Annotated in this window: 37 protein-coding genes (2 of these 37 running past the window's edge); 19 read left to right on the top strand and 18 right to left on the bottom strand. The window is 55.5% G+C overall.

Going from position 1 to position 57,671, the window contains the following annotated elements; translation table 11 throughout:
• Nucleotides 1-751, bottom strand: partial view of an MBL fold metallo-hydrolase gene (locus tag K3163_RS02460; protein ID WP_221551831.1) — the 5' portion only. Its footprint begins 200 nt before the window's first position; only the first 751 of its 951 coding nucleotides appear in the window; its start codon is at nucleotides 749-751; its stop codon lies beyond the left edge, outside the window.
• A gap of 97 nt (nucleotides 752-848) precedes the next feature.
• Between K3163_RS02460 and moaA the strand changes: the two genes are divergently transcribed.
• A complete protein-coding gene (moaA, locus tag K3163_RS02455; protein WP_221551820.1) occupies nucleotides 849-1,886 on the top strand; it encodes a GTP 3',8-cyclase MoaA in 1,038 nt (345 codons plus the stop codon).
• Between the two features lie 12 nt (nucleotides 1,887-1,898).
• The gene (locus K3163_RS02450; RefSeq protein ID WP_221551811.1) at nucleotides 1,899-3,083 is read left to right on the top strand and encodes a molybdopterin molybdotransferase MoeA; all 1,185 of its coding nucleotides are present in this window, start codon (nucleotides 1,899-1,901) and stop codon (nucleotides 3,081-3,083) included.
• Nucleotides 3,084-3,334: 251 nt separating this feature from the next.
• On the opposite strand, the gene K3163_RS02445 is transcribed toward K3163_RS02450, so the two are convergent.
• Nucleotides 3,335-3,799 carry a GIY-YIG nuclease family protein gene (locus K3163_RS02445; protein WP_221551809.1) on the bottom strand — a complete coding sequence of 155 codons (465 nt, stop codon included), beginning with the start codon at nucleotides 3,797-3,799 and terminating at the stop codon, nucleotides 3,335-3,337.
• Nucleotides 3,800-3,892: 93 nt separating this feature from the next.
• On the opposite strand from K3163_RS02445, the gene K3163_RS13605 reads away from it, so the two are divergent.
• The 3 genes from K3163_RS13605 to K3163_RS02430 are packed head-to-tail and all read left to right on the top strand — an operon-like array spanning nucleotide 3,893 to nucleotide 8,924.
• A complete protein-coding gene (locus K3163_RS13605; protein ID WP_221551807.1) occupies nucleotides 3,893-7,177 on the top strand; it encodes an AAA family ATPase in 3,285 nt (1,094 codons plus the stop codon).
• On the top strand, nucleotides 7,174-8,493 hold the full coding sequence (locus tag K3163_RS02435) for an McrC family protein (RefSeq protein ID WP_221551805.1): 1,320 nt from the start codon (nucleotides 7,174-7,176) through the stop codon (nucleotides 8,491-8,493). Before K3163_RS13605 ends, K3163_RS02435 begins: the two co-directional genes overlap by 4 nt.
• Nucleotides 8,490-8,924, top strand: coding sequence for a DUF3293 domain-containing protein (locus tag K3163_RS02430; RefSeq protein WP_221551803.1), 435 nt, complete (start codon nucleotides 8,490-8,492; stop codon nucleotides 8,922-8,924). Before K3163_RS02435 ends, K3163_RS02430 begins: the two co-directional genes overlap by 4 nt.
• A 5-nt stretch (nucleotides 8,925-8,929) precedes the next feature.
• Here the strand turns inward: K3163_RS02430 and K3163_RS02425 are convergent, their stop codons facing one another.
• The 3 genes from K3163_RS02425 to K3163_RS02415 all read right to left on the bottom strand — a co-directional run bounded on the left by K3163_RS02425 (nucleotide 8,930) and on the right by K3163_RS02415 (nucleotide 13,653).
• Nucleotides 8,930-9,253 (bottom strand): DUF4357 domain-containing protein, encoded by a 324-nt coding sequence (locus tag K3163_RS02425; protein WP_221551793.1) that lies wholly within the window; start codon nucleotides 9,251-9,253, stop codon nucleotides 8,930-8,932.
• A 249-nt stretch (nucleotides 9,254-9,502) separates the two neighbouring features.
• A complete protein-coding gene (locus tag K3163_RS02420; RefSeq protein WP_221551786.1) occupies nucleotides 9,503-12,883 on the bottom strand; it encodes a TM0106 family RecB-like putative nuclease in 3,381 nt (1,126 codons plus the stop codon).
• 113 nt (nucleotides 12,884-12,996) lie between these two features.
• Nucleotides 12,997-13,653 (bottom strand): hypothetical protein, encoded by a 657-nt coding sequence (locus K3163_RS02415; protein ID WP_221551784.1) that lies wholly within the window; start codon nucleotides 13,651-13,653, stop codon nucleotides 12,997-12,999.
• 220 nt (nucleotides 13,654-13,873) lie between these two features.
• Here K3163_RS02415 and K3163_RS02410 point away from each other — a divergent pair, with 220 nt between their 5' ends.
• A complete protein-coding gene (locus K3163_RS02410; RefSeq protein WP_221551781.1) occupies nucleotides 13,874-14,623 on the top strand; it encodes a hypothetical protein in 750 nt (249 codons plus the stop codon).
• A gap of 6 nt (nucleotides 14,624-14,629) precedes the next feature.
• Here K3163_RS02410 and K3163_RS02405 read toward each other — a convergent pair whose 3' ends face one another.
• Nucleotides 14,630-15,487 (bottom strand): PGN_0703 family putative restriction endonuclease, encoded by an 858-nt coding sequence (locus K3163_RS02405; RefSeq protein ID WP_221551779.1) that lies wholly within the window; start codon nucleotides 15,485-15,487, stop codon nucleotides 14,630-14,632.
• Nucleotides 15,468-16,214: a hypothetical protein gene (locus K3163_RS02400; RefSeq protein ID WP_221551777.1), complete on the bottom strand. Its 747-nt coding sequence runs from the start codon at nucleotides 16,212-16,214 to the stop codon at nucleotides 15,468-15,470. Before K3163_RS02400 ends, K3163_RS02405 begins: the two co-directional genes overlap by 20 nt.
• A gap of 141 nt (nucleotides 16,215-16,355) precedes the next feature.
• Here K3163_RS02400 and K3163_RS02395 point away from each other — a divergent pair, with 141 nt between their 5' ends.
• The 5 genes from K3163_RS02395 to K3163_RS02375 all read left to right on the top strand — a co-directional run bounded on the left by K3163_RS02395 (nucleotide 16,356) and on the right by K3163_RS02375 (nucleotide 20,288).
• Nucleotides 16,356-17,048: a hypothetical protein gene (locus K3163_RS02395; protein WP_221551775.1), complete on the top strand. Its 693-nt coding sequence runs from the start codon at nucleotides 16,356-16,358 to the stop codon at nucleotides 17,046-17,048.
• Entirely contained in the window at nucleotides 17,045-18,067 is a 1,023-nt protein-coding gene (locus tag K3163_RS02390; RefSeq protein WP_221551773.1) for a hypothetical protein, read from the top strand. The genes K3163_RS02395 and K3163_RS02390 overlap by 4 nt, the downstream gene beginning before the upstream one ends.
• 284 nt (nucleotides 18,068-18,351) lie before the next feature.
• Nucleotides 18,352-18,873: a hypothetical protein gene (locus tag K3163_RS02385; RefSeq protein ID WP_345719691.1), complete on the top strand. Its 522-nt coding sequence runs from the start codon at nucleotides 18,352-18,354 to the stop codon at nucleotides 18,871-18,873.
• The gene (locus K3163_RS02380) at nucleotides 18,866-19,951 is read left to right on the top strand and encodes a hypothetical protein (protein ID WP_221551769.1); all 1,086 of its coding nucleotides are present in this window, start codon (nucleotides 18,866-18,868) and stop codon (nucleotides 19,949-19,951) included. Before K3163_RS02385 ends, K3163_RS02380 begins: the two co-directional genes overlap by 8 nt.
• A gap of 121 nt (nucleotides 19,952-20,072) precedes the next feature.
• Nucleotides 20,073-20,288 carry a hypothetical protein gene (locus tag K3163_RS02375; RefSeq protein ID WP_221551767.1) on the top strand — a complete coding sequence of 72 codons (216 nt, stop codon included), beginning with the start codon at nucleotides 20,073-20,075 and terminating at the stop codon, nucleotides 20,286-20,288.
• A 6-nt stretch (nucleotides 20,289-20,294) separates the two neighbouring features.
• On the opposite strand, the gene K3163_RS02370 is transcribed toward K3163_RS02375, so the two are convergent.
• The 6 genes from K3163_RS02370 to K3163_RS02345 all read right to left on the bottom strand — a co-directional run bounded on the left by K3163_RS02370 (nucleotide 20,295) and on the right by K3163_RS02345 (nucleotide 35,107).
• Entirely contained in the window at nucleotides 20,295-21,080 is a 786-nt protein-coding gene (locus K3163_RS02370; RefSeq protein WP_221551765.1) for an HNH endonuclease, read from the bottom strand.
• Nucleotides 21,070-22,056 (bottom strand): DUF932 domain-containing protein, encoded by a 987-nt coding sequence (locus tag K3163_RS02365; protein ID WP_221551763.1) that lies wholly within the window; start codon nucleotides 22,054-22,056, stop codon nucleotides 21,070-21,072. Before K3163_RS02365 ends, K3163_RS02370 begins: the two co-directional genes overlap by 11 nt.
• Entirely contained in the window at nucleotides 22,053-26,006 is a 3,954-nt protein-coding gene (locus K3163_RS02360; RefSeq protein ID WP_221551761.1) for an Eco57I restriction-modification methylase domain-containing protein, read from the bottom strand. Before K3163_RS02360 ends, K3163_RS02365 begins: the two co-directional genes overlap by 4 nt.
• The gene (locus tag K3163_RS02355; RefSeq protein WP_247712436.1) at nucleotides 26,006-28,471 is read right to left on the bottom strand and encodes a DEAD/DEAH box helicase; all 2,466 of its coding nucleotides are present in this window, start codon (nucleotides 28,469-28,471) and stop codon (nucleotides 26,006-26,008) included. The genes K3163_RS02360 and K3163_RS02355 overlap by 1 nt, the downstream gene beginning before the upstream one ends.
• A 323-nt stretch (nucleotides 28,472-28,794) precedes the next feature.
• Entirely contained in the window at nucleotides 28,795-33,996 is a 5,202-nt protein-coding gene (locus K3163_RS02350) for a DEAD/DEAH box helicase (RefSeq protein ID WP_221551752.1), read from the bottom strand.
• Between the two features lie 118 nt (nucleotides 33,997-34,114).
• A complete protein-coding gene (locus tag K3163_RS02345; protein ID WP_247712435.1) occupies nucleotides 34,115-35,107 on the bottom strand; it encodes a helix-turn-helix transcriptional regulator in 993 nt (330 codons plus the stop codon).
• Between the two features lie 86 nt (nucleotides 35,108-35,193).
• Between K3163_RS02345 and K3163_RS02340 the strand changes: the two genes are divergently transcribed.
• The 7 genes from K3163_RS02340 (at nucleotide 35,194) to K3163_RS02310 (ending at nucleotide 44,223) form a co-directional block, all read left to right on the top strand.
• Nucleotides 35,194-35,463, top strand: coding sequence for a DUF4258 domain-containing protein (locus K3163_RS02340; RefSeq protein ID WP_221551751.1), 270 nt, complete (start codon nucleotides 35,194-35,196; stop codon nucleotides 35,461-35,463).
• A 71-nt stretch (nucleotides 35,464-35,534) separates the two neighbouring features.
• On the top strand, nucleotides 35,535-38,648 hold the full coding sequence (locus K3163_RS02335; RefSeq protein WP_221551749.1) for a helicase-related protein: 3,114 nt from the start codon (nucleotides 35,535-35,537) through the stop codon (nucleotides 38,646-38,648).
• The gene (locus K3163_RS02330; RefSeq protein WP_221551747.1) at nucleotides 38,648-40,303 is read left to right on the top strand and encodes a hypothetical protein; all 1,656 of its coding nucleotides are present in this window, start codon (nucleotides 38,648-38,650) and stop codon (nucleotides 40,301-40,303) included. The genes K3163_RS02335 and K3163_RS02330 overlap by 1 nt, the downstream gene beginning before the upstream one ends.
• A 48-nt stretch (nucleotides 40,304-40,351) precedes the next feature.
• Nucleotides 40,352-41,854: a DUF2779 domain-containing protein gene (locus K3163_RS02325; RefSeq protein WP_221551745.1), complete on the top strand. Its 1,503-nt coding sequence runs from the start codon at nucleotides 40,352-40,354 to the stop codon at nucleotides 41,852-41,854.
• Nucleotides 41,851-42,573, top strand: coding sequence for an endonuclease/exonuclease/phosphatase family protein (locus K3163_RS02320; protein ID WP_221551737.1), 723 nt, complete (start codon nucleotides 41,851-41,853; stop codon nucleotides 42,571-42,573). Before K3163_RS02325 ends, K3163_RS02320 begins: the two co-directional genes overlap by 4 nt.
• Before the next feature lie 68 nt (nucleotides 42,574-42,641).
• A complete protein-coding gene (locus K3163_RS02315; protein ID WP_221551735.1) occupies nucleotides 42,642-42,920 on the top strand; it encodes a hypothetical protein in 279 nt (92 codons plus the stop codon).
• A gap of 301 nt (nucleotides 42,921-43,221) precedes the next feature.
• On the top strand, nucleotides 43,222-44,223 hold the full coding sequence (locus K3163_RS02310) for a hypothetical protein (protein ID WP_221551725.1): 1,002 nt from the start codon (nucleotides 43,222-43,224) through the stop codon (nucleotides 44,221-44,223).
• A gap of 22 nt (nucleotides 44,224-44,245) precedes the next feature.
• Here the strand turns inward: K3163_RS02310 and K3163_RS02305 are convergent, their stop codons facing one another.
• The gene (locus tag K3163_RS02305) at nucleotides 44,246-49,273 is read right to left on the bottom strand and encodes a RecQ family ATP-dependent DNA helicase (protein WP_221551722.1); all 5,028 of its coding nucleotides are present in this window, start codon (nucleotides 49,271-49,273) and stop codon (nucleotides 44,246-44,248) included.
• A 491-nt stretch (nucleotides 49,274-49,764) separates the two neighbouring features.
• Between K3163_RS02305 and K3163_RS02300 the strand changes: the two genes are divergently transcribed.
• Entirely contained in the window at nucleotides 49,765-50,592 is an 828-nt protein-coding gene (locus K3163_RS02300; RefSeq protein WP_221551720.1) for an NYN domain-containing protein, read from the top strand.
• A 381-nt stretch (nucleotides 50,593-50,973) separates the two neighbouring features.
• On the opposite strand, the gene hyoA is transcribed toward K3163_RS02300, so the two are convergent.
• From hyoA to K3163_RS02280, 4 genes are all read right to left on the bottom strand, one after another.
• On the bottom strand, nucleotides 50,974-55,323 hold the full coding sequence (hyoA, locus tag K3163_RS02295) for an NACHT domain-containing antiphage protein HyoA (RefSeq protein ID WP_221551718.1): 4,350 nt from the start codon (nucleotides 55,321-55,323) through the stop codon (nucleotides 50,974-50,976).
• A 246-nt stretch (nucleotides 55,324-55,569) separates the two neighbouring features.
• Nucleotides 55,570-56,592 carry a restriction endonuclease gene (locus tag K3163_RS02290; protein WP_221551716.1) on the bottom strand — a complete coding sequence of 341 codons (1,023 nt, stop codon included), beginning with the start codon at nucleotides 56,590-56,592 and terminating at the stop codon, nucleotides 55,570-55,572.
• 27 nt (nucleotides 56,593-56,619) lie between these two features.
• Complete coding sequence (locus tag K3163_RS02285; protein WP_221551714.1) at nucleotides 56,620-57,240, bottom strand: hypothetical protein; 621 nt, start codon at nucleotides 57,238-57,240, stop codon at nucleotides 56,620-56,622.
• Between the two features lie 11 nt (nucleotides 57,241-57,251).
• Nucleotides 57,252-57,671, bottom strand: partial view of a DUF6610 family protein gene (locus tag K3163_RS02280; RefSeq protein ID WP_345719690.1) — the 3' portion only. The gene runs 234 nt beyond the window's last position; 420 of the gene's 654 nt are visible here — the last part of the coding sequence; its start codon lies beyond the right edge, outside the window; its stop codon occupies nucleotides 57,252-57,254.

Genomic DNA, 57,671 nt, shown 5'->3' with positions numbered 1-57,671 from the left:
GTCCGACGGTGGTCTCCCACGCATATTCGTCACGTCCCGGCGCCTTGTAATCGTGGCACAGGAACAGGCGCGTCTCTTCGGGAAGCGCGAGCAGGCGCCGGATCGAACGATAGAGCTGGCGCGCATCGCCGCCGGGAAAGTCCGCCCGCGCGGTACCGAAGTCGGGCATGAAGATCGTGTCGCCGACGAATGCAGCATCGCCGAAGATGAAAGCATAGTCGGCCGGCGTGTGGCCGGGCACATGCAGCGCGATCATCTGGATTTCGCCGAGTTGGAGTGTCTCTCCATCTTCGAAGAGATGGTCGAATTGCGAACCGTCGCGCTCGAAATCGGTGCCGGCATTGAACAGCTTGCCGAACACTTCCTGCACGCGAATGATCTCGCGGCCGATGGCCAGCTTTCCGCCGAGCTTTTCCTGGATGTAGGGCGCGGCCGAGAGATGGTCGGCATGCGCGTGGGTCTCGATCAGCCACTCGACCTCGAGCCCCTGCTTCTCGACATACTCGATCATCAGGTCTGCCGAGCCCTGCGACGTGCGGCCGGCGGCAGCATCGTAGTCGAGGACCGAATCGATAATCGCCGCCTTGCTGGTTGCGGGATCGTGGATGACGTAACTGACCGTATTGGTCGCTTCGTCGAAGAACCCTGCAATCGAAGGACGCAACCGCTTGTCCGCGCTGGCGGCAAGCACCTGTTCTCGCGCTTTTGCGAGCACTGCGTCGGGCCGGCTGGATGAGTTGGCGTGGGTCATATGAGTATTATCTAATATTAGAGTGCCGACTGTCAATGGATGCAGCTTGCCGAGGATCCGGTGGTCTTCGCGCCTTGCACCGTATAGGAATGCCCCGATGGCGCTGTTTGATCCTCCCTCTCGCGGCGAAGGCCCGGCCGCGATGCCGGTGGAAGGCTCGCTTGCGGACAGCTTCGGGCGGCGCTTTTCCTATCTTCGCGTCTCGCTGACCGAACGCTGCAATTTTCGCTGCACCTACTGCCTGCCGAACGGCTTCGTGAAACAGAAGGGCCTGCCTGCGGAACTCTCGGCAGACGAAATCGCCCGCGCCGTGAGCGCATTCGCTCAGCTCGGCCTCTGGAAGGTGAGGCTGACCGGCGGCGAGCCGACCGTGCGGAGTGATTTTGCCGATATCGCCCAGAGCATCGCGGGCACCGAGGGCATCCGCCGCCTCGCGATGACGACCAATGGCTATCGTCTCGCGGAAAATGCCCCCGAATGGCGAGCGGCGGGGATCGATGCGATCAACATCAGTATCGACACGCTCGACCGCGAAGACTTCGCCCGTGTCACCGGTCATGACCGATTGGACGAGGTCGTAAACGGTGTGGATGCGGCGCTCGATGCCGGCTTCTCCTCGGTCAAAGTCAACAGCGTGCTGCTGCGCGAGCTGCGGGAATCGGGCCTGGACGACATCCTCGCCTTCGTGGCCGAGCGTGACATCGCCTGGCGGTTCATCGAGCTGATGCGTACCAACGACAATGCGCCCTTCCATCGCGAACAGTCTACGCCGGGGCACGCCATCCTTGCGCGGCTGGAGGAAGCGGGCTGGCGCGAATTGCCCCGCGAAGAAGGGGCGGGCCCCTCGCGCGACTTTGTCCATCCCGATTATCGGGGGCGGGTCGGGCTGATCGCTCCCTATGCCGCGGGCTTCTGCGACAACTGCAATCGCTTGCGCCTGTCGAGCCGTGGCAAGCTGCACCTGTGCCTGTTCGGCGATGACGGCCTCGACCTGCGCGACCTCCTCCAGAGCGACGACCAGCAGGACGAGCTGGTCGAACGCATCCTTGCGGCGATGCCCGGAAAGATGCGTGCGCACCGGCTGCATGATGGCAACAGCGGTTCGACCCCGCACCTCGCCTCGATCGGCGGCTAGGAAAGCTGCGGGATGATTTCCTTCGACGAGGCCATCGCGCTTCTTTCCGGCGCCGTCGCCCCTCTCGGCAGCGAGACCGTGCACCTCACCGAGGCGGCAGGACGTTTTCTGTCCGGTGACATCAGCGCTCGCAGCGACGCACCGCGCCGGGACGTTTCAGCGATGGATGGCTACGCGGTCGCGATCGGTACGGTCGAGAACGGCGCGCCATTGCGCGTCGCGGGAGAATCGCGCGCCGGCATGCCCTTCGAAGGTTCGATCGGCGACGGCGAGGCGATCCGCATCTTCACCGGCGCCGCGCTTCCCGAAGGAGCCGACTGCGTCATCATGCAGGAGTACGCGACGCGCGAGGGCGAGCTGGTGCGCTTTTCCGAAGGACACGGACCTGCGCGCCACATCCGCTTTGCGGGTAGCGATTTTAGCGAAGGCGACCGGCTACTGGCAATGGGAGCACGGCTGACCCCGCCGGCGATGATTTCCGCCGCCGCGGCGGATCGCACCACACTCGATGTCGGCAAGCGACCGAAGGTGGCCATCATCGCGACCGGGGATGAGCTTGTTGCGCCCGGCAAGGCTCACGGAAGCGCGCACACCATGCCCGAAACGGCAAGCCACGGCGTCGCGGCCCTGTGCCGCGCCATCAATGCGGAAGTCGTCGCCAGCGCCCACGGCCGCGATAAGCTGGGCGAACTGGAAGAACTCGCTGCAGAGGCGCTTGCAGCGGCAGACTGTGTCGTGGTGATCGGCGGAGCCTCGGTGGGCGATCACGATCTCGCGCGCCCGATGTTCGCCGCACATGAGATGGAGCTGGTTTTTTCACGCATTGCAATCAAGCCGGGCAAGCCCGTGTGGCTGGGCAAGGTCGGCAAGAAAACCGTGCTGGGCCTGCCGGGCAACCCGACCTCGGCGATGGTGACCGCAAGGCTTTTCCTGCGCCCGCTTCTCGCCGCGATGCAGGGTGGCTCGGTCAAGTGTGAGCTGCGCTTCGCACCGCTGCCCCTTGCTGCGCCCGTCGAGGCGACCGGACCGCGCGAAACCTTCCTGCGCGCCGAAATGACCGAAGAAGGCCTCGTGCCCGTGAGCAACCAGCAAAGCGGCGCGCAGCACCCATTGGCGCGATCAGACCGCCTCATCCGCCGCCCGGCAGGCAGCAATGCCGCGAGCGCGGACGATCTGGTGAGCACCATCGATTTCTAGAATTTTCAGTGAAATGGTGCCAGAAGAGAACTCGAAATCATAGCTTAAGCGACTGAATCATCTAATTTTAGTGTCGAGATATCTGTTCGAGACCCCAAATAAGCCCCCAAAAATCATCTATCACAATGATTTTGTTCTCAAAATCTTGCTATAAATGCGCGCCATTGTCCGTATTTGTTCATAGGTGCGCTTTCTACACCTCATTCTCGAGTAGGTCGATTTCCACCTTAGACGGGCATTAAAGCGACAGATCAGCTCGTCGTGAACTCACTCAACGAGGTGCCGAGGCGCATTGCTGCGTAGAGCTCGAATAGGTGCTGCTCGATCGGGCAATCAATTTCGACATAGCGAATTGTCATATTCCGGATTTCTTCACGATGTCGGTCGAATGCCGATCTAAATTCTGGCCGCGTGAGCAGGGCCGCCCTTCCCTCCCCTTTGCGATACGTGGCTTTCAGCCCGAGCTCTTTCCTGGCGCGCTTGAAAGCAAACGAAGCCGAATGATGGCTATTAGCTGTATGAGCTCGAATGCGGCCCTGAAGATTCCTCGTCCGTCCCACATGGCAAGGCTCCCCTTCAGCATCGTAGAAGACATAGATAGCGTGTAGCCCCGCCCACTCCTTTGACGGTCGCAACGGCAAGGGTTCGCCAGACATCAATTTCTGGAAGTGATCCGGCATACGGTCGACCGCTGAATAGAAATCGGCTTCAGACATAAATTCCTCAAAATCAGTTCTGATTCAGTGCGGTATGACCTTGCCGCTAGCACTGGGGTTGGTCTACTCCTTCGGCAACGGAAGGGGGAAGGTTTGGGACGCTTTTTGATCGCTGACCAACGAGAGAGCAGTCAGCGAGATAAAATTCGCGAGATTGCGCTACGTGATTTCGTTTTGCCTTGCATCGATCGAGGCGAAGAAACCTGCGAAATTCGTGCAGGCGACCTCGAGGCTGCCGCTGACCTTAAATCTCGCACCGCAAATGTGTGCGGTGCCATATCAGAACCTCCTTTTCTTGAGGGAGCGGGCGTTCAGCTGATCGGGCCTCGCCCCGCAGACAAGCCCAACGCACTTTTCCAATTTCAAATCTCGGAGTCGCAGGACCTCTCGGTCACTCAGGCCCAAAAGCTGCTCACGATGCTACTGGGCGACGAAGTTAACTCGACCAGTGATACAGTCTGGTGGGAGCTACGAGACGGCCGCCAGATCGCTCTCCAAACTAACAAAGAAGAGCCATGGATTTGGGTGGAGATCACGAATGGCCAGCCACCATTCGATTTCAAACACATTCTCCACCCTCGACTGGTTGATAGGCACGATGGTCTACCTGCAAGGCTTGCCGGGCTTACCAATCAGAAAAATGAGCAAGCCCATAATCACCCTGAGCCAGTTGCCAGCATTCGGCCAACCTCACGCGCCGAGCTCCTCGCGCTCGTGGATTGGTATCTTGGCTCGCGTATTGGATTGGACCCGCAGGGCTTGAGTGAGCTAAGAACTAAGTTTCTGGCTGCATTCCCCGATTTCGAAGAGCTGACCTTTTCCGCCCGAGAAGGGGGGTATTTCGAAGAAGAGCGAAGATATAAACAAGCGCTCATTAATCGCGCAGCAGACATTGTCGGCGAGCCAGGACAGACCACCGAGCAACTAGGTGGCCAGCTTCTCGATCTCATAACGAGCAAGGAATCTGGGCTACTCGGGTGGCGCACCGATGGCAGGATCAAAGCGATCCGCGCCTCACATCCCAATCAGCTAGAAAGAGCGGCTGGCAAGCTCGCTTCATCCACCGCGGACGCGGCTGTTGCACTTTCAGAATTTGTAGACGCCGTGTGGCCATTGCTCGACGAAGGAGCTGACAGCAAGCCCTACAGCGAAAGCCGAAATCTGCCCTCGATGCTATTGGCTCTACTACGTCCAAACGAAGCCTTAGGGATCAATACCACTCCCCTTTGGCGAGCTGGCAAGAAACTGCTTGGTCGCAGCATCTACGGCTTCAATCCTCTTACCCAGGCCGAATACGAAGACGTTCTGCGTTTCGGAACGGAGCTGAAAGATGCGATGAGCGCCTGGGGCTGGCAGCCCCGTGACCTTTGGGACGTTCAAAGCTTCATTTGGGTGGTCTCGCAGAAAGGAAATTTCACCTTGTCGAACGACGAAATCCTAGCCCACTTCGATATCAATCCCTCCTTCAAATCACTTCGTACCGACTGGAGTGACGAAGAGACCGGAGCTTTCTGTGCAATCGCATCAGCCGCTCATGACGCTGGATTAGATTGGTGGTTTATCTCAACGCATCCTTATCAGGCCCGCTTTGGTAGGAAAGCTCCTGGATCAACCAGGGCGGAGGCCGTGCAAGGTTACATCTACCAGTTCCAGGGCAAGCCCTACCTTGAGATAAATGAATCGTCCCACTGCATTGCTCTCGACGCGGACCATGGACATTTGTCAGACGAAAAAGCCCAAGAGCTTGCCGACGCCATAGATAGCTCATCTGATGAGATTGCGGAGTGGAAGGCCCCTATCCCGTCGCGTGAAGGTGCTTGGCCGGACGAGGGAAGCACGGAAGAAGAATCCAAGAGCGAGAGCACTGTGGAGGCTCGGGGCCCGACAAACCTCATTCTATACGGCCCACCTGGAACCGGAAAAACCTATAACACGACCGCTAGAGCCATCGAGCTAATCGACGGTGTGACGAATTTGACTTTTGAGCAAGCCAGGGATCGATACAATGTGTTGAGGGAAGCCGGCCAAATCAGGTTTGTCACTTTCCATCAATCCTACTCCTATGAGGACTTCGTCGAGGGATTGCGTCCTGAGACTGGCGGCAGCGATAACGAAGACAACGAAACTTCGGCTGGTTTCCGCCTCGAACCTCGGGATGGGATCTTCAGAGAAATCTCGAAGCTAGCGGAACAGGCGCGAAAGACCTCCGGGAAGGGTGGCGATTTTGACCTTTCGGGGCGGCAATTCTTCAAGATGTCGCTCGGACGAGCAGGCTCTGAAGACCATATCTATGATGCCGCCATCGAAGGCGGATACATCGTGCTTGGATGGGGCGGAGAAGTCGACTGGTCTGATCCGCGCTATGATGAGTACCAAGCTATTCATGACAAGTGGAATGAGATTGAGCCAGGGACCAGTGGCAATGCTGGCAATATCTCACAGGTCTGGCGTTTCCGCTCGTCCATGAATGTGGGTGACATCGTCATCGTATCGGAAGGAAACTCGAAATTTCGCGCGATCGGTGTGGTCAAAAGCGACTACTACTTCGAACCAACCGATGTTCGAACCTACAATCATCGCCGTGACGTCGACTGGCTCGTTGTGCTTGACGAAGCGCTGCCCGTTGAAACCATCTATGATGGCGCATTCACAATGCAGTCTTGCTACCCTCTCAAGACGGCAAAGGTCAAAAAGGAAGGCGTCGCTCGCCTCTTACCCACTGACGAGCCTACCTACGAAGGCGCACCAGATCAGTTCGTGTTGATCATCGACGAGATCAATCGCGCCAATGTCTCAAAAGTTTTCGGCGAGCTGATCACGCTGCTCGAGCCCGATAAACGCCTCGGCGCAAAGAACGAGCTCAAGGTGAAACTGCCATACTCGGGGGACACCTTCGGAGTGCCCTCTAACCTGCACGTCATTGGCACTATGAACACGGCCGACCGGTCGATCGCTCTCCTAGATACTGCTCTTCGGCGCAGGTTTAGGTTCGAGGAACTCATGCCGCGTCCCCACCTGCTTTCAGCGAACGTTGATGGCATTAATCTTCAGCGTCTCCTGCAGGCACTCAATGATCGTATCGAATACTTGTTCGATCGGGATCATCAGATCGGCCATGCCTACTTCTGGGATTGCAGCTCAAGGGACGATGTCGACGACATCATGCGGAACAAGGTCATTCCGCTCCTTACGGAATATTTCTACGAGGACTGGGAAAGGGTCAGACAAGCCCTCAACGAGACAAGAGACGATGGCTCCTTCATCCGTCGGACCAAGCTTTCAAGCCCATCCGCTGAGAGCGACCAATATGCCTCAGATCGCTACCGGTATGAGGTGAAATTCCCCTTCTCACCCGAAGCCTACGAACAGCTCGCGTGATCATTCGAACGGTCAAAGAATGGGACTACCTCCCAATTGAGCCCAATGGGCCGGATGCCTTTACACGTGCTCATGCAGATCGTGCCGTCGAACTTGCAGCGCTATCAGGTTTGGGCGGATCAGAAGGCGACAGAATACTCATCAATCACCCAGCTAAGCTTCGAGCTCAGCAAACGGTCGGGGTCATAGCAGATGGCGGAATGGCGCTGGAGATCTTACCCAAGATCGAAGGAGCCGAAGCAGATAACGCGGCTCGGAAAAGCCTCATCCATATGCTCTGCGGAGTCCTTGACCTCGAAATAGCGGACGGCGCGGTCACGGATCTCGGATGGCAGAAGGATGATCTGCTGGAGATACTCATCCGTCTTTTTTGCGACCGCCTTTTTGGCGCGGTACATCGAGGTTTGCCCCGCAGATACATTGAACATCGCGACGACCTTCCTGCTCTGCGCGGGCGTCTCGACGCAATCCGTCAATTCTCCACTCTAGCGGCAAATCCCTCGCGCCTCGCTTGTCATTTTGATGAGCTAAGTGCCGATATCGCGCTCAATCAAATCATGAAGGCGGCTGTCGTAAGGCTTGGCAAGATTGCGAAGGCGCAAGAGAACAAGCGACGGCTTTCTGAGCTTCAATTGGCATTTGCAGATGTGTCTGACGTTCCAGTCTCAGCTCTTCGATGGGATCGTGTGGTCATTGACCGGACCAACCGTTCCTGGGCGCAGCTGCTATCGCTGGCAAAACTGCTCCTAGGCGAGCGATTTCAAACGACCAGCCTTGGGAGAGCCCGCGGCTTTTCTCTGCTTTTTGAGATGAACAAGCTGTTCGAAGAATTTGTGGGGCGAGCGCTTCAACGCTCACTACGCGGAACGCCTCTCGGCGTCCGGTTGCAGGGGCCCAGAAGCTACGTTCTTCAGGAAAAGCGCGAAGACGGAAGCGATGCGTTCCGCTTCGCCACCAAGCCTGACATCACGCTTTCGGACAGCTCAGGACACCGATTGATAATCGACACCAAATGGAAACGCCTGAAGGGCGCGATTGATGATCCGAAGCAGGGTGTCAGCCAACAAGATATCTATCAGATGATGGCATATTCTCATGTCTATCAATGCACAGATCTTCTTCTACTTTACCCTCACCATAAAGGGCTCCAGGCAGAAGAAGGTCTTATCGCGGAGCACCGAGTATGCGGGACTGAGAGCACGCGTATATTGATCGGCAGCATCGCGCTTGACGATCCGAGATCGGCACCAGACAAACTGTCCGCACTTCTGGAAATGGTCGGTCTGCGAGATGGCGAGATGGAGAAGGCTGCATGAGTGAGGCAGCTTCTACAAAACTGCCCAAGGAGCTCATCTCAGCATACCAACTTACAGATTACGTTGTCTTCACCGATCCCGAGATCTGGCTCCACATTGAGCACCACAATCCGCAACTCGCGAAGCTACTCTCTGAGCACGGCTGCTCGGCTGCCGCTTTCATCACAGCTTTCAATCCTTTTGGTGAACAGCTGAGTGAGACGGAAAATCAGCAAGCAAATGACCGCCTGGAAGTTCACCTCAAAAAGCTGGAGCTAATTTACTTCGAAGGCGAAGGGCGCGGTTCGGAAGGCGATTGGCCTCCCGAACCGAGTTTCCTCGTTCTCGGAATAGACCGAGAAGAGGCCTCCAACCTGGGTAGAATCTTTCAGCAGAACGCGATTGTCTGGGCGGGCGCCGGGGCCAATCCAGAGCTCATCCTGCTGCGCTAATTCTGTCAAACCTCAGAGAGCTTTTTCCGATCGCCGACGCGGCGCCAGCTCTGCGGACCGCTGCAATTGCCGTCCTTGACTACGCCGCCAGCGATGCTCGGGCTGTTGAAGAGATGATCCTGTGCGAACCGAAGAAGGGTCGGATCCTCATCCTCCACCAAAACTCCGGTGCGGAGAAGGCGATCACGCTCTTCTCGATCGCGCTTCACCTTTGGCGAACCGTCTTTCATCGCAGTCGAACCTGCTCGAACGAGAAAGCCATCCTTTTCAGGCCGACCATAGGCCTGGGCCTTCTCAGGCTGCATCACAAACCAATCTGCATCAGACACTAAACTCATCTCCTCAGGTGGCTCTCAAAAGCCGCCACTCAATCCTCAGCCCTTAGGTGTCGACGTGTGCTGAGCACCGAGTCTCGCTTCCCCGACCTTCGACGTCGTCATATTCAATCAGCTCTCCGCAGATTTCACACCTGATGTCCTCCTTCTTTGCCTTCTCGGACCAGTCCTCCCGCTTGGCATCTTCTTCCTCATCGCGTTCATGTTCTAAGGCCATAAAACCCCTTGTTCTATCTCATGAAATTAATCAGACGACGCCGATTGAAGCCAGGCGAGCGTGTTGACAAGGCGTAGGTGCTCCACTGTCCCCGCCTCGAGTTCCAGTAGACGCGAGTTAGCCAGCACGATCGCCAGGGTTCGGGCTCGCGAAATGGCAACATTCAGCCGGTTCTTCGAATAGAAGAAGTCGACATTTCGCGGCAGGTCCTCCGGCGAGGACGTTGCCATGCTGACGATAACGACCTCTGCTTCTTGTCCCTGAAACTTGTCGACCGTTCCGACGCGCGCACCTTCAGGGAGCGCGGATCGCAATGCATTAACTTGCATATTGAAAGGCGAGACGATGAGGATGTTCTCTAGGCTTAGCTTGCCAGATTGAGCCCGGCGATCGGTGAAACTTTGGCCGAGCAACGATTGCACCAAGCGCACCACTTCTGCCACCTCCTCATCGCTCTGCTGACGACAGCCAAAATGCTCGACGTTGGCCATTCGGATCCCACGGGGAGGCAGTTCGCCCGCTATGTCACCCGTCAGGTGCAAATTCTGAACGGCACAGTCTGGGTGCGAGGTAAGGCGGCCGTCGTAAACTGCTGCCGATATAAATTGCGTTATCTCCGGGTGCATACGCCAACTCGTGTCAAGCAGAACACCACGCTCCGGCGCAATCGTGGCATCGCCTTGGAGCAGATAATCGAGAGCGGACTCTCCGCTTTTTCCTGGATGCGCGCCCTTTATCGGCTGGGCGAGCTGCATTTGATCGCCCACCAAAACGATGTTTTTCGCAGCCGCACCCATCGCCAAAAGGTGCCCCAGAGACACCTGCCCCGCCTCGTCGATAAAGAGGTAGTCGAACCGCTGATCGAGAGCGTCGCGAGCAAAGAGCCAAGCTGTGCCGCCGACGAGATTGTAATCCCCGTCCTCGACAGCCGCATTGTCGAAGACGTCCACAATCATGTCACCGTTCAACAGTGAATCGGGATCGCTCGATGAAGCCTTTTTGCAGCCGTGGATGCCTACGCCTTGTTTAGCAGCAAGCGCCTCAACCTTGCCGAGGAGATTGTTGATGGCTTTATGGCTGTTGGACGAAACCCCGACCTTTTTGCCGGATCTGAGAAGATCGAGAATGACGTGGGCACTGGTATGCGTTTTGCCAGTCCCGGGCGGACCCTGAACGAATAAGAATGAATGATCGAGCGAGCTTACAAGCCGGCTGGTCCCGGTCACCAAGTCTTCGCCCCCTTTAAGCAGCGCACGACCAGGGGCATCCACGTCTGTTCCCTTACCGAACTGAGGAGCCTGCCGCTCGAGTATCGAAGCCAGAGCTTTATAGGGAAGATCGCCGCTTGGACCCGTCGCGCTCCACGCCCTCACGACCCGCTCAACTGCGCTCTCGAGGATGCTGGTATCGATAGGCCAGGTAGGTATTGCTGAGCCAGATTGAGGGAACTCTCCAGCCGCCTTTCCGCGCCTTACGGAGACAAGCCCTTGCTCTTCGTCATAGGAAACAATCTTTCCAAGCCGCTGCTGGGTTGGCGCGTGGAGCACGTCCTTGCCTTCGCGCAGCTTGGTATCCTGAGTTGGAAAGCGATAGGTCGCAATTTGGGATCGCTTGTCATCGACGAGCCAATCATTGCCCGCTGGCTCTAAGCCACCAATACACTCCCCATCATCAATAAGCTCATCGATGTCACGCTCACATCTATCGAAGATCGCCCACTGATCGGGCTTTTGAGACCGCTTATGAAAATCGAGCAGATGGCCTGCAAGCTCCTTTGCCTTTTCTGACAAAGGCACGTCGTCCTTCCGAATAGCTTCTCGAAGTTGCTCCAGCCTCGCTTCATGCTCGAGCGCCTTTTCAGTCTTCTCTGGTTTCGGCTCTGGGCCTGACTTTTCCCACCATTTGAGCTCGGGACGGATAGAGGCCAGCCAATCACGAAGCCCCTCGGTATTCTCGCAGTCCACCTTATTGTAGGCCCAAATGCCGTCGAGCAATACTTGATCGCCAGTCTCTCGCCAGCGGTGATAGTGGACGATCGATTGATCAGCCTTCTTCACATCATCGAGCCGCGTTTCGGCGAAGAAAGTCTCAAGCGTCTTCAGACTCAGATCAGGCTCTGATGTTCGGATGGCTGAGCGCGCTATGGCGTAAAGATCGACGAACTTCTCACCTCTCAGCAGGAAATCGACCTCGGCCTCGCGGCTAGCGAAGGCAGTCGATAAGCGACGAAGAACCGTCACTTCATACGGCGCGTAATGATAGATGTGCGCCTCAGGATGGAGTTTGACGTGGTCGACGAACCAATCCACCATCCGCTCAAAAGCTTCGCGCTCTTCGTCGCGATTGTGAGCCCATTCAAAGCGGAATTGGGGAGTGCCAGCATCATCGCGGAAATGTACGCCCCAGAGATACTCCAATCCGTCCGGGTAAAGCGGATCGCCTTCTAGATCAAAAAAGAGATCATGCGGACTGGGTCTCGGCATGCGCAGGAAGCCGCGTCCAGGTTCGAGATCCAATCTCTCGAATTTAGGCTCGCCATTGCGACGCTCGACCTGCAAGATTGCCTGCGCACGCAAACGTTCGAAAGTCGCCGCCGCCAATTTCGGGATCCGACTATCAGGCGGCAAGGCCGCAAGCGCCTCAACCGTCGAAATCCCTGCGTCGCGCAGTTTCGTAATCTGTGAGGATTGCATGCCTGCGACTTGGCTAAGATGATCCTCGCTCTTCCATTGCTCGGCACAAAGATCACGCCAGCCGCACAGCGAGCAGGCTGAGCACGGTTCAGGCCGCGTCGCCAACACCTCTGTGTCAATAAAACCAAGATAGCGACCACGCGCCACGCGCAGAGTGTGTTCAAATTCAACAGATCGGAACGAGGCCTCTTCCCCGCTGCCAAGAACGAGGTGCATCTCATGGGGCGTCTTGCCTTGCACTCTGCCCACGAGCTCACTGTAAAGCGCGAGTTGAAGGAGGTGCTTGGGGCTCGGTGTACGAGCCAATTTTGTATCTACGACTTCATAGGACCAGGAGCCAAGCTCCGAGGGAACATCCACCCGGCGGAGAAAGTCAGTGAAGCCATGCCATGGCTGTTCGAAAAAAGTGCCCTGGTAGATGACCGGCACCCCGTCATGCATGGCAGCGATCGTTTCTGATTGTTGAGCTTCGAGTGATTGCTTCGAAGATATCTCCGCAACTTCGCCAATCGCATTCAGTGAGCGCAGGTATTGAGCCTCGTGCTCATGGCCAGCGTCTTGGACGAGGACGGCGCTCTCATCATCTGCAGCCTTATCGGGAAGACTGGCGGGATCGAGAAGCTTCTGGCGGTTCAGTGCTACAGCGTGTCGACACCCCATGAAGGTGTTGAGGTCGCTCGCTGAATGGAGAAGTTCACCCTCGTAAAGTCGCATTTAGTTTCCGTTCTGAAGACCGGCAGCTCAGGTCCGGACAATCCATATCTACGACCAGGGGGTGACAAAGACAGTCACTCCCGACAGTTAAGCGACAATGCGATCGTCCCTTGTCACTCGCCTGGGAAAATGACCGTGATTGGCGCGTCGGGGGGAAGGTTTGGGTATCGAGTTTGATCGAATGCCCAATTCCGTAAGAACTCTGTGATCGTTTTACGAGCGGCGCTTCGCGCGAAGTCTTTCGTCTTTCGCGAGCGGGCGAGTTCGGCAAGTATGGGACTAATCTGTTCAAAGGCTCTTTCGCGGGTGCCCATATCCGGAACAAACCAGCAGCTCTCCTTTGCGCCAGCCTTAGTTTTTGATGTATCAATCGCCACCGGAAGGGCCGGCTCTAATTCTGGGACGCGAGCGATAAGCCGGCCATCAACAGCTCTCAGCTTCCAAACTTCTCCCACATGAACCCGGTAAGTTATCTTATAGGGAGCGGTCCAACTGGAGCGCTCTCGGCAATAGGGAAAAGCTTGGCCGAGGATTTGCGGATCGCTCGTCTTGGGAAAATTTCTCCTTCCCGACACGGATGCAACTTCCAGCATTCCTCCTTTGATCCGCAGGACAACGGGAAAGTCTGTGTCCGCAGGAATGCTCTCTTCAGCGACATCGCGGGAGCCGAGAAGATTGGGGGCGTTGAGGGAAAGTGCTAGGACCACGAGACCAGCTCCTAGAACTAGAAATATTCCCAAAGCGCCATTCTTAATCACCTTCTCCCACATACACTGCAACCTCCACAAACTTCCCAATCATCGTTGGAAGGCGCCAAGCCTAAGGTCAAATATAGCTCGACGATTTGTTGTTAGGATTGCAGGCCTAGATTCATACCCGCCCAATCCCGCCTACCAACGCGAGAGACGCACCTTACAGAGATGAAACTCAAAAGAATGTGAAGCCAGGTGAGAGAGTGCATTCGGACCAAACAGGGGCACAGACAAAAGTATGAGATTTACGATACCGAGCGAGACTCCTTCCCCAGAGTTCATCTCAATGTGGCGAGCAGCAGGCGTCCATCTTCAAAGTTTCTTTGAAGGAGGTCTGCAAAGCTGGCTCAAAGCCAACCCTCACCCTCCATTTCTTGAGCACCTATCATTCATCCTTGGCAACCAAGTCTATTTTGTCAGGACCGAGGATGTGGATGACAACGTTGAAGTCCCTGGCACCCGTGCGGGCCTTAGAAAGATTGCTGAGGGCTGGAACGGACACGCGTGCCTGATGCCAATGCTACAAACCGAAAATGGTTGGCGGCCAGTTCAAGAAGACTGGGGTCTTATCGATTTAAGAACCAACCATCCAATCGACCCTCTCACATTGGCGACCCACGAGAAGATCGAAGTGACGGACTGGGAGCTTGCCGATTTTGCTGTAAAGGTGGTTCGTGACTGGCTTGTGGCAGAGGGCCGCTCAATAATGTCAAGCCAGTCAGACCCCGATGTTGAACCAAGTATTTGGTTCGTGGGTGATGAAGGCCCTGAATGGGTCATCGTAAGAGCAGCTAGATACCCTGAAAAGGTAGCGGAAATACCGGATAATTGGACTTCAGTCGCGCGGGAGTGCGCTCACCTGAGCCATCTCGGAAATTTTGCCAATGTTGCTTTTGACTGCGCTGACAACCCGGGTACACCGATTATCCGCGGCGAGGCTGCAGAAGCAGAGTTCGGTGGCCTGCAGCCGCTAAGATGGGAAGGCTAGGCAGAGCTAGGGAGTGAAACGCGACACTAGCCGGCTCGCATGATCTTTCGCTTCTCCTTGCCAAGTTTCGAACCACTCACGATAGCTGCACGCGGCGAACAAAACGTCTTGCCCGGCTGTCTGCAGCTCACTTTGGAAGATGAATAGCTCGTTCCGGTGGAGATCATGCGCGCCCGCCGAGATCTCGCGACCATTGCGCTCAGTTGGCTCAGCAAAGATGTAAAACAAAACCGGCTTTAGCCCCAACCGCCCGGCTTCCGTGCGCAGTCCGTAAGCGTGCTTGATAAGCTGCGCGACGTCGAGATAGCGAAAGTTGATCGAACCCACGCTAATTCCGCGGCGAATCAAGTCGTATTTCCACATGCCTTGGCCCCAGTCATGGCGCTCATAAGCATCAGAAAAACTTGGCTGCTTGGTATCACGAAAAGGTTCGTACCGCTTAGATTCCACCCCAATTAGATACGTCTCAGTTTCTATCGCTGCATCAAGCCAAGGGTGCCGTCCCCCGCGCCATGGGAAGCGCATCTGGCGCTCCACATCTACACGTGTGGCGGGCCAATCCACCCATTCTAATCCAGGCAGAGCCGGGAGTTCGTCCGGCCTTTCAATGAACCAACCAAATGCATTGACTGCGAGCGCCGCGCTGCTTTCCGGACTAGCCAACTTGCCACTTGCAACTTCATTCCCATCGCTTGCGGCTAGGGCGGCGAGACATCTCTCGACCGGAACTCCTGGAAGGAAAACATCATGGTTCACTGCTTCGCCTTCCATGGTGACCTCTTGAAAGGGTGCAAGCAATCCATGTGCTCTGAAGTCTTGGACTTTAGGCGCTGAGAGAATCGCTTCAAGGGGCACCGCATCCATTATTCTCTCGGGTTACGTAAGTTAAATCATCAAGCCGCGACGAGACGTGGAGGTGCCGCACTTCCCAAGCGCTTCGCTTGTTCAATTGGTTGGCGTCTAATGCGGCTTGGGCCATTTTACCCATCGCCATAAGATCAATTTCGAGGTTGCGTAGGATCGCGTGCTTTTCGTCAGGATCGTCGACCACAGCCAAAAACTGTTTCGCATCCGATAAGAGACCGGGCAAGTGACGGCGGATAAACACTGCTCTCTCAATTAGCTCAGGGTTGAGGGTTGAGGGGACCTCGGCCAATTGAAGCAGAGCAGCACAAGCCGCCTGAGCATCAGAAAAATCAGCGCCGGGCAAAATTGCAAAAGCGCGCTTCCAATCATCCGGTGCATCATCATCGATTACCGCGTCAATGTCAGCCGAACGTATGACAGCAGCCTTGCGATCAGAGCCTCCATCAGCAGTACACGCTGCTGACCTCGATGCTTTGCATGTAGAGTTACCCTCCCGAAACCGAGAAACCATCCTAAAAATCGGGAGATAGCTCCCCAGCGCGACAACGAGGAAAAGTAGGGAGGCTTTCGAACCATCGAGGCCCACAATCTGCGGGCCGAGAAAACCTAAACTGCCCGCTAGCAGAAGGGTGATACAAACCCTGACAATCCATTCGATAATGATCTCGCCAAAACAGATAAAGATAAGCGCAGAGACACCCACCAATATTAGCGGAACCGCCATATACCATTCACCTCCATTTCATCGAGAATAGAGCTTGGGGACGACAAAATTAGTCACCCTCCTAAAAGCGACGAAAATTCCTTTGCAATGATCTCAAAACCCGTCTTGAGTTTGGCGGGCACAGATTAGAGGGTGGGCAATTTGACACCTCAAAACATCGACTTGCGGCGCCGTCTGCTTGAGTGGCGTGACGAGCATTCAAGTACTGCAGCGCTAGAGCTAAATCGCCTCTGGCTTGATCTCAAACCGACTATTGCGGAGAAGCTCGCTGGTGTTTCGTGGCGTTCGGCCCTCACCGAACCCAATGGATACATTGTGCGGGAAATTGACCCGCTCCTGACTGAGCACCTGGAACCGAAGATTGCCGATCTGACGAATGCCGCTCGCCAGGATCTGATCAATCTCGCAGAGCGTCACTTTGAGCTAAGCCCCGCTATGTCGCCGAGCAGCGATGAGGAAGATCACATCGAATCCGCGATGGCAGTACTGTCTAGTGTTGCCCCCCTGGCAGGAGGTCTCGCAATGGGCATCGCTCTGCCTAGTTTCGCTGTTGTGTCCGGCACTGCCGCCTTCGGCTTGATAGCAACATCCACGGTGAGTTTGCCGATTGTCGTGGGCGGTGTGGCTGCGGCTGGCACCCTACTTGCCACGGGCGTTGTCAAAACCAGCAAGCTCCACGCCTACAGCGCAGATCGCATGATGAAACGTATTGAGAGCCACGTAAGACGAGCGCTTCTCTCGACCGATCAATCCGTCTCTCCACCTTCGGTCCTGCGACAACTCGATGATGCGTATAAAAATGCCTTCGAGGCGGCTGCAGGAGAGCTATCGTGATTGAAGATACCATTCTTGCCTCCATCCCGCCGGCATTCAGGGCGGAATATGAGGCAGACATCGTTCATCGTGTGGGCATGTTGCTTTTTCGCCGCGGGCAGCCAGGCATCGTGGCTCACCTCGTGGAAACAGGCGCCATGGCTCCGGCCGTCAACGGCCTTGCGTCGCTAAATCCTATCGGTGCGGGCGTCCAACTCGCAGGTCAGGTTGTTGGGCAGGCTATCCAGGTCAAGCAGAATAGTGCGATCGCCGCAGGGATCGACACACTGAAAACGATGGGCCTGTCTAACCTCGCTCTTAGCGGCGTTGGTATCGGCACAACTCTGATAAGCCATGCACTCGTGTCGGAGCGCCTTGAGAGAATTCGCCAAAATGTGGAGTCGATCCAGGAGACTTTGGATCGTGTCTCGCGCAAAATAGAAAGCCTTGAGCTCAAGGCGATCGAACGAGACTTTATTGCTCTCGATACAGCCTGTGAGGTTGCCGAGGAGGCTTGGCTTGCGAACGATAGCACTAGCGAGTGGAAGCGGGCCGCTGACAAGCTTCATGATTTGCAGAAGGTCTTTTTCGTTCGCGCCGAAGACCTACTTGCAGCACGCCGCTATGAAGAGATGGAACCCTTCATCGATGCCTGTGCCCTCGCCGGCACAACCCGAGTTGCCTGCCGTATTGCGACCAACGATTTTGCGTTAGCAATTAAGAACGCCGAACAGCTTGGTGCTCAGCTCGCAGGGCTGATTGAACCAGTTGGAACTCCTGAGTGGATCGAGGAGAAAGCGCGGCAGTCCGCCTTGCGGGTTGGGACGCCCGAATACGTCCTCGCATTTACAGGCCTAAAGGCTGACGCTGATGCGAGAAGAAGCGCCTACCTCGAACGAAGCCAGATCGCGCTCTCGGCACCGCATACACTCTCCCGCATCAAGTCGCTTGGCCTCGATGGCCGAGAATGGTTGGAAAGGGTGCGCTCGGAGGACAGCGAGCCCGTGTTGCTTCTCTCAGGAAATGACGCGGAGACGTAAAACCACTGGACAAGACGCGCCAGAGCGCAAATCGATATGGCAGTAAGATATTGAAAATATTGACAGATGTTGCCAGATTGGTTATATTCGAGCGACGCCGAGCCTAAAGAAGCTGCCTATCTCTTCTTCCATTCCTATCTTCCTCTTTCTTCTCTCTTCCAATCTATCTGCATCAAGCGTGGAGGAGATTTAAGTCTTCGGCGGTGAAAGCAATTTCCCAAGCTCGTCCCTGAATTCTGAGGGCCAGTCCGCAAACCAATGCGGGCAAACCTCAGGAGACCTCTTTGCTCGCTAGCCTTCGTCAACCGGACCGCCAGCTTCCTCTTATAAGCCCTGCTCTTCTCAAGAGTTATGACGTTCATGAGAAGTACGACACGCGCTTCCGCAGTTGCGCCAGACTACTTCAAGCACTGTGGCGAGAGGCTCATGGCCTTCCGATGGGCTCCAAAACAAACAACCGCGCACGCAAGAAGCGTCTCGGCTCACGGCTGGCAGCGGAAGCCGCCGACCATGGGCGCAACTTCCTTAAACCGACGGTCGCAGACATCGCGGCGCTCGAGGTCACTTACCAAGAACGCGGCGCCTTAATTGATCGCAATCGCCTGTTCGGCAACCTGCTTTCCTCCACACCGCTAGCCTTCAACCTTGCCGCACCCTGGCGCATGGATCCGAAGCTCGGCTCGCGAACAACCTCACATCACTTCCAAGGAGAAAGCGTCGAAAGAGTCTGCTGCGTTTCACGAGCTTTCGAAAGTGACTTTGCGTTTACGCAAGGATTCAATCGAGCTCAGCCATATCGTGGGTGAAGCCAAATCGTACGTTAAAATCGACGCGCAGGTATCTTTCCCAGGCCCCCAATCCGAGCTGGTCATTGCGGTGCCCTTGGAGCCACTCATAGCCCAATTTCATTCATGGGTAAGATCGGGCGGCTATCGCGTCTCTCAGGCGGACGCGGTCAAAGATAAGGCATCTATCGAAGTCGTCGAATACGATCCGACCAGCGGCAAGTTGCACATGCGAGGAACTACTCAGTTTTCGCTTACGGCAATCCCGGCAGACTGGGCAAACGACCTGGATGGAGAATTACCCGAAACTGGGCTCGATAAGCATGCGATTGCGGCGCTTCGACGCGCTATGCGACCGGCCCTCGGCTTCATTGAACCTTACGCTGATAGGGTCCGTAATGCCGACGAGCACCCCGAAGACATGAATATCTATATCTCCAATGGCAACTGTTATCAGGGAAGCCTCAATAAGTGCGTTCGGGTGCCCCTCGACCAAACGCTCGAGAAGCCATTTGCCCTGCGGTTCTCTCACGCCAAACTGTTCCTCAATGTGAGCAGACGGCTGGGAGCCGACGCTCAGCTTCATTTCTTTGATGACCTTCTTGTACTTAGCTCAAGTTCAGTTCGCTTCAGCATGCCGCTCGCGGGTGAAACTATGCGCGAATTCGAGACCGTACTCGAAGAGTTCAAGCCAGTTGAGACCTGGGATTGCCAACGCAAATCGACCTTCAATGCGCTCCACATCGCCAAAACGGTCTTGTCGCTTAGCCCGCCCACAGCCGATAAGCCCAGCACCGTCTTTCTGGAGGTTGAAGCGCGCGACACTAAGCGTGAGCTGATCTGGCGAGGTTCACATCCGCCGGCGGTCGATTGCTACGGACAGCTGGCTTCAGTCACGGGAGAGCAGCCGGTCGGTTCTCGCGGATCCTATGATCCGGAAAGTGTTTTCGGTGCAATCGAATTTGGCGACCCGAATACGCATATTGAGTTTGCCTTTAGTGCGAAACAACTGCGCATCCACGACCCAGACACAAAGGCCACCTATCTGATTGCGGTTCGCAACCCTGGCAAAGATGGTCCACTCTCTGTTCTGGCTTAGCCTTCGAAAGGCTATCGCACTCATGAAAACTCACTGGATTCTCTATGCCATTTAGGCCTTGCCAATGTAAAATTGGTTCGTGAAATCAATTATATAGGCGCTCGGAACTAAGGAGAATTCAATGTCCGAGATTATGCCTGCCTATATGACGATCAACAACTTCATGACCTACACCGGGCTCGGCCGCACAAAGGTCAATGAGCTCATGGGTGTCGAGTTCGACACTATCAAAGTCGGGACGCGCCGCCTCATTGACATGAAGTCGGCGAATGAGTGGCTCGACCGGCGGCTCGAAAGCGAGCGGCAACGGTCGGCGAGCCAAAAGCCAGCCAATTGAGCCGAGCTAATCAGCTTGGAAAAGGTTCTCGCGGTGCCAGGCTAATCTTGCACGATGCTCATCATGCAGGGTTAGCCGGTGCTCACGATGAAGCCCTAAGGCTTCACGCGCAGATGAGCTCAGCGCTGGTGACGCAATAGCTAATCCGCCGTCATCGAAGGTCACAAGCCCGCTGTCGAAAGCCGCATCCCACAGGCTCGAAAGTAGGAAGCCATTGCGCACGTACAAACGCTCGAAATCGCTGTCGCATTTCGCCCAAGGGATTATGTGAGACGCGCGCAGCAACTCAGGTTCAGTAATCCCTGTAAGTGGGCAGCAGCTATTCCAATAATTGAGCTGTGCTTCGCGGAATCTGTCCTGTCCGATGCGCACCTTCTGAGCACGCTCAGCCTCTGTATCGCCCAGACCTTCGATATCGCGAAGGTAGCACTCTAGAGGCAAAGTCGGCAGTGAAATGCTCAGCCGGTAAACCTCAGCCACAGCCTCTCTCAAAGCGGCGCGACTGTCGAAGATGAAGGCCTTCGTCGATCCCTTTGCTTTCTCGGCCGCTTGAGGGCCCTTGAGTTCACGCGCGGCGCCCGGGTGGAAGACGGAAAGATAGAACGGACCTGACATCCCAGCCGCCGTCGCAGCTAGTCCAATTTCCCCTGGCGCGCTCGCAGACCGAAAGAACAGCCATCCCTTCGCCTGATCTGGCCCGATGCGATAGCCGTGCTCGTTTGCACACTCCTTCAGCTCGGAGATGAGCGCGTACGGATAGTCGTCCAGCCGTGCCGGTTGATCAAGAAACACCGCGATGCCCTTCGCGCTTAAGGCCTTCGATTAGCTTTGGAATATCCGCACGAAATTTATCTCGTTTCGTGACATCTCCGATTTGCCCCGCCACCCAGGATAGCGCTTGAGCGACGTCATAAAGGGTTTTCGCCTGTTCAGGAGATCCGGGCACCTTTTCTCGCTCATCAAGCTCCAGTTGGCTCGGCGGCGAGCGGTTGAACCTCTCTGGTGTGCCATCCATTCCGCTGCGGCAAATGCCAAGTACCCGGGCGGCATTGAACTTGCCCCAGAGCATTTGTAGCGGGCCGTCTGCCCATGCGTCGAGATCCGCGCAAAGCTGGTTGGCCCACCACTCCTCTAAGATTTGCGCGTCTTTCTCCGCTTCTCGAAGCGCAGCCCCTAGGACGTCGTCGATCGGACCAAGTTTCACGAAGCGGTCGTGCACATCGACAAGCCCAATCCCGCTTGCACTGCTCAGAATCAAGCCGTTGTTGCAAACCAAACGGAGCCAGCTCGTCTGAAGTAAGAGGCGGCTCTTTCCGTCGACCGAATTGTAAAGGTCAATGCAGAAATGAACGGGGTACCCATCTGTCGGCGTGATTGCGTAGCTGTCATCAAGCGTGAATCGGACATGCATCCACTCACCAAGTTCGGTTAGCTCGAGCCAGCAATCCATGTGCTCGAACCAGATCCCGAGCTTCTTCATGGCCGCGACAACCGCGTCACCAGCTTGGCTATGCTGCACTAGACCGTAATTCTGACCAACGATTGCAACCGGGACTGGCTGCTCGTTCTCGGTGAGCGGCTTGCGAACGATCGAGCAATGGTAAGGGTTAGGCTCGAGGTGGCCAGGAGCGACGAAGTCCTCGATTGAGAACTTTGGCAGAAGCGATCGGAGATCTTGCCAATCGCCCCGACTGATTTCGATCGGCTTGCTCTGCCATCGTGACAGTCCCCGACCCTTTTCCGGCTCAATAAGAGCGATCTCGTTCAACGATAGCCCTCCGTCCGAGGTCGCATGCCTTCGGCTACCAGCTTGTCGTAGGCGGCGAGGACGAGGCGTTGGGTGCGGTATTCGCCGTGTTCTTTGATTTCGTTGTTCTTGAGGACGCGGAAGGTCTCGCTGGGGTAGTCTTCGCCCATCACGTCCTTTGGGTCGAGGACGTAGCGTAGCTCGTCGCGGGAGAGACCGTAGGCGAGCGCATACCAGGCGTCGAGCTCGGCCCGCAGGTGCGCGCGGCGGTCCTCGTCCCAGCGGAACGGCTCGCCCTCATACCCCAGGTCGCGCGCGAAGGGGGCCATGGAATGCGAGGTGTAGCTGAGCTCCAGCACCCGCGGGACTATGAAACCGAGGTCGAACTCGCTGTAGGCACTTGGTGGCAGACAAGCAAATTGCTTGAAATAATGCTGTTTAAGCGACGTTCCACCCATCTTCTGCCGTACAGTATAGTCGCATACGAGCGAGCAGAGATTTGCCAGCAAAGCAGCGCAAAGCCTTGACGACTGATTTGGGAACGCCAGTAACAGTGTATCTCCACAAGCGTATCTCGGCACGACTGTAGCCGCTAAAGTGCGCTCAAGCTTGCTACTCGTCGTCGCCCGCCATGAAATGAACCAATCTCGATCCCAATCTACCTTCTCGAGTTTCTCATCCACCTCTTCCTTATTAACCCAATACCTTGGTTGGACCTCGAAATCAGCGTTCTGATACTCCTCCAGCAATATCAGAGGAAGGCCGCGACCACCTCTTCCTTTTGCTTTGCCGACGTTATGATAAGAACTTGAACGATGATCGAAGTGCCAAATAAACTTTCCTTCAAGTAGAGGAAAGTAAATCTCATCGCCTCCAGTAAAGATCTGACCTTTAAGCTCAAGGCCTCGATCCATTAACTTGTCTGACTTCATAAATTTTTTGCTATCAGAAGTCATGTTGAAAAGGCCTTGACGAAAACCTAGGCCCCACTCATTGTTACTCCTTGATTCCTCTTCAAGAACTGGGAGCCTCTGATATATTCTCTTTGTAAGCCCCGCATCATATTTAGTCCGGAATACCGGAGACGTCTTTGTATTCGGATTGAATTCTGCAATATCTTTCACGCCGAGCCGGACGACACGTTCTTCCTCAGAGAGATCAGACATAGTCCTCAAATAAAAGCGAAATGCAGGGTCGTGTAGAGGATCGTTGGGGCCGAGAGTGACTAATGCGAAACGGACGACATTGGCAATCCCAGGGAAGATAAACTCTTCGTTCTCGAATCCTATAGAATCTATCAACGCCCCCGTTTCGATCAATTCTTGAAATAACAACTTTGTAGATTCGCCAGTAGAGTAATCTGCCGGGACTATAACTCCAGCGTATCCACTATCTGAACGTGAATTATTGAAAAGCTCCAAAAACAGCGCGTAAGTGTTTATTTTTCCCCTGGCAGCCTTATCAAAACGGCCCGATGATCGAGCGAAATCAGCGCTGCTTTGAATCGTCCGCTTCGCAAATTCGAATGCGGTTGAGAGTGTTGGGTCACTTTGACGCAGACCACTAATCGCAACTTTTCGAGCGTTACCGGTGAGTTCGGCGATGTCCGGCCTCGGACCCGCGAAAAACTCTACCTCGTTTAGCTGCACGACTTCCCATGGAGGATTGCCTAGTACTACATCAAAGCCACCTTTGGTGATCAAAACATCAGGAAAAGCCAGCGGCCAATGGAATGCACGGGCTTTTTCCGAAGCTTGTACGGCTGCGGCTTCAAGGGTGTCGTCGATCTGCCCCCCACCGAGCCTTTTCCAAAGGTCTGCAGTGGTAGGTACGGCATTCCTATCCTCATCATCCCGCGCCTCAAGCTTAGGAAGAAGAAACGCTGCAGAGTACAAATCGCAAGCAATGCGTGTGGCGAGGCGCTCGGGATCGTTCTTCCAAGCCTCGAATGCCTCGCGTTTTTTCTGTACATCCCGGACGGTATCTTCCTTCATACGGCGGATGACGGTGAGGTCTGCCGCCAACTTCTTTGGAGGCAAAGCTCCTGTTCCGGCGTCGAAGTCGAAACTGCCCTGTCCGCTTTTCTCGAACTTGTTCTTTTTCTTGTAAAAAGCGGCTGCCCGCTTGTCGTCCCCGATCAGTGGTTTGTAGGCATCATCGGGGATGCCCATTTCAAGTACGGTCAGGTCGAAAACGCCCAGCAGCGCATCGCCGCAGCGGATATTGGCGTCTAGGAAGCCCAGCGGTTGCCCCGGGGAAACACTCTCGATCCACAGCGCAACCTTGGCGAGTTCCACTGCCATCGGGTTGCGGTCGACCCCATGGATGCAGCGAGCGACCACTTCTCTTAACGCTCGGTTGTAGTCGGGTGCGTCAGGATCCCGCAGCTGCGCCACGCGTGTTGCCATTCTACGCGCAGCACCCAGCAGGAAGTGCCCCGATCCGCAGGCCGGATCGATGATCTTGAGATCAAGTATACCTGCTTCGCGGTCCTCTGCTTCAGCCTTTTCGAGAACCGGGTTGAGGGCGCTATCGAGCAAGGTCTGCACAAGGCTGTCCGGAGTGTAGTAGCTTCCCGTCGTCTTCCGCTCGTTGCCTTTCAGGTCTTCAACAAAGTCAAAAGAACGCCCCTCTTCGGTTCGCGTCGGCGTAAGTTCAAGCAATCCCTCGTAGACGCTCCCGAATTCTTCCGTTGCCATGTCGCGCCAATTGATGCGGACACGGCGTCCCTCTTCCATCATCCATCCAAGATTGAAGATGGCTTCCAGCAGGTATCGGTTAGGTATTGCGCACTTCTCGAAATCCGGCGTGGCATTTGCGGAGAAGAGGCCGCCCAATGCAGGCAGTCCTAGTTCTTTTTCCCCTTGCGCGAGAGCGTTGAAGACAATCTTCAGACCTTCCCACGCGTCCCCATGCGTATCGCGCGATCCGCGTCTTGCAGAGCGAGTGCGCAAATAGGCGAAGCCGTAGTTCTCCTGATAAAGTTGCTTCGTCGCTCGAGCAGTTCCCGGCGAATGCAAGAGATCGCGATCTTCGGCGACCGCCAGAAAAATCAATCGATAAACTGTCCGCAGCATCTGCTCGAAGAGCGACTGCATCGACAATTCATTGTCATCGATCTTGCGGCGGAGCTCCGGATTATGCCCCAGCAGCCCCTTGCCGATAGCGAGGAGGGCGCTCTCAACGTTCCCGCGCAGTTTGTCCCGCGCGGCGGTACCCGCCTCCATGCCCGCTTCGCGCCAATACTCGAGCGGACCTTCGCTAGGAGGTGCGCCTGCTTTGCCGAAACGCGAAGCGTGCGTCAGCAGCCACCAGGCGGTGAACTCTGCAAACATGTCGTCGCGGAAGATCGCTCCAAGGTCCGCTTCGATGTATGCTGGCCTCGTAAAGCTGGCATTGTCCCGCATCAGACGAACGCGATCACCCGCAAACACCAAGCCCCAATAGAAGTCAGCATTGGCGTTCAGCCAATCCTGAAGGAGCAAAGCCGCCGAACGCTTAGCAATTCGGCCATTGGCTCCGTCACCAAACTGCGTGCGGCCGACGGTGAACGCGTCCTTATTTTTCCCGTCTTCATCCGGACCGAGCGGCGCGGTAACGACAACGGGGACACGCCCCTCTGAACCCTCGAATGCGACCGCAAACCTTCTGTCGCCGCGCGTTCTTGGGCCGGCCTTCTTCAGCTCAAACCCAAAGGCGCTTGTAAGCAGTTGCTCGACGAATTCCTCAGTTTGCTGCTGAGTAGGGTGATCAATAGAGGCAAAAGTCTTCCAATGCGCTTTGCCAATCTGAAAGTACCGCGTCATCTCATCGCGAAGGGAAACCCCCTTCGGACAATTGTACTCCGCAGCCGTCTTTTGATCGGGCGTCGTACTTGCCACTTTAACGACCTGGTCAGGCGATATCAGACCGCCCTCGATTGTGATGGCGGAAAAGCCAATGTCTGCGAGGCGTTTTTGTGACCTAGCCATCAGTTTGCCTCCGGCAGAAGTACGTAGAGGCCAATAATGTCCGGCGGCATGACTGCACTGACTTCCACTGTCGCACCGCCACCAGCTGCGCGCGTCAGTTTGACGTGGTCTTCAGAAAGCTGATCTGATCGCTCGTTTGCCAATCTCTCGATCTCGGCGGTGTAGTCGCCAACTCTTTCCAGAGCCCGCTCCAAATGTCGGCGCCGCGCTTCCTCAGTCAAGTCGCCGCTTGCCTCGCTCTCAAGCAAGGTCAGCGCCTCAGGCCCCTCCGCTATGGCGACAGTGGCATCAGGCCCGAACGCCATTCCGAGTGCTTCTTCTGCGAGAAGCATCCGGCTGGTCCTTCCACTCGTTATGAGCTGAAAGCGCATCCGCATGACGAGGAGTGTCGTCACCTCTTGGACTGCCGAGGTGCGCCATACTCCGCCTCTTCCCAATGGCTTGGTTTCCGAAGAGGTCGGATCGAGCGCGCCTTCACTCAGCGTCTCGGCGAGGTGCGAAACCAGGGGGTGAACGCGGCCGACATGAGCCACGTTCTGCGCAGGATCATCCACGAAGGAGATACGCTTCGTGCCCTTGAGGTTCCGGGCCTGGAGCTTTTCACCTATGCTTTCGGGCAGCTCGTCATAGTGGACGAGATAATGCCCTGAAACCGCTTCAAGACCAGTTCCTAAACGCTGCAGCGCGCGCTTAGTGAAGCGCTCGACCTCCAACGGGCCACCATTGAGGGCGCGCATCTTCTTCCATTCCGGAATGACCTCATCGGGCTTCATGGCATTTTGCGCGTACCGTGCGCGGCTGGCCTTTGCGCCTTCAGCGGCATCGCGCCAGGTGGCTTCAAACTTCCCAGCCGAGGCACCAAAATCGAGCACGAGCTGCGAATGCTCAGACCCTTTGCGCATAAGCATGGCTTGCATGAGAGCGGAGGTGATGCTGTCCTGATCTTCAGGCATCGGCACGCTGACCCCCGTCGCCCTTTGGATCTCTTCGGCCTTGCGAATAATGACCTTGAGCACGGCGCCGTCGATTGCGCTGTTCGAGCCATGCAGCATAATAGACCGCACCTGCTCCGCCTGCTGCCCAAAGCGGTCGACACGGCCTTCGCGCTGCTGGTGCCGCGTCGGGTTCCAGCTCAAATCGTAGTGAACGACGGTATCGAAATGCTCTTGAAGGTTGATCCCTTCAGAAAGACAGTCAGTCGCGACGAGCAAGCGCCGATCACTCGACCCCATATCTTCAACCCGATCACGGCGCTCTTCTGGCGTCAGGCGACCTGTAACGACCTCTGTATGGATCTTGGGCCATTTCTCCCGGAGGATGTCTCCTAGAGCCTCGGCCGTAGCGATGAAGCGGCAGAAGATAACGGGGTTTGCGCCCGCCTTTAGGAGCGGGGCGAGTTCATCGACTAGCGTTTTAACCTTAGGATCACCCTCACCCTTCGCATCATCGAGTGCGTTGGCGCGGTCGATAAGACTCTTGAGCGCGGCGTACTCTTCCGCATCGGCCATGGCGGTGGCGGGTTCAACGTCGCTGTCATCGAGCGTGCCATCGTCCATCTCAAACACGATGGGTTCGACTTCTTCAGCTTCAACCAGGCCGGAGAGACGGTTGTTGAGGGCGCTCGCAGCAGCTGCGGGGGACGAGCCTACACAGCGCATCAGCGCCAGCGTGCTCCAAAAGGCTAGCCTTCGTGAACGTTTGTCGCTGCCCGAGCGATTGGTCACTTCGAGGCAGTAATCGAGCACGTCCTCCTGCAGAGCTTGATAGTCTCCCACCAGCTCATAGGGCACCGACTTCGTGAGGTGCGGCTTGAAAGCTTTATCCTCGCCCCAACCCTCTTGAATGTCTGGCCGTCGCCGCTGCACGAAATGCTGCGCAAGTTTGCGGGAATACTGCGTGCGCCGCGCCTCATCGGCTCCTTGAGGCGGAGGATTGGCTAGATCGGGTTCAATAAGCCCCAGCAGTCGCTGGTAGGCATCAACGTCGCCGCTGTGGGGCGTTGCCGTCAAAAACAGCATATGGCGTTCCGTATCGCTCGCCAGGCTCTTCAGCAGTTCGTATCGCTGATGGGTACCGCCTTCGCTCCCGACGCAAGTATGCGCCTCGTCGACAATCACGAAGTCAGGGCACGCACGTGCAAAGTCATCGCGGCGGCTGTCCGCCTTGATGTAGTCCAGGCTCACAACGGTGAAAGGATAGGCCTCAAATAGGCTTTGGGAGGCCGGAAGCCCGCGCTCCAAGCGGCGCGCCCGCGATGACGTTACGGCAACCGCATCAATATCGAACTTTTCAGAAAGCTCGCTAATCCACTGATCAACCAAGTGCGGAGGACATAGGACAGCGAACCGATCGACCGTCCCGCGATCAAGCCACTCGCGCAGGACAATGCCCGCCTCGATTGTCTTGCCGATACCGACATCGTCGGCGATGAGCAGCCTTGCAGGAGACAGCTTCAAAGCCATCATCAGAGGGACGAGCTGATAGGCTCTCGGCTCGACCCCTAGATGCGCAGCGCTACGAAAGGGACCAGCGCCGCGCCTGAGAGAGAGCCGCAGTGCATCAGCCAAGAGCTGCGCACCGGCCTGCGTATCGAGCTGATCCGCCGACGGCGGAGCGAAACGCGCAGGCTTTACGGGTCGCCTTTCGAGCGAGGGGATGAGCGTTTGCGCATCCTCATCTGAGCCAGACAAAGGGCGGACCCGCAGGAGACCCTCTTGCGATGGCAAAACTACCCACTCGCGGCCGCGGGCATTGACCAAATCGCCAGGGCTAAATCGCACAGCGTCCATTATAAGATTCCCAATGCTGTTTTGAGGCTAGCCGGAGGCTCTTCGCCCGGTTCGGCCGGAAGCTCGACGAGATCCAAGATGCCGCGCGCAGATGCGAGCTGCTTCGTCGCTTCTGTTGCTTCACCTATGACCGCAAGGACATCGCGTGCCGGCCAGTAGAAGTTGATAACGTCGCCCCCGATATCGAGCGACTTCGGTTCTTGGACATCCCACCGCTCGAAGGCTGCATGCCAGCCGGAGTGGTCCGAATTGTCAGGCTTCGAACTGCCTTGGCTGCCGTTTGCCTTCTGATGCCCGCTTGCAACGTCAACGGACTGGCTAAGCGCAATCAAATATTCGACAACCTCAGCGTCACGCCGGTCGATAAGTTCGTGATCCGGCTGATTGTAATAAGAAAGAAGGCAGCGGTAGCAGCCGGCAACGCAGCTCTCTTCATGCTCTTCAGGCTCCTTGTCTCCAAAGGGCTCGAGATAATGCATGAGCTTTAGAGCGCGTGCCGCAGCGCTGGCGATCGCAGTGGGATCGGAAACCAGCCGATTGAGGACACCGGCCCCGCCTTCCGTTGCCTCATAAAGCAACATGCAATTGCGATCCACGCGCGTCGGGAGAGGCTCACCGAGGAGCTCGCCTTCCTCCAGTTCAAACTCGGTTTGTATGCCGCGCAGAAGAGCATGCTGGAGCGTTGCCATTTGTTCAGGCCTGAAGTTGCGGACGGGCCGCAGCAGCATAGCGTTCTTGTGGTCCTCCACGATCGGCACGATCCGCTGCGGCGGCGCGTTTCCAGGATCACCCATCCCCTCGTCGCTGTCTCCGCTCGAGGGGTCCTTGATCCACCGCCCGGTTTGCGGATCGATGAAGAAGCCCAAGATCGACTTACTCTTGCGGCGCCGCAGACCCTTGTTGAGCCGGGAAAGCGTCGTCGCCGGACCATAGTCGAGATGGAGCAAGGAATTTCCACCTTGTCCGATAGTCCTGCCGCGGATCTGTGGCACTCCATCTTTAGTGGGCCACTGGAAAATCGTTAGGATCTCAAATCCGCGACGTTGGCGGTCCTCATCATTGGCCGTGATGCGCAGCGAGGGAGAGGTCTCGACATTGTCGATACGAAAGACCGTGTCGATCCTTTCCACTCCTGCCAGCGAGGACTTGCAGGCATGGCAGCGCTCTTGCAGAGGATCCTTATGTCCTGCCCCGCATTCGCCGCACAGAATGAGAGTGTTTGTCGAAAGCTTGCCATCATCGCCGCGGCTCTCAGCCGGTAGCTTAGCCTTAGTGACCCGGTAGGCGCGTCCCTCATGATAGATGAGGGCATTGGGACCAAACTCGGCAATCGCCAGAAAGCGCGGACGCTGAAGCACTGAAGTCTTATCGGCTGGGACGAAGGCGTAGAGCGGAAGGCGCGGGAAATTATAGCCTGGCAAGAAGCCCTCAGTCGCCAAATAGCGATAGACGTAGAAGTCAGACCCATATTTGGAATGGCCGCGCTCAAGGACCTCTAGCTCCTTGGTCGCATTGACATAGCGGTTCTTTGCTGCGCGCCGCTCGCCCGGTTGGAGACCGGTCTTCTGTTGGATCGCGTGCGCTCTATCCTGCTCTTCACGCGCGCTCTCGTATAGATTGCGCCACCGGTCGAAGCTGCCCTCAAAGTTCTCGAGCGCCAAGTCATTCACCTGGTCAACGAAGGCATCCACGTCGTCCAGCCAAGGCGCATCGCTAGGCTCGATATCGCCCAACATTGCATCGATGAGCCGCCTCATCACCGGACGAGCTCGCCTGGAGTTACTCGCTTCTTCAGCGGCGGCGCGGATGGGGGCCTTCAATGGCATCCCCTCCTTGTCCATGTCGAGGTTCTCTCGGATCGAAGCCTCGAGCCCCTCTTCCACCGAAGCGAGCCATTCGGCTTGCAGATGCGAGGTCAGGAGATCCTGGTTGGCGAGGTCGAGCGCCGGCGGCCGCACCACGCCCGAAACAAGAGCGGCTGTGTCCGCAAAATAGTACTGATCATGCGGAGACTGAGCAGCGCAATATGTGACAACAAGAGCGGGGTGACCGCTCCGCCCCGCGCGTCCCGATCGCTGCGCATAATTGGCCGGGGTGGGAGGCACGTTGCGCATATAGACGACGTTGAGCGCGCTAATATCAACGCCGAGCTCCATAGTCGGCGAGCAAAACATCGCCGGTAGAAAATCACTCGGCTCGCCCGCCTCGAAGAGCTTATCCTTCTCTTCTGCTAGGGCGCTCTGATCCTTCTCTTCAAAGCGGAAGCGCTGCTCGCGCCATTCTCTTACATCGCTATCGACCTGAGCCGTATGCTCACGCCCCTCAAACGCGTTTTGCAGCGGGCCATCCTGCGCAAGCGTCGCGGCGACACCCTGGTAAAGCGTACGGAAGAACTGATTGTGCTTGTCGTTCTCCGTCTCATTAGTCTTGGCGAAGAGGCGTAAATTGGTTGGTGCGAGGCGCCAGGCTGGGAGCTCAAAGCCGGACTGTACCCGTCGCACAATTTCGTGCGACTCTGCGGCAGAGAGGAGCCCCTTGATGACTTCTTCATAGTCATCACGCCCCAATTTCTCGCCCCAGATGGATTTATCCCGAATGGCCTTGGCAAGGTTCGAGCGATCGCCGGCTCGCAGGATAAGTTCGGAATCGGCAGCAGAAATTCGCGCGCGCTTCGGCACTTCGATCATCAGCATCCCGCTTTCGCGAAGACCTCTGATCTCTTCTGGGTCGATCGCCCACGGCAATTTCAGGCGGCCATCGCTTTCCTCAGCCATTTGCCTGATGCGCTCGCGATCAAGAGCTGGCGTAGATACAGCCAGCGACTGGCGCATTGCGTCGAACAGTATTTCAAAAAGCTGCTCGCGCTTCTCCGGGGTTAGCTCCGCGAGACGAGGACAATCAGCATATTCCTCTTCGTCCTTTGCAAGATCGCTAAGGCCCATAAAGCGAGCATCAACAAGGCCCACATCTTCCAAGTTCGGATTGGTGAAGCGCCAACCCTTGCGAAGGTCTGCCCAAAGACGATGGGCCAGGACCTCTGCCAACGTCTCTTGAGCGCCTTGACGCTTGCCATATCCTTTCACCTTGGGATCGCGCATCCAGTCCGGGAGCCGATCCTCTAGCTCCAAATCAAAGCCTAGGGCCCGACGAACAGCGTCGCCGAACTGGCTAGGCTTCAGACCAGATTCTCCAGCTTCCGCCACGGCGCGGTAGATTGCACCGCGTAAGAGCGAGACGAAGATGAAGTCATTAAAGTGACCGGCCTGGAGCGCCGCATCCTGTCGGTTGTCGGTAAAGCCCAGCAGCTTGCGCGAATATTTGCGCAGACTTGCGTCCTGATCCATCCACGACAGAACCGACGCGACGATCAGAGTGGTGGCCGAGCTACGCCCCTCTGCCGAAAGTCCGGCCAGCTTATTGCGCTCGCGCGCCTGGCTCGCCGGCTGATGACCGCAGTGTGGGCAGAAACGATAGGGACCGCGAAAGAACCAGGCCGGGGTTCCGCCATCATGCTCGCCGCATATTGAGCCATCGAGCTTTAGATAAAGATGCTGCCCCTCATGCTTCCCGCGATGCGAAGACGTGAGGCGGATCTCACCTGACGCTGTCGTCTCCTGCCAGCCTTCCGGATAGTCTTCCGGGTTTCCAGCAAAATCAAAGTCGTCATTGACCGCTGGAACGAGATAACCGCTTTCATCACCCCCTGCATCGGGTTCGTCACTCGCAGGTTCATCGATAGGTCTCGCAAGCATGCGCATGGCGCCATCTTCGTCATGCCCATAGGTGACCGAGAGAACCTCCTGCCCGCACTCGCGGCAGAAGAACATGGGATAGAGGCGAGCCTCTTCATCATCGGGATGATACTTTTGCCCTTCGAGCGCGATGCGGCGGTCCTTCGCATTCTCTAGCGTGACATACGCTTGGCCGGCGCCCGAAATGAACCGATGAAGTTTGAAGGCCAGGAAGGCCCGATCGCCATCCCCTCCGCGATCCTTCTCCGGCGTTCCCATGATGCCAAGCATTTGAGCAAGGACGCTCTCACACCGCTTTTCATCTTCTCCGGTTTGCTTTGCGAGCTTCTCGGCGGCCTCTTTGAGCGTGATGGGCTTACGCCGCCTAAGCTTCTCGCCATCATCGAGCCCAATCTCGGTTTCGACCCAGCAGGCGAGCGGGTGGTTGTAGAGCTCCTCGTCGGTGAGCGAGTTTGGCAACTCCTCCTTGATCGCCTGCACAAGCTTAGCGCCCAAAGTCGCAGGTTTGATCTCTGGACAGGTGGCACGCTCGAGAAGCTCATCGATGACGTTCTCATGGGCAACGGGCTGACCGAAGAGCTTGGTAGCGACCTCCGACACTCTTTTTGCCCGCTCCACTTCATCGGGCGAGCTCGACATCGTCGCCGAAGTGCCAATGCAGATCAGATGCTTCTTGGGAGCGAGACGCTCCTTCACCCGCCGCACAAGCATTGCGACGTCGGCGCCTTGGCGGCCACGATAGGTATGAAGCTCGTCGAGCACGAGGAAATCGAGGCCAATCGAGTTCTCGATCACCTTTTGGTCGAGCTTGTACTGCCTCGTCATCAGCAGCTCGAGCATCATGAAGTTCGTAAGGATGATGTCGGGCTTCTGCTCAGCAATAGCCTTGCGCTCGTCCTCGCTTTCTTGCCCGGTGTAACGCGCAACGGTCGGTTTGAGCTCTTCTGGGATGCCGGCGTCTTCGGCAAACTTTTGAATTTCGCCAAGCTGCGAGTTCGCAAGCGCGTTCATCGGATAGATGATGATAGCCCGCGTCTTGGGCGCTTCGCCATCACGTTTGGCGCGCACAATCGCATCAATGATTGGGACGAAGAAACACAGCGACTTGCCCGATCCCGTTCCTGTCGTGACGACAAAGCTTTCTTTCGCCCGCGCCTTAATAACTGCACGTTCTTGGTGGCGATGGAGCGTGATAGGTTTGCGCTCCTTACCGAACGCAAAGATCTGTTCGAGCGCAGGATCGAGCACGCCTTCTTTGACCAGCTGGTCGATCGATCCGCCCTTCTCGAAACGCGGATTGATCGTGATCAGTGGGTCAGGCCAGAATTTCCCGGACTCGTATACCGCATCGATCTTATCAGCGATCTCTTGCGAGCGAATTCGCGAGAACGATCGCGAGAATGAGGCATAGCGCTCGACCAGTGAGTTATCGAGCTCAAAGATATTCACGAAGGACGCCCCCAAACTTTCAGTGCCGGCAATGCTTCGACACTATGAAATCCATAAATACCGATACTTATCGTACGGGCAAGCGGTGAAGCTAGCGAAGAAAAGACGGTCTTTACCATTACGGCAGAGCCGGAAAATCAGAGCGACGGTGCGGGTTCACCAAGTCCGCGAGCGCCTCGGGCTCAAGCACTTCCACAGCATCGCCCCACGCGTATAAATGCCAGGCCATCTCGAGCTGACCTGAGGCCTTAAAACGCACAATCGTCGAGCCATCATCGAGCACTTCGACCTCTTGCGAGGGATGGAACTGATAACCGCTTACTCGGTCAGCCGCATGCGGCGCGAACTTCCAAACCACTTCGGCGAATTCGCGGTCGTTGTGAAACGAGCCGAAGGCCTTCTGCGCATAGTCAGCCAAGCTGAAATCGTCGGGAATGGCGAAGCTTTCAGGTAGCAATTCGGCTCTAGAAATGTCCTCCACTCGGTAGTGCCGAAAGCGTCCATCCCGTTTTGCTGTATCGACGGCGACCAAATAGCGCCGCGCGCCGAGGAGCATCCCGTAGGGCTCAATCGTCCGCGCACTCGCCTTGGCATCGCCGCGGCTCTTATAAGAGATCTTGAGGAGGAAGGGGCCCTTAAGAGCCATGGATATCGCTTCATCGACCTCAGGATCCAGGGAAGGTCTGGGCCCTGGGCGTGCTGCATAACCCATCGCCTCAAGCACCGCCTCTTCATCCGTCGCCAGCCGCGCACTGCGCTCGGAGGGAATGAGCGCACGCACTTTGTGATTGAGCTCAGTCAATCGCTTGGCTTCTGAACGCATGCCGACCCGCTCGAGCTCAGCGATGGCAGAACTCATCGACGCCAATTCATCCGCGCTGACATGGAGTAGCTGAGCCGTCACAGCAGCCCGCAAGCTCCAATAATGCCGCCCGTCTGTACCGATGCGGTGCTCAAGCGCTGGGAAGGCCATCTCGAGCGCATCAATCATGCGCTGCGCCGTGCGCCTTACACAGCCGAATTCTTCTTCGATCTGCATCAGGCACACGCCCGTGCGGTTCGTCGCCATCATGGCGAGTCGTAGAAGATCGACGGCTTTCGCAAAGGACATGCTCCCCTCCTAGCAATCCAAGGGTGACAGTTTCTGTCGCCCCAGTCTCGTACATTCGAATCATCAACAAGAAAAGGAACGAGACGATGAACATGACGACCCATGCACAGACCCGCATCCAGCAGCGCGGCATTCCCGCCCAAGCGATCGATGCTATCCTCTGCTATGGCCGGCGCAAGCGCCACCACGGTGCAGACGTATATTTCCTCGATAAGCCTTCCCGCAAACGCCTGGCATGCTCGATGGGACATAAAGTCTATTCGAAGCTCGAGCGATCGCTGAACAGCTATCTTGTGGTGAGCGACGATGGCGCGATCATTACTGCAGCTCATCGTCTTCAGCGTCTCAAATTCTGACGAGGCTCAGACTACGTCTTGACGAAAACTTCGAAATATTCGCATCTTGCATCGAATTTGAGGGGGAATTGATGTTCGCACCTGGCACGCGGGTTCGCTTGCGCAACCGTCCAGCAGAGATAGGTACGGTAACCGATACGGAGGCCGTGGAAACGCACGGTCGCACTTTTATCGAAATCGAATTCCCCCACGGGCGCGAGCTCAAATCTGTCGTCCAGCTCGAAGAGGTGGTGACCGCCCCTGATGCGCTTGAAGATCTCAAAGCCGGCAAGCTCTCATCGCCTCAGTCTTTGCGCAGAGCTCTCACCCACGTGCGGATGACAAGTCAGCACCTCGCAGACATCATCTACAGCATTGGCGCGACGAACACCGAGTTTCATGCCTATCAGTACAAGCCTGTCCTCAAACTCCTGAATTCGCCTTCGAGAGGCTTGCTCGTCGCTGACGAGGTCGGCCTTGGTAAAACCATCGAGGCTGGACTCATTTGGACTGAGCTCGTCGCACGCGGAGACGCTCGCCGTCTGCTTGTCGTTTGCCCAAAATCTCTTCGTGAAAAGTGGCGGGCCGAGCTTCGCAGCAAGTTCAACGTCGAGGCGAAGCTGTGTGATGCTGAAGAGCTCCTTTTCGATCTGAAAGAGGGTGAGTTCGGCAAGAAGAACTTCGCCTACGTCGCCTCACTTTCGGGGCTTAAACCGAACAAGGGCTGGGAAGAGGTGCTCGATCCGAAACCTGGCTCGAGGGACGCGCTTGCCCACTACCTGAACAACGCCACCCGTGACCTTTTCGACCTCGTCATATTCGACGAAGCGCATCACCTTCGCAATCGCACGACTCAAAATCATGAACTTGCCGAACTGCTAAGTGATGTCGCGAGTTACAAAGTCTTTCTCTCCGCTACTCCCATCAATTTGCACACTGAAGACCTTCGGTCGCTGCTCAACCTGATTGATGAAGATACCTTTGGGAACGAGTTTCTCTTCCCTCAGCTACTCAGCGAGAATGAACCGATCATCGCCGCGTGGGAGGCGGCTCGAAACCCCTCGGTCCCCATGGACCAGGTGCGGGCGCTCGTTGACAAGATCAGGCCCGGCCTAGTTCTTCAAACTGGCGGACGCCTCAAACGACTAAAAGCCGAGCTCGCCAAGACCGACGCTTTTGATGACAGCAATCGCGTCAAACTCGCCGCGCGCATCGAAGAAATGTCGCTTCTCGGCACGACGGTCAATCGCACTCGAAGAAGGGATGTCGCTGACTTCAAGGTTCAAAGACGCCCCAAAACACTTTCGTGGGAGATGGCTCCGGACACAGAGCGCGCCTTCTATGATCGAGCAACTGAGGTGATTGAGGAATACGCGGAATGGAATGACATCAATGCGCGCTTCCTACTGGCACAAACCCAGCGGCTCTTGGCGTCGAGCCTCGCTGCAGCCTACCGCCACTGGGGTGAAGGCAGCGGCTCTCTTTCGCTCGACGAGGACGTGGACATCGACGCTGACGCAATGCGCAAAATCGGCCCGCTGATCACAGAGCTTGGAGCTATTTGCGACGACCCGGATGAGTTGCAGGAGCTCGAACGGGCCGACTCCAAATATGAGAAACTGAAACGGTGGCTGCGCGAAATGCAGAACGAGAGCCCCGACGAAAAAATCATCATCTTTTCAAGCTTCAGGCGGACCCTATCCTACCTGGCCAAGCGACTAACAGAAGACGGCTTCGCCTCGATCGAGCTTCACGGCGGCATCTCCGCACCTCGCCAGGAAACGGTCGATCGTTTTGCTGACGCCCCAGGCGGCACGGTTCTTCTGACATCAGAAGTTGGCGGTGAGGGCCTGGACCTTCAGTTCTGCCGCGTCCTCGTCAATTGGGATCTCCCCTGGAACCCGATGAAGGTCGAACAGCGGATCGGCCGGATCGACCGTATCGGCCAGAAGGCCGAAGCGATCGATATTAAGAACTTGATCGCTAAGAACACGATCGAAGAGCAAGTCTATGAACGGCTCTATCTCCGCCTTAACCTCATTCAGCAGACTCTGGGCGATTTCGAGCCCATCCTGGGGGAAATGGTCGACAAGATCGATAAGATCTTAAGCGATCCCAAGCTTACAAAAGAGGAGCGAGATCGCGAGCTCGAACGTGCTTCAACAGCTGCTGCCACTCGAAGAGAAGAGGAGGAGAAGCTCGAGAAGGAGGCCCCTGGTCTCATCGGCCTAGGAGACTCCATCCTTCAGCAAATTAATGACGCACAAGCGCCGCACAAACGGCTCAAACCTGAGGATCTGTTCGACTACATTACCGGCGTACTCATTGACGAGTATCCCGGCACCCGCTTCGATCGGGCTAATCACGAAGAGCTCGACCTTTACGACATCCGCCTCTCGCCCCAGCTCGCCATTGAGTTCGCTCGGTTCAAAGAACGGTTTTCAAGTCAGTTTCCGACCAATTTTGATAGCAACTCAAAGGTTGTCCGGGCGATCTTTGGATCTTCACCCGACCGCTTTACGCATCGCGGCATCGATACAATAGCAATGACCCATCCGCTTGCTCGCTTTGCTGCCAGCCGGATGTCAGAGAAAGAGCTCTCAACGCCGGCGAGGCCTGTTACAGCCTTCAGTGCACCTGGAGAGCAGACGAAGGATCTCAATCCCGGCCAATATCTGGTCGCCGTGCAAAGCTGGGCCATCAAGGGACTGAACCCTGTTGACCGATTGGTCTTCTCAGCACTTCATATGGCTAGCGGCGAATTGCTCAATGATGAGCGCGCCGAGCAGCTCACCATGGAGAGCATTGTCGCCGAACCAAGGCTTCGGCGGCTTAGAGAGGACGAAATACAGCTTGCGGCTCGCTTAGCAGATGAGACCTTGATGCCTCACCTAGCTCGCCAGTTAAAAGAGTTTCGTGAAGCTGAGACCGCGAAACATTTCGACCAGGTCGGCACGCAAAAGGCGCTCATTGAAGCCCATCGCGAACGTGAAATCGAAAAGGCTGAACGGCAGATCAGGGACCACCAGCTTTCCGGCAGCGCCAAGCGACAGCAGCTTGTCTACGCAGTGCGAGCAACCCGCGATAAAACCCTGGCACGTCTCGACGACAAGCTGAAAACTATCACGGCGCAAGAGGATGATATCACGCTCAAGGATCCCGTGACCGTCGGCATGTGTGTCATTGAGGTTGGGGGGCAGAACTGATGGGGAAAGGCTCAACCTTCGCAACCTTCCAAGACCTGGCAAAAGCTCTCAAAACAAAGACTGTCCCAGACAAACCAAAGCCTAAAGCGAAAGCCTCCGCCGCCCAGTCTTGGCGCGCCAATGGCGCAGCTGACGGTTCTCGGGCGCCGTTGGAAACCACAAAAGCAAACGGCAAACAGGCCAAGAAAGCTCGCAAAGGCAAGAAAAAGAAGGGAGAGAAGCTTCGCGTCAAGATTTCGAAGGCGGCGTGGGAAGCAATTAAGAACGCTGCTTCTCCGTCTGATCAATCGGGTAAGCCTGCGCCAACGAAGACCACTATCGAGCAAGGCCAGGCTCAAGCCGCTTTCCAGCGGATCACCAAAAGAGTGGCTTCTTCTTCGACCGATTTTGAGACGCCGCCTGCAACCATCCCGGCGACAATTGCCGACACGCTTCAGAAGCGGATTGGACTTGGGGCCACTTGGTTCGCCTCGCATTCAGTGCCGGATGAAGTTGAGGGCGAGACCAATGTGATCATCGGTTTCGATTTTGGCACCAGTTCTGCAAAAATCGCCGTCCGCGACCCCTTCGGGATCGAAGATGACATCGCTGCCATGGAAGCTCCGACCGAGCTTAGGTCGATGGAGCACCCCTTCCTTTGGCAAACTGCCGTTTGGTTTGACCCATCCTCAAAACGTTTCTCTCTCTACCCGCAGCCTGACTTCGTAAGCCTCTCAGGGTTTAAGACAGGCATCATCGGAGGATACGGGAACAAGCGCGCCAACAAAGATATCGAAGTATCCCGCAACGAAGCGGCCATTGCCTATCTTGCCCTCCATGCCGCGCATCTATTCGGCTGGCTGCAGTCTGCCTCCCCCTTCGGCGGGGCAGCGCCAGCTTCCTATCTACGCTTCAATATTGGCGTGCCTGTAGCCGCGATCGATAACTCTTTCGTATGCTCACAATACGGGAAGATTGTTGCAGCAGCATACGAGCTCATCCCCTACGCTGATGAACTCGACCTCGCTATGGTGCGGTCCACCTTCGCTGACGCGCACGAAAAGACACCCGAAGGTTTCGATTTGGTGCCGGAACTTGCCGCCGCGATAGCCGGCTACTCTTCGCAGAAAACAGCGCGAGAGGGCGCCCATCTTCTTATCGATGTCGGCGCATCGACCTTGGACATGGTGACCTTCCTAAGAGTGACCTCAAAGAAAGCCACAGGGATAGAATCTTCGGTCGAACTTCTTGGAGCAGCTGCGCTCGAAGTGGCCCGCAGAGCGGGAGAGCCGGATCTCGAATGCGAACTTGCTTGCCGCCACCAATATAAGGAATTGATCGACGCTTCACGCAAGGAGAGCCGAACCAGAGTAGAGTTCAAAGCAGGGCGAGAAGTTCAAGTCATTGCCACCGGCGGTGGGTGCAACACGGAGCTTCACAAACGTTTCATCGGGAGCCGCGCCACCAAGGAACTCCTCGGAGAAGTCCCGATAATTTTTCCCAGCCCGCCGGCTGCAATTACTGATGAGGAATGCGACACGCAGCGTCTCCTTTTGGCCTACGGCCTCACCATGGACGTCTTCGAGAAAGTCGATCTCCTTCCGCCTTCCCAGACGCCAAATATGTCATTGCAATCCAAGACGGAGATTTCTGCGCCAGGCCCTGAGCAATGCTGATCAACGCAACCTCAGCAATATCATCGGCCAGATTACGAATCTTCATGTATGCGTGACCAAATTTCGCCGCCCAGCCGTCATGATCTGACCAAGACAAAGCTGACACTATTTGAACAATGTCCGAAGCGCCTCTGGCTGTCTGTCAATCGCCGAGATTTGATTGAAGTCGACGACGCCACGCAAGCGCGGTTCGATACTGGCCACGCGGTTGGCGAGCTCGCTTGTGATCTGGTGGATGGCGGCGTCATGGTTACGATGGACCAAGGGGTCGAGGGTGCTCTGCAGCAAACTCGCGAACTTGTAGAAGCCGGCGACCGGCCGATTTTCGAAGGAACCTTTCAGCACGAAGGCGTCCTCGTGAGGGTTGATATCATGCGACCCGATGGAAGGGGCGGCTGGCACGTTGCTGAGGTCAAAAGCACTGCCTCGCGGAAAGACTATCAAATTGCCGATCTCGCTACGCAGGTCTGGGTAATGGAAGGAGCCGGGGTGACCATCGCCTCTGCTTCGATCCGCCACATCAACGCTAGTTTTGTCTATGCGCGAGAGCGCGATTACCTGGGATTCCTGATCGACCGGATGTCTGATGAAGACGTGCGACCCATTACCGACACCCGCTTGCCGGTAGTCCTCCAAGCCCGCGAGACGTTGCGTAGCGAAGAGCCTGAGATCGTGCCGGGGCCGCATTGCAGCGATCCGTTCGAATGCGATTTCAAGGCTTACTGTTACCGTGGCACAAAACAGCCCGAATGGCCCATCACCCTGCTCCCGCGAACCGGGAAACGGCTTGCCGAGAACTACGAAGCCAAAGGGCTAAAGGAACTAACCGAGCTCAATCCTGGCGAACTCAAAAACTCGCTCCACGAGCGCATTCGAAGAGCAACAGCCTCGGGCGAAGCTTTTCATGACCGTGACAGGGCCCGCGAGCTCACAAAAGGCTGGTCATTCCCCCGCACCTATCTCGACTTTGAGACTGTCAGTTCCGCTATCCCGCGATGGCTTGGCACCAAGCCCTTCCAGCAAATTCCCTTCCAGTTCTCGGCGCACATCGAAAACGTGAATGGAGCCATTAAGCATCGCGATTTCCTTAGCCTCGATGACCAGGACCCCAGGCGAGAATTCGCTGAGAAGCTTTTGGCTGCAGTTCCAAGGGAAGGCGCGATCATCACTTACAATGCGACATTTGAAAGAACGCGCATCAGGGAATTGGCTGCACGATTTGACGACCTCTCAAGTGCCCTACGGCAGCTGGCTGACAGGGTTGTTGATTTGGAGCCTGTTGCACGCAGCTGTTGGTTTCACCGCGATCAGAAGGGAAGCTGGTCGATCAAGGCCGTCCTTCCCACGATCCCAGCGGCGATAAGCTATAGCGAGTTAGCCGTACAGGACGGGATGGCGGCGCAACGGGTCTTTTTGGAAGCCGTCGAATTGCCCAACAGTTCGAAGCAAAAAGCGGATCACGGGCTCGCCCTGAGGGAGTATTGCGCGATGGATACGTGGGCGATGGTTGAGCTACTCCGCCATCTCACCGGTAAAGAGAATAGACCATGAGCGACAATACGAGCGCCAAGATCGCAACATGGAACTTAGAATGGGCTGTGCCTACCAGCCGGCGAGGGAAAAGGATCACCGGTATGATGGCTGCGATGGATGCCGATATCCTTTGCCTGACTGAGGCACATGCAAGTAACTTTCCATCCGGCTATCACGTAGTCTCAAGCCGCGACGACTATGGATACCCGCTCAAGGCAGACCGCCGCAAAGTCTTGATTGGCTCTAAAACGCCTTGGTTTTGGCATGACGATGTTGGCCATTCGAGCTTGCCTAGCGGGCGGTTCATTCAAGGAAGAACTCAAACTCCGGCTGGCGAGTTGCAAGTGATGGGCATCTGTATTCCGTGGGCCGACGCGCATGTACGGACCGGAAGGTGCGATCGCGAACGATGGCAGGATCACGAAGCCTACTTAGAGGGGCTCCTGTCAGTGCTCAGAGAATGCGCAAACTGCCCGGTGATTGTCGCCGGCGACTTCAATCAAAGGCTTCCGCGCAGACGCCAACCAGAACAGGTATACCAAAAGCTCGAGAAGGCCTTCGAAGCGTTAAGCATTGTTACCCGTGGCTTCGAATTCGAAGGTCGACAAGCGATTGATCACATCGCTGTCTCGCCAGAACTTTCCGCTGGTGCACCGCGCGCCGTTCCCGATCAAATCGACGGACTCAAACTATCCGATCATTTCGGAATCATCGTAGAGTTGGCCAAAGTTTCGTAGCCCCACCCTAAGAGGCTCTGGCCCTCGGAATTTATATCGCTTCTCTCAATTCTAACTGGAGAAGCTCTATGACGACCCGTGCCGAGCGCAATTTCCTCAAACTCCCTTTTGCTGATCATCGCGACGGGGACGACCCGGCCATGAGGGAGGCTATCGACTTCTTTCTACTCCACCTCTCCGACGTCAGACGACCCGATAATAATGCCTACCAATTGAAGCTCTCGAGTGCGGTGAGCTACTATCCGCGAAATGGTCGCATTCACGTGGACGGTGAAGCCAAGGGGCGCAAAGAGAGAGGTCTTCAAGCGGTCATGGCCGTGCTGCAAGAGCGCGATGAGTTGAGTTAATTGAGGTTGGCACCACGCTGTTTGGCGATCTCATCGTGGGAGGGACCGACCCAAATTGCTACACAGTCGGCTTTCGCGATCCGCGCCGAGCAATTGTAACAACTCTCGGTCTCACGATCATTCGCTCCGACGTGCGGCCCTTGGGCAACGTCATATTGAATCGCATTCCATGTCCCACACGCCTCACATATCGCACCGCTTTCGATCGTTTTCATGAAGTTTCCTCTGGCTCTTAGAGCTACTGCATTGCGCAATCTTATGGAAAAACATAGGGCAAGCAGAGTCTTAGGGGGAAAGGCAATTGCTACAAATTCTTGAAAAGCGTGGTGAGATCAAAGAGGCGCACAAACGTCTCAAGGCCACATTGACGGCCGTTTTGCCGTCGCGTGGCATACGGAACATCGGTTATCCGGGCGGCAACGAAAATCACGAGGTGTTCGCCGCGGGTGAGAACGAGCTTTACTGTGCCTTCTCCCCGCCAAGGACGGACGTCCCAATCGCTCGCTATTGGAATAGCTTTGGCTCGTTCAGGCCTGACGCACCATCTCAGCAGATTATCGTCGAAATCAACATGCCAGTTGAGGGCGAGGATGGCCGAGTAGCCGGGTTCTTCGCCCAAGATTCGAATACGGGCGAAATCTACCTCATGCATGATGGCGGAATTGGCGGAGGTCGAGAAGGGGTCGGTAAGGCCGCATTCCTCGGTTTCGTTTCCGATCCACTCTACCTCGCACACAGCGAAAAAAGAACGCGCTCAGCTATGATGATCGGGAACGTGAATGACCATTCACTGCCTGCTTTGATTTGGAGGTTCGCTCAAAAAGTTGAACAGTTTAAAGAGAACCGCGAGGAGCTAGCTGCCGGCCCTTCCCAAACACCTCCACCAGCAACGGAATTCGTTTCTGAATTTTCCGGCCGCAAGAAGGGGAAGCGCAAAAGCGAGTTCGACTACTTCACTTATCACGGCATGGTCGTCGACGCCTTGAAAGAACAGATCGACGCTCAGCTGAAGAGCGGCCAAACGGTATCGAGGGACATACTGGTGGATCTCTTCGTAACCGAAGACGGTCGTAGGACAGAGGTCTTCGAAGTGAAGACCACAGCGGATCGGCAATCCTTCTACACCGCGATTGGTCAGCTCATGACCCATGGGAGAGAGGCAGAGGGACGCCGTGTACTAGTAATCCCCAAAGAGCCTGCATTGCCAGTGGACTGCCTGGAAGCGACGCGAGATATTGGGATCGAAGTTCGACATTTCACGATCGCTGGCGAGGGCGCGCGCGCCAAGATCATTCTTCTTTGATAACGGCCGAAGAGCGAAGGACCTAGGCTGGGGCATAGGTGATGTCAGGCAGGATCGTCTCCCATTGTTCGCGCTTAATGTATTCGCGATACTCTTCCTGGTTGTCAGACTTCCGCCACTGAATGATTGCCCCAACCGTGGCCTTCTCGACCTTCCAACCTTTAGGTGGATGAAATGAGTAAGCCATCCGCCCGATGACTTGCCCTGCCGCGTTGTGGATCATCCAGGCCTTCTCACCACGTGACAATTTTACGGGGTCACCGATCCTCGCAGCTTTGATCGCTTGAAGAGCATTATTCCCGCTGTACAAGCGACCTGCATAGGAGAGATCTACCAGCTCCATATTGGGCGGGTCATACCGATGCTGGTCTATAAGTTGGGTTTGCGGATTTTGGGCGACATCGCGAACCAGCACCTCTTCCCTCTCGTGTCGCAGGTAGGGATGTGAGCCGTCTGTAAGGACCGCAAGGGACCGCTTTGCCCGAGTCATCGCCACGTAGAAAAGGCGCCGCGGGGCATCCGGGTCTTCGCCCTTGGACAATCCCTGCCAGTCGCCATCGAGGATAACGACATCGTTGAACTCAAGACCTTTCGCCCTGTGCGCGGTCATAAGCAGGACACCATGCTGTTGGATGCGAGCATCCCGACACCACTCTGCAATCCATTCGAGGAGATCAGGAAACGCGATCCTGCTTTGCCCAATTTCTCGCCGCAGGTCTGCGATACCCTTGGCAAGAAGGTCCGACCAACGGCTGGCGGGAAGATCGTGAAGAAACCCCTCGATTTCGCTTGCGGTCAGCAGGCTATCGGGATGGCGTCGACAGGCTTCCACCAAGGCCTGTGTCTCACGCAGACGCCAGATGCTCGGCAGGTTCTCATTGGCAAGTTCCACCGGGATGCCGAGCTTTTCCGCGTAACTCCGCACCGGCTCCAATTGCTTCCAGTTGCGCGCGATGATCGCTGTTTTCGACCAATCCCAATCCGGATCTAGGTCGGAGATTCGTACCAGCTCATCAACTGCAGCGATCGCATTTGCGATGTCACCCCCGGCCGTTTTGAGGATCTGAACACGGCCGTGCGCAACAGGGTCGATGGTCTGCATGGCCCCGCCCTTGGGGCCCCTGACCCTTTGACGATCGACCGTAATGTCATGACCAATTTTCATGCGCTGCACAGCAGGTGCAATTACCGAATTGGCCGCTGCAATAATGTTTGGCGTGGAGCGATAATTCTCGATCAAGTAAGATGGCTTTGCATCATACTCGGCTTCAAACCGGCGAATGAAGTCAACAGAGGCCCCGCCAAAAGCGTAGATGTTCTGATCATCGTCGCCGACTGCAAAGAGACTGAGCTTCTGATCGGTGTCTTCTTGTGAACGGCCCGCCACAGCGGAGATCAGATCATACTCTTCTGGTCCGATATCCTGATACTCATCGACCAAAATCCAGCGATAACCCTGCATTAAGGCTTCGCGCTGCGCTTCAGCCTCTCTTTTGCTCAACCCTTCACCCTGAAGCTGCGTGACAGCTTCGCGAATGACATTGTCGAAATCAAAGCTGTCGGCTGACGCACCCACGAAGCTCGTACCCACCAGTCGCATAGCCAGGGCATGGCATGTCGAAACAGTGATGCCGTGTGCATCTTCGCCAATGAGCTGACGCAATCGAGATCGTATCTCAGTTACTGCATGACGATTGTAGCTCAGTACCAGAATGCCGTTAGGGTCTTCTCGCCTTACCCTCACGAGGTAGGCGATGCGGTGCACTAGTGTCCGCGTCTTACCGGAACCTGGTCCCGCCAGGACCAGAACATTGGTTTTTTCTCGGTCATCGCTGACAATCTTTTGCTGAATAGGGTTGTTCAGATCATCTACGATTGCCTGCCAAGATGTAGGCGTTGTCTGCCTCCGAATGGCAGTCCTCTCGCCAGGTAGCCAGCGGTCCAGAAACTTCTCCTGGTCTAGAACGAAGTAGTCTTCAGACAGCCTCATCGCCTTATGCATGGAGAGCAGGCCCTTGTGCGCATAGGCCGCCATCACGTGCGTCTGGATAGTCTGTTCCCGGTAATGCTCCTCCAAAGGTGTAAAATGTTGCTGCGTAAACTTCCCCCCACTTGGCGCCAGATGGATTGTCATCGCTGGTCGGAAAACGCTCAGCCCCTTGCCGAGTACGAGGATTTCTTGCTCGTGGAGCCACATGAGGGAGCGATTGAATAGCTTCACGAAGTTCTTCACGTCGAACTTGAGGTAAGCGTCTCCCGTAAGCGTCGACATGAGCTCGCCTGCTGTCGTCTCGACCTGCAGGTCCTTGCCTCGCCTGCCTTTCGGCACCTTCCCTACAAGGTGCTGCAATAGGTTAGCTGCGCCGTCCCTACGAATGCGAGCGCTACGAGCTGTGACGTCCCAAGTGCGTTGCAACTTGATGAAGAGAGTATCGCGAGAGAACTTTCGAATGTGGAGGTTGCCTTTGCCTCCATCCTGGTCGCGACCGTCATGAGACAGTCCGACAAGCATTCTTTCGATGATATCAGGTCGAGCCTTCTCAAACCCCTCATCGTGAAGTTTCTGACAAACTTGGCTAAGCTGAAGAGGGAACGCGCCTTCTCCTTCGGCATCTGGCTCGGCCTCTTGAAGAACCGCAATTAGCGCTGCTTCAAGCTCTGCAGCCCGCTCCAGCCGCTCAGTGGATTGCCGCTCGACCCCTACGTGTACGAAGACAGTCAGGGCGAGGTCGTTCTTGGCAATTCCTAGGGTCTCAAGGTCGTGCATGGCCTTCGGCAATGCGCCATTGCTCAGGCCACTTGCTCCCGTGAGCTCGTCAGTTGAAATGCCTTCATCAGGCTCAGCATTCATAAGGTGGCGGACAATCGCAATGAGCTCATTGCGACGCTTGAGGGAGAGATCGGTCTTGTCGAGGATCTCTTTTGCCTCAGCCAATGTCTTCACGGAGAGTGAGGAAGGAAAAACCTGGACACGGTTTTCCTCGCGAGCGAGCAATTTCCCTTCCTCAAGCCAGGCCACAGCTGTTTTTACGCGAGTATCGTCGGTCAGCCGATCACGCTCAAACTCGTGGTCCTGCTCAGCCCGAACAATCTCTCCCGACGTCGCGACTACATTTCCGGACTTGGTGGTCTTATCATCCAGCCGCCGAAGTGCTTTGAGAATGGCTCCGATCTCATGACGGGCAAGCCTTGAGCGGGCAGAAAGGGTGAACTGCCGCTCTACATCATCTTCGGAGAAGAGGAGCACACAGCTTGCGTGTTCCCGATCGCGACCAGCTCGGCCAGCTTCCTGCAAGTAATTCTCTAAAGAGCCTGGAATGTCACCATGGACCACCAGCCGGATATCGGGCTTGTCAATGCCCATGCCAAATGCATTGGTCGCTGCGATGACACGCAATTCACCGACGCGGAAGCGCTCCTGCACCTCCTTTTTTTGATCAGGCGTAAGGCCTGCGTGAAAGAAATCGGCTTCAATCTTTTGCTGCTTGAGAAAGTCGGCGACCGTCTCGGTCTGCTTGCGCGATGAGCAGTAAATTACAGCGCCTGAGGCGCCCTCGGCCGGCAACTTAGCCTGGATGACTTCAAGTATATCGCTGAGCTTGGTGCTAGGTTTTGTCGAGCGCACCTCGAATTCAAGATTGGTCCGCACAGCGCCGCCATCGAGAAGCTGCAGATCAAACTGAAGCTTTTCCTGGAAGTGCGCTTTGATGTCAGCGACAACCTCTGGCTTCGCCGTAGCTGTCAAACAGAGTACGGGGGCTGGATCTCGGTCGCCTGAGAACTCTTTTATGAACCGGCCGATATAGCGGTAATCCGGCCGGAAATCGTGGCCCCATTTCGATACACAGTGCGCCTCATCGAGCACCCACAAACCTACATCACGCTGCTTGAGAACCGACCGAACACCCACACTTCGCAGCTGCTCTGGTGAAATGAGAAGGATGCTTGCATCGCCCAGCCGGACTTGATCGAGCACGTGTTGCCGCTCTGGAAGTGACAACATGCCATTGACGGTGACAGCCGAAGAGATGCCCTGCCGCACCATGCCCTGCACTTGGTCGTTCATAAGAGCTACCAGAGGAGAAATGACTACGCTTAGGGCGCCGACTTTCTCGAACTTCGAAAGTGCGGGAATCTGGTAGCAGACGGACTTTCCGGTTCCTGTCGGAAGAATGCCGAGGATGCTCTCTCCTAGCATCGCTTCTTCGACGATACGCTCCTGCAGTGGGCGTCCATCCTTGTCCGCGGGCTTCTTACGAAATCCCTCAAATCCAAACCATCGCCGCAAAGCTTCGCGAGGATCGTTCATTTTTCGACACCACTCGCAATCCGGAGACCTGCAATCAGTATCCCGCAGACTTTTCACAATGTCGGATGCTTCGGGAAACTGGGCCCGCACCCAGGGCGGCATCACTGAATTGCCACCCGCCACTGTGACCCATGAAACTGCATAAGCCGTTGGCCAGCCGTTCCGCGGGCTCGAGATCGTGTCGACAAGAATATCAATTGCCCCGCGGCACGCTTGTCTGTCCAGAATCTTTTGGACCGCGGCCTTGGCCTGGTCCTGGCTCGGCGGCGGCTCACCGCGGGTGGACGTGAAGACAGCGTCGAATCCATCGGACTTCTCGAGGCGAGTTGTCAGGTAATGGTAAGCGAGGACGGTCTCCGGATTTTTCTCATTGAGCCGGCCCAATGCACCAAGTTGATCTTCAAAGAGCTCGAAAACGAGACGAGCATCTTTGGCGGGATCGTTGATGTGTCCTGCTTGAAGGCGCCCATCGAGGTGATGTTTCACTAGATGGTGATACGGGTTTTCTGGAAACGCGAGGGGGTTGAGCCACAAAGTATCAATCGGCGCCTCGGCAAGTGCGGAAAGGTGAGGACGATTTGCAGCAATATGCGGCAGGTCATGCCGAATGATATTGTGTCCGAGGCAGTGACGAGCTTCGGCCAGACGTGCTTCGAGCTGATCAAGAGCCTGGGCAAGGCCCTTTGCTCCTGCCAGAATTGGTTGGCGCTCATCGTGCCAAACAGCAGCGAACGCGAACACCTCAGCCGTGTTTGGATTGACCTCCAGGTCAACTGAGACACAACGCTCGAGAAGACGCGTAACCTCATCCGACGAGGATGCTAGACTTCCCACTATGCGCTATCGCCCCCGGTGACATGGAATCTGGTCAGCCTGCAATTCGTCGCAAACCAACAGCTCTAATATCCCTACTCCCAATCAGATTTACCTTTAGTATCCATGACTTCAAGTTTTGGTTGCCTGAGACAGGCTTCGGAATGGACCGGGTTGAGTTTTCTGAGGCAAACCTGATCGTTGGATCGTGCACCTGGCAGGCTCCAAGCAACCGGTCAGACTTCGATTTTCTCACATCTGGGCGAGGTTCTTCAGAGTAATTCATAAATTTGAAGAGGTTTGTGGAGGAATGCCGCTGGCGCATAGTCCAAAAGGCATGAATGTTCTTTCGAGCGGCCGATGGCAAGCGCCGGTAGTATTGAATACGAATAGAACTATTGGGACATTTAGAGGAACAGATGGATCCAGAAGATAAGCCGCGCAGCTCGTCGGATCGCAGCATTGCGCTACTGATCGACGCTGACAATGTGTCCCACAATAAAGTTGCTGAGATACTGGCTGAACTCTCTAAGTATGGCACGGCTAATATCAGGAGGGCTTACGGCGATTGGGCCGGCGCTGGCCTGAAGAACTGGAAAGAGAAGCTGCACGATTTCGCGATCCGACCGATCCAGCAGTTCAGCTTCTCGACCGGCAAGAATGCTACCGACATCGCGCTTGTTATCGACGCAATGGAATTGCTCTATACGCAGAGGCCTGACGCATTTTGTCTGGTGTCCAGCGATGCCGATTTCACACCGCTAGTGATGCAGCTCAAAGCAAATGGGCTCGAGGTATATGGCTTTGGCGAACGCAAAACGCCGGCCCCCTTCGTCAACGCCTGCACAGCGTTTCTTTACATTGAAAGCCTAGACGAACCGCTCGTCCCCGCCGCACCGCTGGCTCAAAAAGCCAAGCCTAAGAAAAAGGCTCAAGCTGAATCAAGCGTGGAAGCCGCGCCTGATGCGAAAGCTGCAGGCAGGCCTCTTTCGCAGGACACAAAGCTAGTCACTATCCTGCGCGGCGCCGTCGAAGCAACAGCTCGCGAAGACGGTTGGGCAGCCATGTCCGCAGCAGGAATTGCAGCGCGAAGGCAAGCACCGATTGATCCTCGCAATTATGGCGTACGAAACTTTACGGCGTTGTTCGATGCGACAGGCCTTTTTGAAATAGCCCGCATCGAAAACGGCCAGAGCTATGTCGCGGACCTACGCAATAAGGATCGGACCCTGCGGCCAAGTCGCTAGAGATCTTGTCGGAACGCAGCTAACGTTAGAACCTCAAGCTGCCGGCAGTTTGGTGCCCTGCAATCGGGCACTCAATAATTTGCGGAACGCCGAATGAACTAAGGCATCCGCAAACTAACAGACCCTTTCCGGCGTCAGAACTGCAAGATTGCAGGACGTCTCATTTGCACCGAGAGAGCCGGCAGTTTGAGTCCGTCAGCGCCCACTAGTTTTAACGGGATGCCTTCGTATAAGCCAAATGCAGTGTGGTTACCTTCGCGTGACCATCTGATGACCATCAGACCGCTCGAATTGGAAAAGTGAGACGCAGCGGGTCAAAACACATTCTTTCCGCCCTGTTTGACGACGGCTAAAGTCCGCCCCACTTTTCGATCGGGAAGCCTATTTTTCCTTGCGGTCATAACGTTTGGTAAGGTCGATACCTACCACTTGAATGTCCTCAACGTCAGGGTAACGAGGGCTGATCTCCAGCCAATAACCTTGCAACGATTCTACAAGTTCGGAGAAGTTTACCTTTTCTCCGCTCCGAGGCACTTGCCAGGTAGCCTTCTCTCCACGGTAAACTAGCACGAACAAACCTCTACAAGAACGCTGGTCGCGAAGGTAGTCACCGCAAAGTTGATTTTCCAATCGCTCGAACAGCTTGGACCCCGACCAGCCATTATCCGCGAGCTTCAGCTCTGTCGGCACAGGGTTATCAAAGCCAATTCCGTGAAATCGGATATCTGCCCTCTTGGCGTCGGCGTACTCTTCCTCCTGGGGTACCGTATAGCGTCCTCGCGCAGTGTCTCGAAGCCAGCCGCCGATGAATTTTCGCATTTCCGTCTCACTTTTGACGGTCGCGAGTATACTCGCGATACTGCTATCTCCATTTTCCAGATCCGCTTTCAGATCCTCAAAGCGCAACAATGCCAACTCGGCCAACTGCCGATGGTTGCCAGGAACTCTCTCTTGTTCCGCTTCGAAAGAAGTAACTTGTTTCGGCGTCCACGCTTCGAGATCCGCCTCTGCCTCTGCTTTAGATTGCGCGTGCTTTCGCATCCATGGTCTGGAAGCATCTTCTGGATGGCAGGTGCTCAAGCTCTGGATCGCCAGAAATGCCTCCTTCCCGGGAAGCTCTTTGAGCATGCTGAACAAACGGCTTCGCGCGTCTTGAGCCTCGTCTCTTAGACCAGGTGTATAAGCTCCTGTGCCAGATCGCCTGATGTCGTCCTTCTCTTCAATCGACTGGTGCATGAGGATGATAAGACTATGGAGATATTTTGCAGTTCGATATGCTTGGCTAGCCAGCGCTTTCTCATGTCGCCCCCCCACTAGCCGGGTGACGAACAGCATCGCAAATCGCACGCGGTCGTGCCTTCGGCGAATAGCTTGAATGCGATCGGCAAGTGCCGGAATGGCCGCTTCTGGATCAACACCCACCCATATTGCGAACCAAATAGCTGAATGATCTAATGAACGCAGCGTGGATTTTTTCGCTGCAATCTCACCCAAATCTTTTGCTGAGTGAGCCTCTCTCACGACGATATTCAAAGCTTGCTCGAGAAGGCTTAAATTTCTCGGTTCCGAACTGGATAGGTGTTCGAGAATTGGATTCGCCAAAGATCTATCAAGAAACTGACCTGACCAATTCAAATCACTCAGAAAATAGTGGCTATCGCTCTTGCTCGGCGTCTTCGTCAGTTCATACCTGACTTCGGTCGTTGCCAAATCCGAAACCCATTTTGGATGGTGACGATAGAGGCCTTCAAACCAATCCGGAAATCCGTTGAGTTCATTGAAAGCGTAACGAGTTGCGACTTCAACCTCGTCCCTTGATAACTTCGAGGCCCAGTTTCGTTCTTCGGCAGCTTCGATATTAACACCGGTCAGTCCGAAAATGGTGGTATGTGGCGTTTCATTGCGCACCTTGCCATCCGATACCACACGCGGGCTGTTGTGCCGCCAATAGGCTACCACGCCATCGCGGAATGCCTCAGCTACGTTCGTGCCAAACTCTTTGATGAGGACACGCCAATTTCCGGTTGACCACTTACTCGTGTCTCCATCCAAATCACGCATTCGTTCGTGGACGTGCCATTGCCATGTGGAGATTTGATGAGGACTTCGAAGGCCTGGATTGCGAAGCTTGTCGGGGCTAGCCGCGAGCGCTTCTCTCCATTCTCTTTTGTTACTCTCCTCAAGCTCTGTCCGCTCTTTGTCGCGCCTCTTCCATCGAGCTTCCTGCCTAAGATAGCTTCGTGCTTGCTCGCTCATTCTTGGCGGATGCAGCAAGGAGTTCAACTTCTCCTTCAGCGAAGGCTTACCCTTAGTTGCGCGCTTCAATTGATCCCGCCATTTGCGGGGACGCCCTCTCTCTACGTACAGGGAGAACGCCAGCGAAAGTGCGACCAAACGGTCGTCACGCAGGGGCTGGGAGCCGATGTATTGAACGACGCGGTCGAAATCCTCGGGTACGAACCTGCAGAAGGTCGGCCAGATCATTGCATCTATGTGGCTTGTCGTCCTTCGACCGTTTTTTCTTTTCTTGTGCCGACGCGCGACGGCTACCGAATGCCAGAAGAGCGCGTCATTCAATTCGCTCCATTGAGGCAAGACTTTCGGGATTTCAGATTTGATATCGCGGAGTTCCCAGTCCCCGTGATCGCTGACAGAGGGCAAGTTGAACAATACGAACAGACTGTCCTGCCCAAGGCACGCGGGGTGTCTCTCGTCTATCATGCGCTCAATCAATTTCGCAGCTGGCTTGAGCAACCATCCGTGCTTATCAGAGACTTCGAAATATCGGCGCTCTACGATTGGTTTCTTTCTGAGCAGGGCTGCTAATCCTGCTAACAGGTAGGCGTGCTCGGACGAAGGCAAGGCCGCGAGATAATCGGTAAGGGCGCGACCCACTCCGTCCGAACTGTACCTCTCTTTCTTCCGGGTCTTTCCCAGTGCTTTAATAAGCCAATCAATACCCTCACGGTCCGGCGGCAACCTAGCGACCAACTCGGCCAAAACGTCGCGCTTGAGTTCTTTTGTTTTGAGAAGCTTTGCGCGGAGCCCTCGCACATCTTCGTCGCTACCAACTGCAATGACAGCTCTGATCGCGGCAATCTGGACATGCCGGCCGACTTGCCGCTTGGATGCGTAGAAAATTGCCTCCGGTAAAAGCTTCTCAATTTGGCCCTGCCACACCATGCGTAGCAAAAACCAAACTATGTCCTCGTTCTTCGGATACTTCGCGATCAAACGCCTAATCTCATCCGATAGGCCTGCATCTGCAAATCTTTGAATTGCGCTGTAATCTACCGGTGTGTGAGCAGTATCGCCTTTCGCGATCTTATTGCAAACCTGATGCAAAATCCGCGTTCGAGTTTCTAAGGGCAGTGCTGCAGGCTCTCCCCCTTCGAAGATCAATTCTGGGGCAATTGAGAGGGCCCTTTCCCGCACTCGTCCGTCAAAAAGGATCAGCCACGCTAGAACTGGTCGAAGAGTGGGTGGGATTACGACTAATCCGTATTGTTCCTTAAACAGTATCGCCTCGATAGCCCGTCTCGAAGTTTGCCGCTGAAGCAGCTTATGAAACCACTTGGCGCATAGATATTCCCTTTGCGATCGATGATGAAATCGGACTGACCCGTAGAGCGCTTCATCAAACAAAGGCCTTCCCAAGAGGGTTTGGATATCCGCGGGGATCCATTGGGTCAGAAAGTCAGACGGGGACAGCCCGCTTTGGCTCTTTGCACCATCTGGCACGTTTATCGCTGATTGCTGAGTAAGTGTTGCAGCGGCTGCCAACAACTCTGCGCCCTCTAAAGCCCTTTCGGAAGTAAGTGTGCTGACCTCTTCCCGCTTATGATCGCGCTCAGTGAGACGGAACGCAATGGACTCCTCCATTATCTCCCTTCGATTTCCAATCCGATCATTGGTCAGCCAAAAGCTAATCAGCTCTTCCAAATCTTGTGGGCGATGGGTGAGTAACCATGCGTCTGCACGCTCGATGGCATCCAAGAAAGCTTCTGCATCTTTAACGCCTTTGGCCTCAGCAAACTGCTGGACTTGAGAACCACTTAGATCATCAAGCTTAAAGACCTCAAAGTGCTGATTTACGCCTTCCCCATTTTCCATTTCGTCAGAGATGAGTGGGGCCCGGTTCCGATCCACATTGGGTAAATTTCCATTCGAACCCGCACCTCGCTGCTCCTCCTCCTCCCGTGGCATTTTGAAAGTAAGGTGATCGTTACAAAGCTGCAGGTCAGATATCGGCTTCCATGCAGACCCACGGCTCGAGATGACAATTCTTGCACGGTGCAGTGCTGGCTTTGCCATTGCGCCAATTTTGCGAATGGCCCGTGCAAATTCCATCGGGCTCTTGAGCCGGGCTTCATCGACTGAATCCAGAAAGATGCGTGCCTCTTCTTTGGATTTCAGCCAATCTTCGAAATCCGAACGAGATCCGGCTACATTTTCGAAAGCTATATCGAAATCGTCTGCTACGTGTTCCAACCGAAGGAAAAAGGAAAGATTTCCCGACCGGTGTTCGTGTTGCGCAGAATGGCGAATTTCTTGAGTTTTTCCTGTTCCAGCCTCCGAAAGAAGAATTACCCTCCGTTTCGTGAGGAGATCTCCCCAAGCGAGCCCTTTGCCAAACCCCAAAACGGATTCGAAGTCGAATTCGTCTGTCTCAGCAATGCGTTCAGGAAGCTTCCTGAAGGTTCGGTTGAGATCGATATAGTCAGTTGACAAGGCGCTTCCTTATTTTGGGCGAATGTCGGCTCGCCGGAATGATGATCACGAGACCAAGCACTTCAATCCAATTTTCGGCGGCTGACCTAAAGGGGCATTGATCAATTTCTACCCGTAAATCATACCCTTCACGGCGTATGGAGGCAGCGCGTAAAGGCACAGTGGCCACTCCCTTAAGCGAGAAGCTGCTATGCCCCATATCCAGAGCTTCAAAGATAGTTCTTGATGAGAATTCCTAAGGCTAATTCAGTCGCTGATTATGTCCGGTACATAAATCTGCTTCAGCGGCAACATAGTCCGATAGCGAGGAGACATTTGAGGATAGTGCTCCAAAATCAACTCGACCAAATCCTCACCATCAAGAAGCCTGAGCCTTGGCGTGTTACGCTCCCGACTGCGTGCTTGGCGAGTATAAGAACCAAGAGTTACAAAGAGAGCAAATTCTCCTTCGCCTAGCGTGCCAAGTAATTGACTTACCTCTGGCTCACCAACCTGCGCTGTTTGTCGCTTGCATTGGACCTTAATGATGGGAGGTTGAAAGCCTAGTTGGTCGGTATGCGCAATAATATCGACTCCGCCATCTCCGGTCTTTTCAGTAACCCTCGCCGTGTATCCTAAACACTCCATGAGATGGGCGCTGAAGTGCTCGAACTCGAAACCAGTCAGTGATTGGTGAATTCGTCTGATAACAAAATCTTGTGTGGTTTCTTCGGCCAACTTTGACGCCGATTGGGACGCAATATCATCAGTTACCGCATCGGATTGATCAGAGGCGCTTCGCCCATCACTGTGACCTTCGCCCAATCTTTTGAGAAATTCACTCGTATGTTGCCTTATCCGAAAGAGCGAAATGAATGAGCCGATCTCATTCAGAGCCGCCTGCGAAAATTCGCTTCGCGGGAAACTCACACGCCATTCAACTCCGAGATAATTCGGAAAGGTATCTTCGCCGTCCTGTAAGGGAGGGCCGTGCCAACGCTTTCCTGTCGCCTTCCCAATGTTTACCATACGATTGTGCTTCGATGGGTAGACGATGGTGTCACCCTCAGCGATCTCGTGAGCAAAGCGAAATAGCGTTCCAGCATCCACCGGAATCGCCCCTGGTTTCTTCTCTGGATAGGCACGCTCCAAGCGGCGCTTGAACTCCTCGCGATCATTCGGGATCTCAAAAATATTGCCCAGCCTGCCCCAGCCAATAACTACAAACCCGCCTTCGATGGGATCGTCCCCTACCCACTCTGGCATATGTACGCCCCAAGTCTTCGTCATTCTGTCGAACCCCCTTTTCGCAACAGCTTACTGATCCGTCGTATGACCACGCCCATACTGAACGCGAGAAGTATCCATAGCTATTCCCGGCGAATTCTCGATGAAGTTGGAATACGATTTATTGCGGTCCCAAATGAGCCATCCACAAAAACCGAATGCAAGTGCGAGGATGACATAAGGAAGGGCCTCAATTGCGTCGAATGTTGCACCTTCATTTGGAATGTCAGGCAAAACATTCGTGATGAAATGAAACGTCAGCACCAAAATCAAAATACCCCAGCCTAATGCAGACTGGATGCGCAGATGAGTGATCATTTTATTTTTCTTGCTACGATGAGCCCCGAAATAATACTGAATATTGACGAGATCATCCTCGAGAAGGAATTGCTTTTCGATGTTCGAGATGATGACCAAATTCCGGTTATACCAGTAGCCCGCGTCAATCATGTGCGCAAAGAGCCACGTGCAAAGTACGACAATGACAGAGGTGGCGACATCCAAGCTGATTACGCTTTTTTCGACCAGCGAGAACAAAGCGAACGCACCAACCACAACGCCCACTGACTGCCATATCACAGTAATATGCCGATTTATGTCGGAGAACATCTGCTTGTACATTTCAATCAGAAATGTGCGTCGATCGTCCATTTGAACATCTCCTAGCTGTGGGACAGGCTGCCGCCATTGTCATAGTTGTGCCACAGCTCATCGATGTTCACGAGAGATGCACGCAAGCAATTGTCGTAGCCGCCTTTAGGATGCGGGCGAAACACCTGGCCATCGAAGTAATCCCCAAAGCGGGCATCAAAGGTAAAGCGGTTGCAGTCAAAGGAGACCACTTGCATTCGGTCCGCGAGCGCTCTCTGAACATCAGGTCGTCCTCCCAGCAAATGCACCGGTCTATCGAATTCTTCGGGCTCCAACGCTGTCCCACCATACTTGGTAGGCACACTGAAACCTAAGATATATTCTTCCGGAATGAGACTCTTGATCTGGCCTTTGAACGTCGGATCCTTTGGAACGACCACAACGTGCTTGGCGTGCTTTTTAAGTTCTTCCGCTTCGCAGAGGACTAGCTC

The organism is Qipengyuania xiapuensis (genome assembly GCF_019711395.1).
Lineage (GTDB): Bacteria > Pseudomonadota > Alphaproteobacteria > Sphingomonadales > Sphingomonadaceae > Qipengyuania > Qipengyuania xiapuensis.
This window is presented reverse-complemented; position numbering and strand designations above follow the sequence as displayed.

Coding starts and splice junctions, on each gene's coding strand:
- K3163_RS02375 (WP_221551767.1), top strand. CDS start 20,073: ATGTCCGAGATTATGCCTGCCTATATGACGATCAACAACTTCATGACC.
- K3163_RS02320 (WP_221551737.1), top strand. CDS start 41,851: ATGAGCGACAATACGAGCGCCAAGATCGCAACATGGAACTTAGAATGG.
- K3163_RS02285 (WP_221551714.1), bottom strand. CDS start 57,240: ATGGACGATCGACGCACATTTCTGATTGAAATGTACAAGCAGATGTTC.
- K3163_RS02330 (WP_221551747.1), top strand. CDS start 38,648: ATGGGGAAAGGCTCAACCTTCGCAACCTTCCAAGACCTGGCAAAAGCT.
- K3163_RS02400 (WP_221551777.1), bottom strand. CDS start 16,214: ATGGCGGTTCCGCTAATATTGGTGGGTGTCTCTGCGCTTATCTTTATC.
- K3163_RS02450 (WP_221551811.1), top strand. CDS start 1,899: ATGATTTCCTTCGACGAGGCCATCGCGCTTCTTTCCGGCGCCGTCGCC.
- K3163_RS02355 (WP_247712436.1), bottom strand. CDS start 28,471: ATGATGGCTTTGAAGCTGTCTCCTGCAAGGCTGCTCATCGCCGACGAT.
- K3163_RS02325 (WP_221551745.1), top strand. CDS start 40,352: ATGCGTGACCAAATTTCGCCGCCCAGCCGTCATGATCTGACCAAGACA.
- K3163_RS02415 (WP_221551784.1), bottom strand. CDS start 13,653: ATGTGGGAGAAGGTGATTAAGAATGGCGCTTTGGGAATATTTCTAGTT.
- K3163_RS02300 (WP_221551720.1), top strand. CDS start 49,765: ATGGATCCAGAAGATAAGCCGCGCAGCTCGTCGGATCGCAGCATTGCG.
- moaA (WP_221551820.1), top strand. CDS start 849: ATGGCGCTGTTTGATCCTCCCTCTCGCGGCGAAGGCCCGGCCGCGATG.
- K3163_RS02345 (WP_247712435.1), bottom strand. CDS start 35,107: ATGTCCTTTGCGAAAGCCGTCGATCTTCTACGACTCGCCATGATGGCG.
- K3163_RS02340 (WP_221551751.1), top strand. CDS start 35,194: ATGAACATGACGACCCATGCACAGACCCGCATCCAGCAGCGCGGCATT.
- K3163_RS02290 (WP_221551716.1), bottom strand. CDS start 56,592: ATGACGAAGACTTGGGGCGTACATATGCCAGAGTGGGTAGGGGACGAT.
- K3163_RS02335 (WP_221551749.1), top strand. CDS start 35,535: ATGTTCGCACCTGGCACGCGGGTTCGCTTGCGCAACCGTCCAGCAGAG.
- K3163_RS02410 (WP_221551781.1), top strand. CDS start 13,874: ATGAGATTTACGATACCGAGCGAGACTCCTTCCCCAGAGTTCATCTCA.
- K3163_RS02420 (WP_221551786.1), bottom strand. CDS start 12,883: ATGCGACTTTACGAGGGTGAACTTCTCCATTCAGCGAGCGACCTCAAC.
- K3163_RS02430 (WP_221551803.1), top strand. CDS start 8,490: ATGAGTGAGGCAGCTTCTACAAAACTGCCCAAGGAGCTCATCTCAGCA.
- K3163_RS02405 (WP_221551779.1), bottom strand. CDS start 15,487: ATGGATGCGGTGCCCCTTGAAGCGATTCTCTCAGCGCCTAAAGTCCAA.
- K3163_RS02445 (WP_221551809.1), bottom strand. CDS start 3,799: ATGTCTGAAGCCGATTTCTATTCAGCGGTCGACCGTATGCCGGATCAC.
- K3163_RS02315 (WP_221551735.1), top strand. CDS start 42,642: ATGACGACCCGTGCCGAGCGCAATTTCCTCAAACTCCCTTTTGCTGAT.
- K3163_RS02360 (WP_221551761.1), bottom strand. CDS start 26,006: ATGGCTAGGTCACAAAAACGCCTCGCAGACATTGGCTTTTCCGCCATC.